The organism is Marinomonas foliarum, assembly GCF_016906065.1.
Lineage (GTDB): Bacteria > Pseudomonadota > Gammaproteobacteria > Pseudomonadales > Marinomonadaceae > Marinomonas > Marinomonas foliarum.
The window spans coordinates 935,001-992,671 of record NZ_CP070273.1; the positions used below are offsets into that span (position 1 = coordinate 935,001).

At 42.6% G+C, this 57,671-nt stretch carries 58 protein-coding genes (2 of these 58 cut by a window edge); 12 read left to right on the forward strand and 46 right to left on the reverse strand.

Features of this window, described 5'->3' with window-relative positions; translation table 11 throughout:
• From JSY38_RS04335 to JSY38_RS04360, 6 genes are all read right to left on the reverse strand, one after another.
• Positions 1–224, reverse strand: the 5' end (the start) of a protein-coding gene (locus JSY38_RS04335; RefSeq protein ID WP_239544317.1) for a protein-methionine-sulfoxide reductase heme-binding subunit MsrQ. The gene continues 382 nt to the left of window position 1, outside the view; only the first 224 of its 606 coding nucleotides appear in the window; its start codon is at positions 222–224; its stop codon lies off the left edge, out of view.
• Position 225: 1 nt separating this feature from the next.
• Complete coding sequence (msrP, locus tag JSY38_RS04340; protein WP_205115468.1) at positions 226–1,218, reverse strand: protein-methionine-sulfoxide reductase catalytic subunit MsrP; 993 nt, start codon at positions 1,216–1,218, stop codon at positions 226–228.
• A gap of 99 nt (positions 1,219–1,317) precedes the next feature.
• Positions 1,318–2,088, reverse strand: a complete 771-nt coding sequence (gene pssA, locus JSY38_RS04345) for a CDP-diacylglycerol--serine O-phosphatidyltransferase (RefSeq protein WP_114413397.1) — start codon at positions 2,086–2,088, stop codon at positions 1,318–1,320.
• 29 nt (positions 2,089–2,117) lie between these two features.
• Entirely contained in the window at positions 2,118–3,401 is a 1,284-nt protein-coding gene (gene hemL, locus JSY38_RS04350) for a glutamate-1-semialdehyde 2,1-aminomutase (RefSeq protein ID WP_114413398.1), read from the reverse strand.
• 93 nt (positions 3,402–3,494) lie between these two features.
• Entirely contained in the window at positions 3,495–5,111 is a 1,617-nt protein-coding gene (locus JSY38_RS04355) for a chloride channel protein (protein WP_239544318.1), read from the reverse strand.
• 170 nt (positions 5,112–5,281) lie between these two features.
• Positions 5,282–5,710 (reverse strand): Lrp/AsnC family transcriptional regulator, encoded by a 429-nt coding sequence (locus JSY38_RS04360; RefSeq protein WP_205115470.1) that lies wholly within the window; start codon positions 5,708–5,710, stop codon positions 5,282–5,284.
• A 158-nt stretch (positions 5,711–5,868) separates the two neighbouring features.
• Between JSY38_RS04360 and yjeH the strand changes: the two genes are divergently transcribed.
• Together yjeH and luxS are read left to right on the forward strand one after the other, a co-directional pair.
• Positions 5,869–7,146, forward strand: coding sequence for an L-methionine/branched-chain amino acid transporter (gene yjeH / locus JSY38_RS04365; RefSeq protein ID WP_205115472.1), 1,278 nt, complete (start codon positions 5,869–5,871; stop codon positions 7,144–7,146).
• Positions 7,147–7,211: 65 nt separating this feature from the next.
• A complete protein-coding gene (luxS, locus tag JSY38_RS04370) occupies positions 7,212–7,724 on the forward strand; it encodes an S-ribosylhomocysteine lyase (protein ID WP_114413402.1) in 513 nt (170 codons plus the stop codon).
• 69 nt (positions 7,725–7,793) lie between these two features.
• Here the strand turns inward: luxS and JSY38_RS04375 are convergent, their stop codons facing one another.
• The gene (locus tag JSY38_RS04375; RefSeq protein ID WP_114413403.1) at positions 7,794–8,429 is read right to left on the reverse strand and encodes a LysE family translocator; all 636 of its coding nucleotides are present in this window, start codon (positions 8,427–8,429) and stop codon (positions 7,794–7,796) included.
• A gap of 299 nt (positions 8,430–8,728) precedes the next feature.
• Between JSY38_RS04375 and JSY38_RS04380 the strand changes: the two genes are divergently transcribed.
• Entirely contained in the window at positions 8,729–9,604 is an 876-nt protein-coding gene (locus JSY38_RS04380; protein ID WP_114413404.1) for a DMT family transporter, read from the forward strand.
• Here the strand turns inward: JSY38_RS04380 and JSY38_RS04385 are convergent.
• The 3 genes from JSY38_RS04385 to JSY38_RS04395 form a co-directional block, all read right to left on the reverse strand.
• Positions 9,601–10,047 carry an Lrp/AsnC family transcriptional regulator gene (locus tag JSY38_RS04385; RefSeq protein WP_114413405.1) on the reverse strand — a complete coding sequence of 149 codons (447 nt, stop codon included), beginning with the start codon at positions 10,045–10,047 and terminating at the stop codon, positions 9,601–9,603. The genes JSY38_RS04380 and JSY38_RS04385 overlap by 4 nt on opposite strands.
• An 82-nt stretch (positions 10,048–10,129) precedes the next feature.
• Entirely contained in the window at positions 10,130–10,621 is a 492-nt protein-coding gene (ilvN, locus tag JSY38_RS04390; protein ID WP_110577225.1) for an acetolactate synthase small subunit, read from the reverse strand.
• Position 10,622: 1 nt separating this feature from the next.
• Positions 10,623–12,335 carry an acetolactate synthase 3 large subunit gene (locus JSY38_RS04395; RefSeq protein WP_114413406.1) on the reverse strand — a complete coding sequence of 571 codons (1,713 nt, stop codon included), beginning with the start codon at positions 12,333–12,335 and terminating at the stop codon, positions 10,623–10,625.
• Positions 12,336–12,772: 437 nt separating this feature from the next.
• Here JSY38_RS04395 and JSY38_RS04400 point away from each other — a divergent pair, with 437 nt between their 5' ends.
• Both JSY38_RS04400 and queG read left to right on the forward strand, forming a co-directional pair.
• The gene (locus tag JSY38_RS04400) at positions 12,773–13,033 is read left to right on the forward strand and encodes a hypothetical protein (protein ID WP_114413407.1); all 261 of its coding nucleotides are present in this window, start codon (positions 12,773–12,775) and stop codon (positions 13,031–13,033) included.
• A 60-nt stretch (positions 13,034–13,093) separates the two neighbouring features.
• Positions 13,094–14,167, forward strand: coding sequence for a tRNA epoxyqueuosine(34) reductase QueG (gene queG / locus JSY38_RS04405; protein WP_205115473.1), 1,074 nt, complete (start codon positions 13,094–13,096; stop codon positions 14,165–14,167).
• A 3-nt stretch (positions 14,168–14,170) separates the two neighbouring features.
• On the opposite strand, the gene JSY38_RS04410 is transcribed toward queG, so the two are convergent.
• Positions 14,171–15,028, reverse strand: a complete 858-nt coding sequence (locus tag JSY38_RS04410; protein WP_205115474.1) for an acyl-CoA thioesterase — start codon at positions 15,026–15,028, stop codon at positions 14,171–14,173.
• Positions 15,029–15,211: 183 nt separating this feature from the next.
• On the opposite strand from JSY38_RS04410, the gene moaA reads away from it, so the two are divergent.
• From moaA to JSY38_RS04430, 4 genes are all read left to right on the forward strand, one after another.
• Positions 15,212–16,237 carry a GTP 3',8-cyclase MoaA gene (moaA, locus tag JSY38_RS04415; protein WP_205115475.1) on the forward strand — a complete coding sequence of 342 codons (1,026 nt, stop codon included), beginning with the start codon at positions 15,212–15,214 and terminating at the stop codon, positions 16,235–16,237.
• A 12-nt stretch (positions 16,238–16,249) separates the two neighbouring features.
• Positions 16,250–16,789: a molybdenum cofactor biosynthesis protein B gene (gene moaB, locus JSY38_RS04420; RefSeq protein ID WP_205115476.1), complete on the forward strand. Its 540-nt coding sequence runs from the start codon at positions 16,250–16,252 to the stop codon at positions 16,787–16,789.
• Between the two features lie 5 nt (positions 16,790–16,794).
• Entirely contained in the window at positions 16,795–17,988 is a 1,194-nt protein-coding gene (locus JSY38_RS04425; RefSeq protein ID WP_114413412.1) for a molybdopterin molybdotransferase MoeA, read from the forward strand.
• Positions 17,989–18,078: 90 nt separating this feature from the next.
• Positions 18,079–18,504, forward strand: coding sequence for a HepT-like ribonuclease domain-containing protein (locus tag JSY38_RS04430; RefSeq protein WP_114413413.1), 426 nt, complete (start codon positions 18,079–18,081; stop codon positions 18,502–18,504).
• 19 nt (positions 18,505–18,523) lie between these two features.
• Here the strand turns inward: JSY38_RS04430 and JSY38_RS04435 are convergent, their stop codons facing one another.
• A complete protein-coding gene (locus JSY38_RS04435; RefSeq protein WP_114413414.1) occupies positions 18,524–19,489 on the reverse strand; it encodes a LysR family transcriptional regulator in 966 nt (321 codons plus the stop codon).
• A gap of 89 nt (positions 19,490–19,578) precedes the next feature.
• Complete coding sequence (serB, locus tag JSY38_RS04440; protein ID WP_114413415.1) at positions 19,579–20,490, reverse strand: phosphoserine phosphatase SerB; 912 nt, start codon at positions 20,488–20,490, stop codon at positions 19,579–19,581.
• Between the two features lie 144 nt (positions 20,491–20,634).
• Here serB and JSY38_RS04445 point away from each other — a divergent pair, with 144 nt between their 5' ends.
• Complete coding sequence (locus JSY38_RS04445) at positions 20,635–22,071, forward strand: AhpA/YtjB family protein (protein ID WP_114413416.1); 1,437 nt, start codon at positions 20,635–20,637, stop codon at positions 22,069–22,071.
• Positions 22,072–22,166: 95 nt separating this feature from the next.
• Here JSY38_RS04445 and rpoS read toward each other — a convergent pair whose 3' ends face one another.
• The 13 genes from rpoS to JSY38_RS04510 all read right to left on the reverse strand — a co-directional run bounded on the left by rpoS (position 22,167) and on the right by JSY38_RS04510 (position 34,388).
• Positions 22,167–23,168, reverse strand: a complete 1,002-nt coding sequence (gene rpoS, locus JSY38_RS04450; RefSeq protein ID WP_114413417.1) for an RNA polymerase sigma factor RpoS — start codon at positions 23,166–23,168, stop codon at positions 22,167–22,169.
• 31 nt (positions 23,169–23,199) lie between these two features.
• A complete protein-coding gene (locus JSY38_RS04455; protein ID WP_239544320.1) occupies positions 23,200–23,943 on the reverse strand; it encodes a peptidoglycan DD-metalloendopeptidase family protein in 744 nt (247 codons plus the stop codon).
• 124 nt (positions 23,944–24,067) lie between these two features.
• Positions 24,068–25,003 (reverse strand): DUF368 domain-containing protein, encoded by a 936-nt coding sequence (locus JSY38_RS04460; RefSeq protein WP_205115477.1) that lies wholly within the window; start codon positions 25,001–25,003, stop codon positions 24,068–24,070.
• Positions 24,996–25,661 (reverse strand): protein-L-isoaspartate(D-aspartate) O-methyltransferase, encoded by a 666-nt coding sequence (locus JSY38_RS04465; protein WP_114413420.1) that lies wholly within the window; start codon positions 25,659–25,661, stop codon positions 24,996–24,998. Before JSY38_RS04465 ends, JSY38_RS04460 begins: the two co-directional genes overlap by 8 nt.
• A complete protein-coding gene (surE, locus tag JSY38_RS04470) occupies positions 25,658–26,404 on the reverse strand; it encodes a 5'/3'-nucleotidase SurE (protein WP_205115478.1) in 747 nt (248 codons plus the stop codon). Before surE ends, JSY38_RS04465 begins: the two co-directional genes overlap by 4 nt.
• Positions 26,382–27,476, reverse strand: a complete 1,095-nt coding sequence (gene truD / locus JSY38_RS04475; protein ID WP_114413422.1) for a tRNA pseudouridine(13) synthase TruD — start codon at positions 27,474–27,476, stop codon at positions 26,382–26,384. Before truD ends, surE begins: the two co-directional genes overlap by 23 nt.
• Entirely contained in the window at positions 27,473–27,964 is a 492-nt protein-coding gene (gene ispF, locus JSY38_RS04480; protein ID WP_114413423.1) for a 2-C-methyl-D-erythritol 2,4-cyclodiphosphate synthase, read from the reverse strand. Before ispF ends, truD begins: the two co-directional genes overlap by 4 nt.
• Positions 27,965–27,995: 31 nt before the next feature.
• Positions 27,996–28,703, reverse strand: a complete 708-nt coding sequence (ispD, locus tag JSY38_RS04485; protein ID WP_205115480.1) for a 2-C-methyl-D-erythritol 4-phosphate cytidylyltransferase — start codon at positions 28,701–28,703, stop codon at positions 27,996–27,998.
• Positions 28,700–28,978: a septum formation initiator family protein gene (locus tag JSY38_RS04490; RefSeq protein WP_012069014.1), complete on the reverse strand. Its 279-nt coding sequence runs from the start codon at positions 28,976–28,978 to the stop codon at positions 28,700–28,702. Before JSY38_RS04490 ends, ispD begins: the two co-directional genes overlap by 4 nt.
• A gap of 108 nt (positions 28,979–29,086) precedes the next feature.
• Entirely contained in the window at positions 29,087–30,388 is a 1,302-nt protein-coding gene (gene eno, locus JSY38_RS04495) for a phosphopyruvate hydratase (protein ID WP_114413425.1), read from the reverse strand.
• 51 nt (positions 30,389–30,439) lie between these two features.
• Positions 30,440–32,074 carry a CTP synthase gene (locus JSY38_RS04500; protein ID WP_205115481.1) on the reverse strand — a complete coding sequence of 545 codons (1,635 nt, stop codon included), beginning with the start codon at positions 32,072–32,074 and terminating at the stop codon, positions 30,440–30,442.
• Between the two features lie 177 nt (positions 32,075–32,251).
• On the reverse strand, positions 32,252–33,208 hold the full coding sequence (locus tag JSY38_RS04505; RefSeq protein ID WP_205115483.1) for a PDR/VanB family oxidoreductase: 957 nt from the start codon (positions 33,206–33,208) through the stop codon (positions 32,252–32,254).
• Positions 33,209–33,281: 73 nt separating this feature from the next.
• On the reverse strand, positions 33,282–34,388 hold the full coding sequence (locus JSY38_RS04510; protein WP_205115485.1) for an aromatic ring-hydroxylating dioxygenase subunit alpha: 1,107 nt from the start codon (positions 34,386–34,388) through the stop codon (positions 33,282–33,284).
• A gap of 223 nt (positions 34,389–34,611) precedes the next feature.
• On the opposite strand from JSY38_RS04510, the gene JSY38_RS04515 reads away from it, so the two are divergent.
• Positions 34,612–35,337: a GntR family transcriptional regulator gene (locus JSY38_RS04515; protein ID WP_114413429.1), complete on the forward strand. Its 726-nt coding sequence runs from the start codon at positions 34,612–34,614 to the stop codon at positions 35,335–35,337.
• Between the two features lie 21 nt (positions 35,338–35,358).
• Here JSY38_RS04515 and JSY38_RS04520 read toward each other — a convergent pair whose 3' ends face one another.
• Positions 35,359–35,655 carry a DUF6482 family protein gene (locus JSY38_RS04520; RefSeq protein ID WP_114413430.1) on the reverse strand — a complete coding sequence of 99 codons (297 nt, stop codon included), beginning with the start codon at positions 35,653–35,655 and terminating at the stop codon, positions 35,359–35,361.
• A 126-nt stretch (positions 35,656–35,781) separates the two neighbouring features.
• Between JSY38_RS04520 and JSY38_RS04525 the strand changes: the two genes are divergently transcribed.
• Positions 35,782–36,459 carry a nucleoside/nucleotide kinase family protein gene (locus JSY38_RS04525; RefSeq protein WP_239544323.1) on the forward strand — a complete coding sequence of 226 codons (678 nt, stop codon included), beginning with the start codon at positions 35,782–35,784 and terminating at the stop codon, positions 36,457–36,459.
• Positions 36,460–36,470: 11 nt separating this feature from the next.
• On the opposite strand, the gene JSY38_RS04530 is transcribed toward JSY38_RS04525, so the two are convergent.
• The 19 genes from JSY38_RS04530 to pyrH all read right to left on the reverse strand — a co-directional run.
• Positions 36,471–38,507, reverse strand: a complete 2,037-nt coding sequence (locus tag JSY38_RS04530; protein ID WP_239544512.1) for an FUSC family protein — start codon at positions 38,505–38,507, stop codon at positions 36,471–36,473.
• A gap of 19 nt (positions 38,508–38,526) precedes the next feature.
• Positions 38,527–39,387 carry an efflux RND transporter periplasmic adaptor subunit gene (locus tag JSY38_RS04535; protein WP_205115489.1) on the reverse strand — a complete coding sequence of 287 codons (861 nt, stop codon included), beginning with the start codon at positions 39,385–39,387 and terminating at the stop codon, positions 38,527–38,529.
• 4 nt (positions 39,388–39,391) lie between these two features.
• Positions 39,392–39,595, reverse strand: coding sequence for a DUF1656 domain-containing protein (locus JSY38_RS04540; protein ID WP_114413434.1), 204 nt, complete (start codon positions 39,593–39,595; stop codon positions 39,392–39,394).
• 152 nt (positions 39,596–39,747) lie between these two features.
• Positions 39,748–41,058, reverse strand: coding sequence for a tRNA lysidine(34) synthetase TilS (gene tilS, locus JSY38_RS04545; RefSeq protein ID WP_205115497.1), 1,311 nt, complete (start codon positions 41,056–41,058; stop codon positions 39,748–39,750).
• A gap of 84 nt (positions 41,059–41,142) precedes the next feature.
• Positions 41,143–42,090: an acetyl-CoA carboxylase carboxyl transferase subunit alpha gene (gene accA, locus JSY38_RS04550; protein WP_114410780.1), complete on the reverse strand. Its 948-nt coding sequence runs from the start codon at positions 42,088–42,090 to the stop codon at positions 41,143–41,145.
• Between the two features lie 121 nt (positions 42,091–42,211).
• Complete coding sequence (gene dnaE, locus JSY38_RS04555; protein WP_205115499.1) at positions 42,212–45,688, reverse strand: DNA polymerase III subunit alpha; 3,477 nt, start codon at positions 45,686–45,688, stop codon at positions 42,212–42,214.
• Positions 45,689–45,692: 4 nt separating this feature from the next.
• Positions 45,693–46,292: a ribonuclease HII gene (gene rnhB / locus JSY38_RS04560; protein ID WP_205115501.1), complete on the reverse strand. Its 600-nt coding sequence runs from the start codon at positions 46,290–46,292 to the stop codon at positions 45,693–45,695.
• Positions 46,292–47,449 carry a lipid-A-disaccharide synthase gene (gene lpxB, locus JSY38_RS04565; protein WP_205115503.1) on the reverse strand — a complete coding sequence of 386 codons (1,158 nt, stop codon included), beginning with the start codon at positions 47,447–47,449 and terminating at the stop codon, positions 46,292–46,294. Before lpxB ends, rnhB begins: the two co-directional genes overlap by 1 nt.
• A 65-nt stretch (positions 47,450–47,514) precedes the next feature.
• The gene (gene lpxA / locus JSY38_RS04570) at positions 47,515–48,291 is read right to left on the reverse strand and encodes an acyl-ACP--UDP-N-acetylglucosamine O-acyltransferase (RefSeq protein WP_114410776.1); all 777 of its coding nucleotides are present in this window, start codon (positions 48,289–48,291) and stop codon (positions 47,515–47,517) included.
• Entirely contained in the window at positions 48,291–48,728 is a 438-nt protein-coding gene (gene fabZ / locus JSY38_RS04575; protein WP_114410775.1) for a 3-hydroxyacyl-ACP dehydratase FabZ, read from the reverse strand. The genes lpxA and fabZ overlap by 1 nt, the downstream gene beginning before the upstream one ends.
• On the reverse strand, positions 48,725–49,765 hold the full coding sequence (lpxD, locus tag JSY38_RS04580; protein ID WP_114410774.1) for a UDP-3-O-(3-hydroxymyristoyl)glucosamine N-acyltransferase: 1,041 nt from the start codon (positions 49,763–49,765) through the stop codon (positions 48,725–48,727). The genes fabZ and lpxD overlap by 4 nt, the downstream gene beginning before the upstream one ends.
• 3 nt (positions 49,766–49,768) lie before the next feature.
• Positions 49,769–50,263, reverse strand: coding sequence for an OmpH/Skp family outer membrane protein (locus JSY38_RS04585; RefSeq protein WP_114410773.1), 495 nt, complete (start codon positions 50,261–50,263; stop codon positions 49,769–49,771).
• Between the two features lie 30 nt (positions 50,264–50,293).
• Positions 50,294–52,609: an outer membrane protein assembly factor BamA gene (bamA, locus tag JSY38_RS04590; protein ID WP_239544325.1), complete on the reverse strand. Its 2,316-nt coding sequence runs from the start codon at positions 52,607–52,609 to the stop codon at positions 50,294–50,296.
• Between the two features lie 10 nt (positions 52,610–52,619).
• Entirely contained in the window at positions 52,620–53,966 is a 1,347-nt protein-coding gene (rseP, locus tag JSY38_RS04595) for an RIP metalloprotease RseP (RefSeq protein WP_205115505.1), read from the reverse strand.
• A complete protein-coding gene (gene ispC / locus JSY38_RS04600) occupies positions 53,963–55,138 on the reverse strand; it encodes a 1-deoxy-D-xylulose-5-phosphate reductoisomerase (RefSeq protein WP_205115506.1) in 1,176 nt (391 codons plus the stop codon). The genes rseP and ispC overlap by 4 nt, the downstream gene beginning before the upstream one ends.
• Positions 55,138–55,941, reverse strand: coding sequence for a phosphatidate cytidylyltransferase (locus JSY38_RS04605; RefSeq protein WP_205115507.1), 804 nt, complete (start codon positions 55,939–55,941; stop codon positions 55,138–55,140). The genes ispC and JSY38_RS04605 overlap by 1 nt, the downstream gene beginning before the upstream one ends.
• A gap of 2 nt (positions 55,942–55,943) precedes the next feature.
• Positions 55,944–56,675, reverse strand: coding sequence for an isoprenyl transferase (locus JSY38_RS04610; protein ID WP_114410768.1), 732 nt, complete (start codon positions 56,673–56,675; stop codon positions 55,944–55,946).
• A 51-nt stretch (positions 56,676–56,726) separates the two neighbouring features.
• On the reverse strand, positions 56,727–57,284 hold the full coding sequence (frr, locus tag JSY38_RS04615) for a ribosome recycling factor (RefSeq protein WP_114410767.1): 558 nt from the start codon (positions 57,282–57,284) through the stop codon (positions 56,727–56,729).
• A gap of 7 nt (positions 57,285–57,291) precedes the next feature.
• Positions 57,292–57,671 carry the 3' portion of a UMP kinase gene (gene pyrH / locus JSY38_RS04620; RefSeq protein WP_114410787.1) on the reverse strand. 343 nt of this gene lie beyond the right edge of the window, so 380 of the gene's 723 nt are visible here — the last part of the coding sequence; its start codon lies off the right edge, out of view; it ends in the stop codon at positions 57,292–57,294.

The following is a 57,671-nucleotide window of genomic DNA, read 5'->3' on the forward strand; positions in this document are numbered from 1 at the left end:
CGATAACGATTAATCGCTTTTAACGGCTTAAACCTACCTACCAATGTCATTGCCATTACTGCAACAACAAAGACAGATGCCCAAATACCACTAAGCCTCATTAATAGTTTACCAGGATCGGGAAAGTACTGCCCCATCAACAATGAGGTAAACATCCATGCAAATGGTAAAGTGAATAAAATCAAGATGTATGGTTTTTCCCTTCTATCCCAAAACGCTGCCATGCTAATAAAACCTTTTCAAATCCATACCCGCATACAAAGACCCAACCTCTTCTTCATAGCCATTAAACATCTTTGTTTCAATGACATTAGGAAAAAGAACACCGCCAGGTAAGCGTCGCTCTTGCTTTTGCGACCAGCGAGGATGATCCACATTAGGATTCACATTGGCATAAAAACCATATTCATTAGGAGCTAGCATACTCCATGTTGTTTTAGGCATTTCCTCAACAAAACGAATTTTCACAATGGACTTAATACTTTTAAAACCATATTTCCAAGGCAGAACCAACCTAACTGGCGCACCATTTTGATTCGGTAATATGCTCCCATACATTCCCACTGCAAGTAACGCCAAAGGATTCATTGCTTCATCAATACGCAAACCTTCTCGATATGGCCAATCCAACCCACCACCACGCTGCCCCGGCATTTGCTTAGGGTCATATAAGGTTTCGAAGTAAACATATTTGGCTTTGGACGTTGGCTCAAACCGCTTGAGAACAGTGGCGAGAGAGACTCCAACCCAAGGAATAACCATTGACCAAGCCTCGACACAGCGAAGACGGTAAATTCGCTCTTCTAGCATTGATTCCTTAATAATATCCTCTAGATCAAATACTCCCGTTTCCCCAGCCTCACCTTCTACCGTAATTGTCCATGGCGTAGTTTGAAGCTGGGAAGACTTTTCCTTAGGATCGCTTTTACCATACCCAAATTCATAAAAATTGTTGTAGGAAGTAGCAACATCATAAGGAGAGATTTTATCGCCCTTACCGAAGGAGGTTTCAGCTATATTTGCAAAATTGGGCTTCAGGGAGATAGGTGGGGATAGAGGGTTACCATCCTGTAAAGCTGCAGATACTTGGCCGATAGCGCCAGCACCCAAAACAATCCCACCGGTTGTTTTCATAAATTGACGACGGTTCAAATAAACAGATTTATCTGTCACTTCTGATTCGGAACAGTCTGACGCTTTCTTATTGAAAATTAACATAGCACGTCCTCTTCTATCGTTAGAGTTATTGACAAGGAGCTATGAAACTAGTTCAAAAAAGCATTCATTAAAAAGAAGAATGCTTTTTTGTTACACCATCTAGCGAAATCGCTTAAATACGACCCCAAGCGGTCCCCACAATCCATAAAGGCAAAACACGCCCATCAATACCAAAGCAGGCTGAAGAGCGACCAGTACCAAAATCAACACAGCAATAAGAAGTACGACAAAAGGAACTCGACCTTTTAAATTGAGATCTTTGAAGCTGCGGTATTTCACATTACTGACCATCAACAAACCAGTTATAGGAACGATCAATGCCATCAACGTAGCCATACTTTCGCCTGAAAAACCTTTGTCGTTAGCGGCCCAAATAACACCAGCAACCAAAGCCGCTGCAGCAGGACTAGGTAGACCGGTAAAATATCGCTTCTCTTCCACTCCAAGCATAGTGTTAAAGCGAGCTAAGCGCAGCGCGGCACCAACTGCGTAAATAAAGGCGGCAATCCAACCAATTTTACCAAGTGGCGCTAAAGACCAAGTAAATACAACAAGCGCAGGTGCGATACCAAATGAGACCATATCAGCCAAAGAGTCATACTCAGCCCCAAACGCACTTTGAGTATGTGTCAAACGAGCAACACGACCATCCAACCCATCAAATACCATAGAAATAAAAATGGCGACTGCGGCATAAGTAAAGTTTTCGTTCATTGCCGCAATAATGGAGTAAAAGCCTGAAAACAGCGCCGCTGTAGTAAACAGATTAGGTAGTAAGTAAACCCCTTTATGCGGCTGCTTTTTTTCATCACCTAAATCCACGTCTTCGATTTCATCAACGGGTGCTTTTTTCACATCTTCTATAGACATGCTAGAAACCCTCCTTCTTTAAGAACTATTTATACTAGCTTAGCAAAAGAACGCTTAGCTGCTTCGATTGTATAATCGATGTCTTCTTCAGTATGAGCTTGAGAGATAAACCCAGCTTCGAACGCTGCAGGGGCAAAATAAACCCCTTCTTCTAACATATAATGGAAAAACGCTTTAAACTTACCTAAATCGCAATTCTGCACATCCGCAAATGTCTTAACTGCTTCGGCTTCGGTAAAGAAGAAGCCAAACATCCCACCTACACTCACAACACAAAAAGGCACTCCAGCAGCGTCTGCCGCTTTTTTCAACCCAGTTACTAAGCGCTCAGCTTTGTAGCCTAATGCCAGATGGAAGCCTTTTTCACTGATTTTGTTCAATACAGCCAAGCCTGCAACCATAGCAACAGGATTACCAGACAAAGTGCCCGCTTGATAGACAGGTCCTAATGGAGAAATACACTCCATAATCGCACGCTTGCCACCAAAAGCACCAACTGGCATACCCGCACCAATAACCTTACCCAAAGTCGTCAAGTCAGGAACAATGCCAAAATGGTCCTGAGCACCACCAAGAGCAACACGAAACCCAGTCATAACCTCATCAAAAATCAGCACAGCGCCAGATTCATCACACACTTTGCGCAAGGTCTCAAGAAAACCCTCAACAGGTAAAATACAGTTCATATTGCCGGCAACAGGTTCAACAATAATACAAGCGATTTGATCCCCAATTTCAGCAAAGCAGCGAGTTACCTCTTCGATATCATTGTATTGCAATGTGATTGTATGTTTCGCCAAATCAGCAGGCACACCAGGAGAGTTAGGTACTCCAAGAGTTAATGCACCAGAACCTGCCTTCACCAGCAATGAATCTGAATGTCCATGATAACAGCCCTCAAACTTAACGATTTTATCGCGTCCGGTGTAGCCACGGGCCAAACGAATTGCACTCATAGTTGCTTCAGTACCCGAGTTAACCATACGAACCATATCCATTGACGGAACAAGTTCACACACTTTTTCCGCCATGGTGATCTCAACTTCTGTTGGAGCACCAAAACTCAAACCGAAGTCCAATTGTTGTCTAACAGCATCTAAAACATCTGGGTGAGAATGACCTAAAATCATCGGCCCCCATGATCCAACATAATCTATGTAAGATTTTTTATCTTCATCATAAACATAAGCCCCTTCTCCACGCTCAAAGAAAATAGGCGTTCCTCCTACACCATTGAAAGCTCGAACTGGAGAATTTACACCTCCAGGAATACGGTGTTGGGCGCGTGCGTATAGATCTTCAGAACGACTCATATTTTCAAATCCCATAGCTAATAAAATACAAAAGGCAGACAAGCTTTAAAATAGTAAGCGGTAGCCCATAAAAAAATAAATAAAAAAGTACAACTAGTCACTTTTCAGTAAAAATTGATCGAGACGGTGGCGAGAAACCAAGCTATAAGAGGAACTTGATGTCGATACCAACACTTCTGCTAATCCTGTTTCTTGAAACCAAGTCAACATAGACTCTAACGATGAAGGCTCATCAATAACTGGCACAAGTACAGAATCTAACGCCAAAGATAAATTCATCTTCACCTTATCTTCATCCGAAACCAGCCATAATTGCGGACCTTGATCTAACATTATCAATGCATCTAATACCGCTTTTCGTCTAAGCAACCGTAGCTCATCACCATGCTCGAAAGCGATATAGTCTACCATACTTGACGCTAAATCCTTCACCCGCTCAATAGAAACAACCTCTGGAAACATCAACACATCTTCAGCAACGGGCTTAACCGTATGGTGTCGAAGATAACGTTGGAAAGGCGATATTGTCGAAGACATTCCCATGAAGCTCAATCTCTCCACAAAAACGGATTCTTGATGAAAAAACACTCGTACCAGCAAGCAAGCCAACACGATAACAAACAAAGCAGGAACAATAGCCGCAGACGAATGTGTCATTTCTATAATGGCAACCAAGGCTGTTAACGGCGCTTGAAAACAAGCAGCCATCATAGCCGCCATACCTAAGAGAGCAAACAAAGCGACATCCGTTACATTGCTATCAAACACCAAAGCAACTTGAACGCCAGCCAACCCCCCAATAATAAAAGTTGGCCCAATCATGCCACCAGGAATCCCCAAACCAATAGTAAGTGCAGTCAGCACTGTTTTAACCACAATTAACAGAATTAGTGAGTAAAGAACCAAATCGCCCGATAACAAACGAGAAAGAGAAAGGTAACCACTGCCTAATGATTCAGGCAGATAGATTGCCGCCAATACCGTGGCAATAGCGACCAACAAAAAACGCCACCAAATAGACACACTACTAAAACGCCAAAGAGCCTTTTGGGTACGCAGAAATAACGCAGACAACAACACAATAACAACGACCAAAATAGAACAAGCAACAAACAAATCCGTTGAAAGCAGCACTGAAGAGATACTTTCAATACTAAAAATATCCAGCGGCCCAATAGCATAATGGCTCACTATGGTAGCAATTACAGAGGATAGCAAAACAGGCAAAACATAACGCTGTCGGTATTCCAGAAATATAACCTCAAAAGCAAACAAAACACCTGCTAAAGGGGTTTGGAATATTGCGGAAATAGCTCCAGCAACGCCACAAGCCAATAGCGTTTCCACACCGTACTGAGGCAACTTGGCCTTTTCTGCCAAATAGCCACCGAGCGTTGCCCCAAGATGCACAGCCGGACCCTCTTTACCAATAGAAAGACCGCCAATCAAGCCAATTGCTGCAGAGAAAAACTGCACAACCGCATTCCAAACAGGCAAGTTTCCATGATGATAATTTAAACGCTCAATAACATAAGGGACACCGACTTTTTGTAACCTGCGAGGCACAAAGGTAAATACCAGCGCTAAAACAACACAAGCAGAAAGAGAAAGCCCAATGCGCCATTCAACCGATAGCAACTCAAACGAATCAAAATCAGAACCAATTAAATACCGAACGGGCAGATAGATCACAGCGTAAAAAAATGCCATCAAAAGACCACTTAACAACCCGCAAAAAGCACCAAGAGCCGACAAAACTAATAAGTCATCATAAGACTTAGCTTTAGCAGACCAGCTCTTCCTTAAATTTAATCGTTTCAGAATGCCTCTCCATTATTCGAATACGTTCAATCAATACCCTATTAACCGATGCGCACTACTTACCAGCGATCTAACCGATTCGCCAAACACATATGCGTGACCACTTTATCCAAATTTGGCCAATGGTCCATTTCACTACGAATAGCATGTAACCGAGCCATTGAGTTTGCCTGAACTAAAATCAAAAGATCTAAATCCCCACTAATAGAATGAGCAAGCTTCACTTCTGGTATGGCTTCAATTAATGGCTGCACAAGCTCGCACGACAAAGGCCTAAAAGTTAGAGCTAGATACGCTGTAACACCATCCTCTTTTGATACCGATGTATGGGCGTGATACCCCGTAATTGTTCGATTATCTTCCATGCGACGAATTCGTTCGGTTACAGCCGAGCGTGATAAATTCACCTGGCGACTAATATCGGAAACAGACAGCCGAGCATCATCTACCAGTAAAGCTAATATTTTTTGATCATAATGATCGGCCACTCAAGCCCCCTTTCACAACATAGTCATTCAACTTGACGGTCATTCAGGCAAAATGCGCCTTAATGGGGTCAACTTGTATAGCGTATCGATAATGTAAGTATTTTATCCTTAGCAGCAATAAATAACAGCCACAGAATGTCACAAGTACAGGCAAAAAAATGACTCAATACCCAAAAACTCTTGGCCCTCTTCAGGGCATTGCAATGACGGTGACAACTTTTATAGGAACCGGCTTAATGATCTTACCTGCTATGTCTGTCGCGCAGGCGGGGTCCTTTGCTTTTTATGCTTGGTTAATTACAGCCGCCATGATTATTCCCATTGCTTTTATTTTCGCTTTGCTTGGCTCTAGATACCCTTCCGCTGGAGGCGCATCACACTATATTGGTCGAGCATTTGGCTCGCGTTATGAAAAAGCCGTAGGCTGGTTGTTTTTAAGCATCTTATTGGTTGGGCCTGCTGTCGCGATAAAAGTCGCTGCGGCCTATTTAATTATTATATTTAACGCTCCTGATGACTGGATTCTTGCCTTTAGCCTACTCACTCTGGCAGGCATGCTTCTCTTTGCCATCGTTGGCATGCAGACTTCGGCTAGATTTCAAACGGGTGTAGTGATCGTTATGATTGGCACAATTATATGGCTTTGTTTTATTGGCGACATTGCTGATAGCCGCCAAGTAATAGAGACGCCGATAACAAGTTCAGAATGGCAGCAAACACTGTACGCCACAGGTGTTATATTTTGGTGTTTTTTAGGCATTGAAGTCATGGCGCACATGGGTGCCGAATTTAAAAACCCAACCAGAGATTTCCCAATCGCCTTATTGGGGGGAATCGCCATCGTTATTCTTGCTTATTTAAGCTTGGTACTGCTGATCGCTTGGCACCATACTTATGGAGACGAAGTGACCAATAGCCAGTCCTTAGCACTTTTGGTGAGTAAACTTATGGGCGAAACCAGTAGCCGGTTCTTTGCCGTTGGCGCCTATGTAATCGCATTCGCTAACGTGGCCATTTATATTTTAGGCTTCTCGCGCATGGTGCAATCCATGGCACAGCAAGGTGCACTGCCTAAAACCTTTATTCAGCTTAATAAAAACGGCGCGCCAGAAAGAGCAGTTTTATTGGTTGGCTTTATTACGTTATTCTCCATTATGTTTTCTGAGCTATCTGGATGGAGAATGTCATGGTTCATTGAGATGACAAACGGTAGCTTTTTGCTCATTTACACTCTCACCTGCATTGCCGCATTCAAACTGGTTAATCGAGTAACTCAACTGCTGGCCATTGTTGCATTAATAAGCTGTAGCTTCATGGTGCTTTTCATTGGCCAAAGTATGTTATTCGCTGTTATTGCTTTTTGCTTGGCTCTCAGCTACGAATATTTGAAGTCTCCAAAAAGCCCAATCAAAGATTCAAAACTTCATGTACAATAGTGGCAATTAATATCATCATTTATACAGCAACGATGATTTCGTTGAGTTAAGCAGGAGAGTTTTTTATGCCATTATTAGACAGTTTTCGTGTCGATCACACTCGTATGGACGCGCCAGCAGTTCGCGTTGCTAAATCTATGTCCACACCTAAGGGTGATGACATCACAGTATTTGACTTGCGCTTCTGCGTACCAAATGAAGAAATCCTTTCAGAGAAAGGCATTCATACACTAGAGCATTTATTTGCCGGCTTCATGCGTGAACACCTAAACAGCGACAGCGTAGAGATTATTGACATCTCACCAATGGGTTGCCGTACCGGTTTCTATATGAGCTTAATCGGCACACCTTCAGAAGAAACAGTTGCTGCTTCGTGGAAAGCGGCAATGGAAGACGTATTGCATGTAAAAGCCAAAGCCGATATCCCAGAGCTTAACGAATATCAGTGCGGCACTTATGAAATGCATTCTCTAGAAGAAGCCCAAGAAATTGCAAAAATGATCCTAAGCCGCGACGTAAAAGTGAATAGCAATGAAGAGCTATATCTAAGCGAAGAGTTCTTAAAAGAACACAGCTAAGCACTTTACTAAGTACAAAATAAAAAAAGGTGGCCTAAATGCCACCTTTTTTATTGAACTCAAAAAATCTTAGGAACGTGTCGCCGTTGCTAAAAAGGCGCTCGCCGCAACAAACACACTCCCCATGCCACGATTGAGGTTTTTCATGCCATTATGACTGCGAATCAAACGTCGGATTTGCTTGCCACTCATGGCGTAAACATAAGCCGCAATAAATTCGGTACAACAAAATGTTAGTCCCATCCAAAAAAATTGCATAGGAACAGGCTGACTAAGATCTAGCAGCTGAGGAAAAATAGCCGTAAATAGTAATACCGCTTTAGGGTTACCAATCGCCACTAAAAACTCTTGGCGCATTCTCGCAAAATGTCCGCGTTTTGCCTTAGTTCCGACTTCACTTTCATGCTCTTCAAGAACGACGGCGGCACTTCGCCACGTTTTAATGCCGACATAAAATAAATAAGCAACACCAAACCACTTGATGACACCAAACCAGAAAGCAGAAGATACAATGATTGCCCCCAACCCTAGCGCAGAAACCAACATCAAAAGGCTAAACGCAAAGTTTCGACCAACCACAGCAATAACAGCTTTTGTGGCTCCGACCTGAATACCATTATGCATTGCTGTAAAATTATTTGGACCAGGTCCTAAAGAAAGCAACATTAATAACGGCGCGGTTGCCAACCAAACACTGAATGTCATAACAATGGAATCTCTTAATAAAGTTGTGAAAGAGTCTAATTAGACCTTGAAATTGGGCGCCACTGTACAATTAAAAAACACTCATGTCAGCCTATTTTTTAACCTTTTCAGCCACCCAAAAGTGAATATTTTAAGATGCTTGGAAATCAAATAGTTAGTTCTCTACATTAGTAAAGAAAAATCTTACTTTTACTTTTTTATCCAAAGCCAAGCACGTAAAGAACCTTTTATTCCAACTGTGGAAAAACAGTTCTGCTACGTAAAATAGCTATTCCACTACCAATAATCAGGGATTATCTATGTCGATTGCACACATTTTTTTATGGGCTACTGCCGCTATCTGGGGTTTTGCCTTTGTCGCCCAAAGTGTTGGCATGGAAAGCCTCGGGCCACACAGCTTTAATGCTATGCGATTTCTATTGGCCACTTTATCGCTTTTACCTTTATTGTTTATTTTTAAACCAAAAAAAACCGAGAATACTCGAAAGCTTTGGCTAGGGGGGCTAGCGGCAGGAAGCTGTTTGTTCTTGGGCTTTACGTGCCAACAAATAGGTTTGCAATACACTACAGCAGGTAACGCAGGCTTTATTACTAGTATGTACATTGTGTTTGTGCCGATATTAGGACTTATGCTTGGCCATAAAACAGAAAAACATACTTGGGTCGGGGTAGGATTGGCATTAATTGGCCTTTACAGCCTGACTGTTGGGCCAAACCTATCCATCAATAAAGGCGATGCGATAGAGCTTTTAGGCACTTTTTTTTGGACTGGTCATGTATTGCTGATAGGTTATTTATCTCGATATGTATCTGCTTTACCGCTTTCGATTGTGCAGTTTTCCGTAGCAACAATATTAGCCACTATAACGGCTTTTACATTAGAAACACCCACGCTTGAAGGCATAAAAATGGCTTGGTGGCCTTTGGTTTATGCAGGTGTCGCTTCATCTGGTATTGCCTTCACATTACAAACGCTAGGACAAAAAAATGTTTCGCCGAGTATAAGCGCCCTTATTCTCTCGTCTGAAGCGGTATTTGCCGTATTAGGAGGTTGGATATTTATGGAGGAAATTCTTTCAACCCGCGCTTTGATTGGTTGTGGTTTTATCCTGACAGGGATGATTATTAGTCAGTGGCCAAGAAAAGCCATCACAGCAGAAGTTGCGGTAAGCTAATCCTCTTGAGCGATATTTAATGGCATGATGCGTTTGACTGGTGTGGTCATTATCATCATGGTGTTGGTATCGCTCAAATCAATTAACCGCTCTAATAATGCATCGAGTTTAGACATAGACTTCACCCCTACTTTGAGTACAAAAGCATAAGGCCCTGTGACGTTATAGCATTCAATCACTTCCTCTAAATCCATAACAAGTGCTTTAAACTCACGCTCTTTGGTTCGATAAACCTGACACTCAACCAAAGCAGTAATAGGGATTCCTACTTTTTCTAAATTGACTTGGACGCTGTAGCCAGTAATTACACCAGATTCTTCCAGTTTTCTAACGCGTTCTGCGACCGCAGGTGCAGTCAGATGAACTAGCTTTCCAAGTTCTGCGTAGGTTAAACGACCATTTCCTTCCAACAGTTTAAGTAGCTTCCAATTCGTCTTATCCATTTCCTCTCCAATGTGTCGCTCTATCAAACGGCCATAAAAAAGCCGCGAATAATCGCGGCTTTTAAGTCTAACTACAAGGTGATTACAAAGACAGTGTCTTTTCACCACGAGCAATACCAGAAACACCAGTTCGAACTACTTCAAGCAAATGAGCACCGCCCAAGGCTTGCAAGAATCCATCTAGCTTATCCGACTCGCCCACGATTTGAACCGTGTAAATAGAAGGTGTCATATCTACAATGTTTCCACGGAAGATATCAACAGTACGTTTCACTTCAGCGCGCTGAGCACCAGTGGCACGAACCTTAACCAGCATTAACTCACGCTCAATGTGCTGACCTTCGGTCAAGTCCACCAGCTTCACCACATCAATCAACTTATTCAGTTGCTTAGTGATTTGCTCCACGACTTGATCAGAACCAAACGTCGTCAAGGTGAGACGAGACAAAGTTGGATCATCCGTTGCCGCTACGTTCAATGATTCGATGTTAAAGTTACGCTGTGAGAACAAACCAACTACTCGCGACAAAGCACCCGGCTCGTTTTCCATCAATACAGAAATAATATGTCGCATATTAGGTACGCTCCGTCTTGCTCAAGAACATATCGCGCATCGCGCCACGAGGCACTTGCATTGGATACACATGCTCTTCTGGATCCACGTAACAGTTAATGAAGACCAATTGATCTGTCATCGCAAACGCTTCTTCCATCTTGGCATCGAGTTCATCTTTCGTTCGAATTTCAACGTATTTGTGGCGATAAGCATCCATCAACACTTTAAAGTCTGGCAATGAATCCATGTAAGAATTTGAGTAACGACCTTCATAGTTCATGTCTTGCCACTGACGAACCATGCCCAAGTAGCCATTATTCAAACACAAGATTTTCACTGGCAAACCGTACTGCAAACAGGTAGAAAGCTCTTGAATATTCATTTGAATACTGCCTTCACCCGTTACACATACCACAGTCTCTTCAGGGAAACTCATCTTCACACCCATCGCAGCAGGAAGACCAAATCCCATCGTTCCCAAACCACCAGAGTTCACCCAACGGTTAGGTTTATCGAATTTATAGTACTGCGCAGCAAACATTTGATGCTGACCTACGTCAGAGGCAACAAAAGCATCGCCTTTAGTGGCACGCCAGCAAGCTTCGACTGCAGCTTGAGGCTTGATCTTTTCGCTACTAGTATCGTAACGACCGCCGTGTACTAAACGCCATTCATTAATTTGCTTCCACCAGCCAACAAGCGCTTCAGTATTGGAACTTTGACCTTCAACCAAAGACAACATCTCTTCCAAAACCTGATTAACAGGACCAACAATTGGCACATCAGCTCGGATAGTTTTGGAGATAGCAGCAGGGTCGATATCAATATGAATAATTTTCGCACCAGGGCAGAATTTATCTGGGTCATTCGTTACACGGTCATCAAAGCGAGCGCCAACAGCTAGGATCACATCGCTGTGATGCATTGTCATATTCGCTTCGTAAGAACCGTGCATACCCAACATACCAACAGACTGCTTATCTGTTCCTGGGTATCCGCCCAAGCCCATCAGCGTGTTAGTAACAGGAACATTCAAGGATTTCGCCAGTTTTACTAGCAAATCAGATGCACCGCCCATGATGACGCCACCACCGGCATAGATGATTGGACGCTTGGCAGCAAGAAGGAGCTCAACGGCTTTTTTAATTTGACCGCTGTGACCTTTAGTCGGTGGCGTATAGGAGCGAATAGAAACAGACTCTGGGTATTTGTATTCGTACTTGTCACCTGGCATGGTCATGTCTTTTGGCACATCAATCACAACAGGGCCTGGACGACCAGTGCTAGCAATGTGATAAGCCTTTTTCATGATCATAGGAATTTCAGAAGGATGCTTGACTGTGAAGCTGTGCTTTACAATCGGGCGAGAGACGCCAATCATATCTGTTTCTTGGAACGCATCTTCACCGATCAAGTAGCTCATAACCTGACCACAGATAATGACCATAGGAATAGAGTCCATATAAGCCGTCGCAATACCTGTTACAGTATTGGTCGCGCCTGGACCTGAAGTCACGAGAACCGTCCCCGCCTTTCCTGTGGCGCGCGCATAGCCATCAGCCATGTGCGTAGCAGCTTGTTCATGCCTAACCAGAATATGCTTTACGTCAGATTGACGATGCAAGGCATCGTAAATATGAAGTGCGGCTCCACCTGGATAACCATAGATATATTCAACTCCCTCATCTTTGAGGAAGCGGGCGATCATTTCACCACCGGATAATAACTCCACCTTGTTACCCTCTATAGTATTTATCTGTCTTTTAATTTTAGTGCAGCTATTGTAACCGCATAAGACAAACAGATTAAAGTTGATAGAACGAAGTTTCTAAACTAACTGAGGTAACTTTTATAAATAAGGAACATTTATCTAAAAGTAAGAAACACTCAAACGCAAGAAATCGCAGTTTTTACACTGCCCGCGTCTTTTCGCGAGGAGAAGCATAGGATAACAATATTGCGTCATTCTACACTTGTGCTTATCAGAACGAATCTGACCGAGATGAGCTAGTGGCCCATGAAAAGGAGTCATCGACAGGGTGTCGTCGAATTATATAGCTTTTTATTTTGTCTTTGCGCCTCAGATTTGTCAACACAAAGCGTATAAAAACTTGCTCTAAACTACGCTTCATGGTGTCATAGCGGCATAAATTGATTAGGAGTTTTACCATGGCTAATGAGCTTAACCAACAACGAGTTATTGATGAGTTTTCACGCTGTTTTCGTAAAATGCTTATGGATCCAGAGCTCGCTGGAGAATTAGTCCGTATTGCCAAAGAAAATATCAACCAGCCAAATGCTTACCAGCGCATTGCAGAAGAAGTGTCGAACCAAACCACCATTAAAATCCAAGAAGAGCACACAGAAGCGGATAAAAAATTCATCAAACTATTGATGGATGTCGTTAAAGGCGACTCTCAGCTTTACTAATTTTTTTGTTTTTCACGCTAGGCTGCTTTCTAGCCTAGCGCTCCATGTTTCGGTACCCATTTGCTTCCTTCGTTTTTATCCAGCCCAAAAGAATTAAACCAGCTTGCTGATGATATTAAATCATGGGCGACTGAATTTGGCTTTGCCGACGCTCGTATTGTCGAGCCGGATTTAGCCCAACACAAAGACGACTTTAATAAATGGCTTGATAATGGCTATCACGCCGGTATGGATTACCTTGCCAACCATGGCGACATACGCTTTTATCCAGAGCAACTACACCCTGGGACGCGTCGTGTTATCTCCCTTCGGATGCATTATCTCCCTCAATCCGTCGAAACCGTTAAAAGACTGCAAACTAAAGACAAAGCCTATATTGCACGCTATGCATTGGGGCGTGATTACCATAAGTTAATTCGCAAACGCCTTACTCAACTGGCTAAAAAAATAGAGCAGCAAGTTGGCGATCATGGCTACAGAGCTTTTGTCGATAGTGCACCTATCCTAGAAAGACAAATTGCGGAACAAGCCGGTATGGGCTGGATTGGCAAAAACACCTTATTACTAACGCCAAAAGCGGGCAGCTGGTTTTTGCTCGGTGAGATATTTACTAATCTGCCACTTCCTGTAGATAAGCCAACCGAGGCCAGACATTGCGGTAGCTGCACGGCCTGCCTAACTCAGTGTCCAACTGATGCCTTTGTCGAACCTTGGGTACTCGATGCAGGAAAATGCATTTCTTATCTAACCATTGAACATAAAGGCTCCATTCCAGAAGAGCTGCGCGGCAAAATGGGCAATCGTATTTTTGGCTGCGATGATTGTCAGCTGGTTTGCCCTTGGACCAAGTTCGCCAAATACACCGAAGAAGATGATTTCCAACCAAGACACAATCTGGATTCAGCGGATCTGGTTGAATTATTTGAGTGGGATGAAACTACCTTTTTAAAAAACACCGAAGGGTCGCCTATTCGTCGCACAGGATTTGAAAATTGGCGCCGAAACATCGCTGTTGCACTGGGCAATGCCCCCACCAGCCCAGACACTATTCAAACACTCAAAAATGCACTCTCTCACTCTTCTGAATTAGTGAAAGAGCACATTATATGGGCACTAAAACAGCACAACCTTTGAAACCTAGTGCGAGTAGCGTAATAAACCTTCTTGGGCAGTCGATGCAACAAGCTCCCCTTTCTGATTAAAAATTTGTCCTCGAACAAATCCCCTCGCTGAACTCGCTGAAGGCGAATCCGCCACATACAGCAACCACTCGTCCAACCTAAATGGGCGATGAAACCAAATAGCATGATCTAAGCTAGCCACAGTCAAATAAGGACTGCCTATCGAAATGCCATGAGGCATCAAGGCAGTTTCAATAAAACCATAATCTGTTGTGTAAGCCAGCATAGATTGATGGATTAACGCATCATCAGGCAAAGCTGACACACTACGAATCCACATATGGCGTTTAGCAATCCCTGGACGAGGACGAAATGGGTTTTGATTTTCGACTATTCGATACTCAATGGGGCGATCTGCCGTGAATAAATCCCGTACTTTAGACGGAATTTCATCGGCATGAGCACGATAGAGAGACAGCTCAGATTTAAAAGAATCTGGTCCAGGCACATTAGGCATCGCCTCCTGATGATCCAACCCCTCTTCCGTGATATGAAAAGACACTGTCATCGCCAAAATACTTTTACCAAACTGCGAAGCTATCACCCGTCTGACACTAAAGCTTCCACCATCGCGCACGACCTCAACATCATATTCAATGGGATGAGCAGAATCCCCAGGACGTAAAAAGTAACAATGCAAAGAGTGAGGGAATCGACCTTCAACAGTTTGCGTTGCTGCACTCAACCCCTGACCAATAACTTGACCACCAAATAGCTTAGGAAAACCAATATCCTGACTGCGTCCAACAAATTTAGTCTCTGAAATTCGCTCTAACTTTAGCAATCCAATTAAATGATTAACAACTTGACTCACCTTCTCCTCCTACTTTCTACCTCGCGCAATGACTTCTATTATGGCGCGTTTTTATTCAATGGCTGAACCCAAAATATTTATATATTAAGAATAACGTCAGAAATTATACCTAAAGCGTCTCAGCACTTTGCTAAATAGGCATTTTTTTGCTTCTATGGGCGTATAACTATTGGGGTAATTCTCTTGGCAACGTCCACTTTAATCGATCCATTTGGTCGGAAAATAGACTACTTACGCATATCCGTCACTGACAGATGTGACTTTCGCTGTACCTATTGTATGGATGAAGATGTTACATTTTTAGCTAGAGACCATATTTTGTCTTTAGAAGAAATTGTTCACGTAGCAAAAACCTTCATATCCATGGGAACGAAACGCATCCGTATTACAGGCGGAGAGCCTTTAGTACGTAAAAATATTCTTTGGGCCATCGAACAAATAGCAAATACCACTGGGTTAGAAGAACTGACGATTACGACTAATGGTTCACAGCTTTATAAAATGGCTCAACGCCTACTTGATGCTGGCGTATCACGCATAAACATTAGTCTCGATACACTCAAAGCGGACCGCTTTCATAAACTAACTCGCAGAGACAAATTCCAGCAGGTTATTGATGGAATAGATATTGCCAGTAAACTTCCCTTCAAGCGCTTAAAAATTAATAGCGTGATGCTGAAAAACCATAATGATGATGAGCTGTTTGATCTTGCTCAATTTGCCCTAGACCGAAAAATGGACATCAGCTTTATTGAAGAAATGCCTCTTGGCATTATTACTGACCATAACCGTGCTACCACTTATTTATCCAGTGACGATGTCATAGAGACGCTTGGTAGCCGATACGAACTTACACCCAGCCTAACTACGACCAGCGGCCCAACACGTTATTATCAAGTTGCAGGCTACGAGCATAAGATCGGGGTTATTTCACCACATAGCCATAACTTCTGTGACACCTGTAACCGAGTCAGATTGACGGCAGAAGGCCGCTTATTACTATGTCTAGGTAACGAGCACTCAAAAGATTTGAAAAACGTCCTTCGTAGCTCTTCTTACTGCTCGACGGCACTCAACTCAAAAGAGCATAATGCAACAGCATTAGAAAACGCTATCATTGAGGCTCTCGCCCTCAAACCACATAAACATCATTTCAACCTCGATGAAGCCCCACAAATTCTTCGCTTCATGAGCGCGACAGGAGGCTAAATAAGGACCCCCATGGCTAAAACACCTGCACCTTTCCGTCCATTAAATATCAGCGTTTTAACCGTTTCAGATACTCGCTCAATTGCCGAAGACACATCTGGTGATGCACTTATTGAGTTACTGACAAAAGCTGGCCACAAACTCAATGAGAGAACACTCGTCAAAGACGATGTTTATCAAATGCGCGCTGTTGTTTCTAATTGGATTGCTGAGTCTGAAACTCATGTTATTTTAATCACAGGCGGCACCGGATTCTATTCTCGCGACAGCACACCAGAAGCAATGACCCCCTTATTCGATAAAACGATAGAAGGTTTTGGTGAACTGTTTAGGCAGATTTCCTATACAGAAATTGGCACATCAACCATTCAATCACGTGCTATTGCAGGATTAGCCAATCAGACCCTAGTCTTTTGTTTACCAGGCTCTACTGGTGCTTGTAAAACCGCATGGAATGGCATTTTAGAAGAACAACTTAATGCCTCTCACAGACCATGTAATTTTGTCAGCATGCTGATTGGACCTTACGCTGAAAACCAACATGGGGCATAACAAATATGTCCACTTTACTTGCCTTTGAAGATGCTCTAGAAGAGATTACACGCAGTGCCAGTGTCCTTGTAGAGCAGCAAACAATCCCGCTTATAAACGCTGTTGGACGGACTCTAGCAAACAACGTGGTTGCCAGAATTTCTGTCCCACCTTATGACAACAGTGCAATGGATGGCTACGCACTTGCCTGCCAAGATTGGCAAGATGGCAAACGTTTTACCGTTAGTCAGCGTGTTGCCGCTGGCCAGCACCCTCAGCCTTTAATGCCAGGTACCTGTGCTCGTATTTTCACTGGCGCAAATATTCCTTCCGGTGCAGATACCGTTGTTATGCAGGAAAACACCGAGCTAGAAGGTGACAAAGTCATCTTTACTAAACAACCGACGTCTTCCGACAATATTCGACCGTTAGGGCAGGATATGCAGATCGGTCAAACGGTTGTTAAGGTAGGTGAGAAAATTACGCCAATACACATTGGCCTTTTGTCTAGCCTTGGTATCACAGAGGTCATCGTCTACAAACAGTTGAATGTCGGCATCCTCACAACAGGTGATGAGCTGATTCCTACTGGTGAGAAACTAAAAGAAGGCCAAATATATAATTCAAATGGCCCAATGTTAAGCGCGCTTGTAGCTCAAGCTGGTCATAACGTGAGCCATTGTTTACATACAGCTGATACACCCGAAGACACAAAAACAGCCTTAAAAACCTTGATGCAATCCTGTGATGTTATTCTTTCGTCTGGCGGTGTTTCTGTTGGCGAAGAAGACCATGTAAAAGACGCCTTGGAAAAACTGGGCAAAGTGCATTTATGGAAAATAGCCATTAAGCCTGGCAAACCACTTGTTCACGCCACGCTTCAAGGCATTCCTTTTCTTGGCTTACCCGGAAACCCAAGCTCAACGTTAGTAACCTATCATTGGTTCGCTCGTCTTTTGCTGTCAATTTGTGCGGGTCAAGTTGCGGAACTTCCCAAGTCTTATCCTGTAGATGCGGGCTTTAACCGCAATAAAGTAATACAACGAGATGAGTTTTTACGAGTATCAATTGGTAAAGATGGGCTAGCTTACGCCCATCCACAACAAAGCTCTGGTGCCCTACTTGCAGCTTGTGAAAGCCAAGGGTATTTGCATGTAAAAGCAAACACTCAAATTGAATATGGTCACTCCTATTCTTTTTATCCTTTCTCTAGCTTCTAATTTTTCCCCTTTTCACTTATCTCACCTAAACTACTAAATAGCATGCAGAAAACCTGCGTGCTATTTCCTCATAGAAAAGGCGAAATCAAAATGAGAGATGCAGAATGGGAAAGCTCCCTTTATGACCATCAGCATGAGATGATAAAGCGTCTTGATGCCTATAGAAAGCGGCCTTCTGGAGCAGGGTACAACAAAGATGAAACCATGGTGATCGAGCATTCATTTCAATTACTGGTTGCCTCTATGCTTGATCTTGCTCGATATGTGTTAGAACACCATTACAACGCGGAAGTAGTTTCACGTAGAGAAGTTTTAAATGCATTAGTTGCTCATAATGATGTGACGTATGAACAAGCTGAACAGATACGTACTCTAATAGCATTAAGAGACAAGATTTTACATGATTATTTAGACGAGAATTTTGCCGATTTAGAAGAAGCAATGACATTAAGACGGTATGGATTGGTTGAAATACTAACCAAAGAATGGATAACGCGCTTATCAAGCACGCCCTGATAAACGGTCAAAGATAAAGCTAAATAGATGAATCTAGAAACGCTTGTCTCAATAAGCCACGAAACCAAACGTGGGCAGCATCTCTTTGAAAGCGTTCATGCCAAATCATCGAATAATCGAACTCGCGCGTTCCAAATGGCAGCTCATACACAGCAATTTCAGATACTGTTGACGCCATGTCTTCAGCAAATAGCTTGGGGACTGTAAGTAGTAAATCACTGTCCATCACAACTCGAGCGGCTGGCACGAAATTCGGTAGATGGACAGAAACATGCCTCTTATGTCCCATTTTTTCGAGCTCTCTATCAACGGCAAAATACTCTCGACGCCCCAGCACCACTTGCACATGATCAGCTTTTAAATAACTATCTAACGTCAATTCCAGCTGAATATTCGGGTGATCTTTACGCGCTAAACAAACTAGACGATCACTCTTTAAACGCATGGCACGTATGCTTGGTGGCGGTTCTTTTGATAATACAGCGACAGCAATATCAATATTGGTTTGATCTAGCTCTAATACTCTATCTTCATCCCAAGACTTTACATCAAGAATCGCATCAGGGGCTTGCTGCCGAAAAAGGTCTAATATCTTAGGTAGAACAGTCAAGGTTCCAAAATCTGTTGTTGATAACACGAAGCGACGCTTACTTGTTTGAGGATCAAACTCACTAGGCTGAATAATGTTCTCAAGCCCTTTCAGCATATCGGATAATAGTGGCGCTAAATTCTGTGTTTTAGCGGTTGCAGACAGGCCGTGGGAGGTTCGGGTAAACAAGGGATCATCAAATAGGTCTCTCAATCGAGACAGTGAGCGACTGACAGCTGGTTGAGATACATTTAGGCGTGTTGCTGCTTTGGTAACATTCAGCTCCTCAATAAGGACCTGTAAAACGTACAGCAAATTTAAATCCACATCGGATAATCGAATCTCTGACAAAACAGCACCCCAACTAAGCTTGTTATAATTATAACCAAGAATCATAACAAGCTTTTAGAAAGTGCAATAGTACTCTCTCTAAGAAGACCTAAAAATAGAGGTATCGTGCTTTACCACATAACCCAAAGTAATAGTTATTTAGTCACATCTCGAATTTCAGCGGATGACATACCGAGTAAATACAAAATACCGTCTAGACCAAGGTTATTCATCGGACAAGGGGCCTTTTCTCTTACCAAAGGTTTTGCATGCAAAGCAACACCAAGAGCAGCATGATTAAGCATCAACAAATCATTCGCACCATCACCACACGCTATTGTTTGACTCCAATCCGACTTTTTCGCTTCAACAATATTTGTTAATAATAGTTTTTTACGTTCACCATCAACAATATCGCCTAGATGGCGACCTGTTAATGCGCCATCTTGAATTTCGAGAACATTAGCATGCACTTCAGACATCCCGTAATCCGCCTGGACACGATCAGCAAAATACGTAAAGCCACCTGATAAGATAGCGGTATGCCAACCATAATGATGCAGCACAGCCATTAAGGTGGAAATGCCATCCATATGCTGGATACGTTGATACACACTGTCCATAACATCACTGCTAAGGCCCTTTAATAAGGCTAAGCGCTGAACAAAGCTTTCAACGAAGTCTATTTCTCCACGCATAGCGCTCGCTGTGATCACTGAAATCTGCTCTCCAATCCCAGCATCAACTGCTAGCTCGTCCATTACCTCTGCCTTAATCAGCGTTGAATCCATATCAAAGACAGCAACACCTGCATTGTGGATATCCACCATAGTCGACTGATAAATATGGTCTATTCCAGTCTCATTAGATAACGCTAGCAACTCTGTGCGAATAACGGCACTATTCGCCGCCTCACTAGCCAACATAACTTGTGCAACCGCAATGGGATCACCTGCTTCAGTAAGCAAACGAATTGCCCCTTGCAGACTGCGCGCGTCTAACCAAGCGTTAAATTTATCAAGATATTCAGGGCTCAAAGCCCCCATAAGAGTAATACTGGCAGACATAAACGCTCCTAATTTAATAAGACGCCTACTATAGCAAATCGTTTTCTTTTCGCTAAGCACCTGTTCTACTTTAAAGAATTCAGAAAATAGCCGTTATGATGTGTATACTTTAGTCATTGTTCTACGTGTTACCAAAGGAAATGAATGGACATCCAGCCTAAAACCCATGCAATTCGTGCATTTATACGAGAGAAGCTCAGCGCATCAGTTGTCACCATTGCCACTTTTATTTCATTAATGATTCTTACCGTCTGTATTTTTTGGTATACGATGACCCATGCCCTGGGAAACTATTTATCACAACAAACAGAAGTATTAGGTAGCAGTTTAGCAACCCAAGCAGCTTTTAATGCTACACAGTCGATATTGAACAACGATTTATTAAGCCTTAATGTTTTGTTGAATCGACTAGTGGTTGACGACAATATATTAAGTGCTCGAGTCTATAACAAAAAAGACGAACTACTTGCAGAAGCCGACAGCGGTCATTCTGGAATGCAGTCTGAACAAGACTTTCGTCCTAACGACAAACGTCGAGTGTACAGTTCAAGCATCAAGTTTAGGGATGAAATTGTTGGTCATGTTCTTATTACTCTAGATAAAACCCCCGCCCAAGCGACACTCCAGCATTTGAATAACCTTTTAATCGGTGTTGCTATTTTTACTTGTACCATAGCGTTATTAGTGATCATACTCGTCACCAAATGGCTACTCACTCCGGTGAATGAAGCAACATCAGCGCTTATTGCTTACAGTAAAGGAAAAAGCCCTGCTGACATACCAGTACCTCCTTATAAAGAAGCACGAGCGCTACTGAAGGCTGTTACGATAGTACAGGCAATAAAACCTCAAGAGGCGATCATAGAGAAAGCAAGCGAAGCGAAAGAAGAAAAAATAGCCGAGTTAGCAAAGCCTCAATTCGAAATGAATTTCGAAGCTATTTTTGAAGAATCTAGAAACCGTAGTTGCGTGTTGTATTTCGACATTCTTAACCTAAAAGAATGGCATGAGACCATGACGCCATTGCAAGTCGCTAACCTGTTAACTCCTGTTTATAGAGCTATGTTCCAAGCAAGTGAAATGTACTTAGGTCAAGTTCATCAGTATAAAAATGATTCGGCGATCATTCTTTTCAGCGCGCGTCATTGTGAGGATAATCTCTATATTAATGCTGTCTGTACTGCCCAGCTCTTTCTGGGCTTAATGGATAAATTACTTGAAAACGATTTGTACACAAACATCCCCAAACTCAACTTTCATTTAGGCCTACATCAAGGTAACCCCTACATAACCAATATGGTAAAAGAGAATCACTTTGAACCAGATGATATAGAAGCGCTCTTAAGCAACATTCATCAACTCAGTCGTTCAGAAAGCATGAACACCTTGGTTATTAGCGATGACATTTTCACCTTATCTCACATTCAAAACCGTGTTTTTACTGGGCTACCAGAGATAATAGAGGATGACGGCAACGAAATTTTAGCGTATGAAGTAAAAGGACTTTCTGACAAGTATAAACAACAAATTCAACAGTATGTTGAAGAGATCACCAACCCAGAACAACACCAAGACACCTAATAACCTAGTATTGCTTTGATAAAAAAGAACCCCCAATGTTGGTTGTCCAACTATTGGGGGCCACTTCATATCTGTTTTTTTAACCGAATACGCAATCAATCATCGAGGCGGATAACATCGTCTAAAGCCAGCCCTTCCTTATCCATGATCAATCGCAGCTTGCGCAATGCCTCTACTTGAATCTGGCGAACTCGCTCACGAGTCAGACCTATCTCAGCACCGACATGCTCAAGTGTACTAGCCTCGTGACCTCGTAGCCCAAAGCGACGAGTAATCACCTCACACTGCTTCTCACTCAGTTCATTTAGCCACAATTCAATACTGTGGATAACATCACCATCTTGGCGATCAGCTTCAGGCCCTTGGTGAAGAGTGTCCGCTAAAATTTCAACCAAGCTTTTATCGTTATTCTCACCACCGAAAGTTGCATCTATCGAGCTTACCTTCTCATTAAGCCCAAGCATTTTCTGCACGTCTTCAACAGGACAGTCGAGCATTTCTGCAATTTCTTCGGCTCTTGGTTCATGATCTAGTTTCTGTGTTAGCTCACGAGCTGCCCGCAAATATACATTGAGCTCTTTAACAACGTGGATAGGCAAACGAATAGTTCGAGTTTGATTCATAATCGCACGCTCAATGGTTTGTCGTATCCACCAAGTTGCATAAGTGGAAAAACGGAAACCTCGCTCAGGATCAAACTTCTCGACGGCACGAATTAAACCTAGGTTACCTTCTTCAATAAGATCCAATAAAGATAAGCCTCTATTTAGGTAACGTCGTGATATTTTCACAACCAAACGCAAATTACTTTCTATCATGCGTTTACGTGCTTTTTCGTCACCCTTAAGAGAAAGGCGAGCGAAGTATACTTCCTCCTCTGCACTAAGCAGTGGTGAAAAACCGATTTCACTCAGATACAACTGAGTAACATCTAAATTGCGACTAGTATCAGCATCCGCATATCGAGCATTTACTGCCGATTCAAATTCTTCGTCTACTAGATCCTCATTCTCGTCATACTCACTCACAGACTCGAAATCAAAATCCTCCGTATTCGAAACTTTTGTTGCTTCTTTTTCCATATTTGCCAACTTCATGCCCCCTCCTTAAAACGCCAATTCGCTTAATTTATTTGGGTAAAACATCTAGCGGATCGATCGGCTGACCATCACGACGTACTTCAAAGTGAAGAAGTGGTCTATCCTCTCCCTTACCACCAATAACAGCAAGAGAGTCGCCAGCACGAACATTTTGTTTTTCTTTTACCAAGATCCTTTCGTTATAAGCATAAGCACTAAGGTACACATCATTGTGTTTCACTATCACAAGATTTCCATATCCAATTAGACCACTGCCTGCATATACAACCGTTCCATCAGCTGCGGCTGTTATCAAAGCTCCTTCTGCTGCTTTTATATCTATACCTTTACTACTAACGCCGCTATTTGAAAAGCCCCTAGTGACCTGACCGTCTACTGGCCAGAACCAATCACTGGTGATTTTACTGTCTTTAGTGTCGCTCTTAGGTGACGTTACAGCTGTTTTAGTCGTTGTCGGCGTCACTGTTTTGACTGGTGTACTTTTCGCGCTCTGCACTATTAAAGGAGTTGAAGACGATGATGATTTCGGACTTACTGATGCGACAGATCCTCCACTATTTACCAGACGAATTTTTTGCTTTGGATAAATGGTATAAGGCGCATCAATACGATTAGCTTTCGCTAAATCTCGATAGTCTAATCCGTAGCGAAAGGCAATAGAGAACAAGGTTTCACCACTTTGAACACGATGAATACCGGAAGATGGAATAGAAGAAACACTGGCATTATTCGATGCATATGTGCGGTTATTTTTCGCCGAATAATGGAGCACTTCATAAGAGCAACCAGATAAAAAAAGACAAAAAAAACCTAGCCAACCCATCAAGCGGGTTAGCGATAAAATATTCTGTCTATTCGCTACACTACAAAAAATAGCTCATCACCTTAACTGCCACTTACAACCCATTATTTACATTTGTGTCTTTTCGTAAAAAAATGTAAGAAATGAGAACCACACTCAAAAACCCCATAAAAACAAAGACTACGGGAAGCAAAAAATCCATTGGCCAATAAAAATTGATACCATTCCAAGGCAAAATCAAATGCTCTTGTATAGGGTATTTCTTATCCCCAATTAGCGCCCACTCATCTGTCACTTTCCACGGCCACACCTTTACTAGCGCACCTAGCATAACACCTGTTAAAACAGAGAGAGTCATGGACCTTACATGATTAAGTAAATAACGCAGAATTTTAGAAAAGCTCAACAGCCCTATCAGTGCTCCCGCTGCAAAAGTGGCAATCACGGCAAGATCGACACTCTTAACTGCAGACAGAATAAATCCATACATCCCCATCATCAGCAACAGAAAACTCCCGGAAATCCCTGGCAAAATCATTGCACAAATGGCAATCATCCCAGAGAAAAACACCATAATAAGGGATGTGTTCAGTTGAGTGGGAACCAGTAATGACAAACTAGAACCTATCGCAATCCCAACAATAAGGCCCGCAAAATGCCTATGGGTAAAGCCTTCTATTTGACTAATTAAAAAATAAGCAGACGCTAAAATAAGGCCAAAAAAGAAGCTCCATAGATAGCTGGGGTATTCTAATAAAAGATGTGTAATTAAACCCGCCAGCAAGAAAATACTGGTCACAATTCCAGCCCCCAATGATAATAAGAAAGCACCATCAAAATGCTGCCACAAAGCTTTGACGTTGCCTTTAAATAACATACATAAGCTATCTTTATTAACGCCACTCAAGGCATTAATAAGGCGTTCATAAACTCCTAAAATGAACGCAATCGTACCACCAGAAACACCTGGGACAACATCAGCCGCGCCCATCAATACGCCACTCAAGTACACTTTAAGCCATTTAGGCATATTCCATTCCTTCCAATAAAGGGACAAAATATGCAGATTCAGTCCCTAAGCATTTCCAACGATCACCTTCTTTTCGCCAACAACCAATCTGTGGGCTAGGATGATCAATTGGCATAATAAGAATCCCTTGCTGCTTTAAGCAATTTGTTAAAGCCAACGGAATTTTGCTCGCCATCGCGGTAATAATAACAGCATCCATCTCTACTTTATTTGGCCAACCAGCCTGACCATCACCAAACAAATATTCAACATTATTCACCCCCATTGATGACAAGCGCTGTTTCGCCAGTAGATAAAGCGACTCTTGACGTTCGACAGTGTGAACTTTATTAAAAAAATGCGACAAGATACGAGTTTGATAACCAGAACCAGTTCCCACTTCCAACACACGCCCAAGTCGAGAATGAGACAGCAGCCATTCTGTCATTCTAGCAACCGTCAGCGGCTGACTAATCGTCTGATTTCGACCAATTGGAAGTGGGGTTGCCGAATACGCAAGATGGGAAAAGGCGGGCTCAACAAAATCATGACGAGGAACAGACCCCATTAAAGCTAATAGCTCTTCATGACTAATCCCATGCTCTCTAAGCTGATGAATCATCCTAGAGGACCGAGACTCAGAGTGTGTTATTAACCAATTAAGATCGTGAAGACTCATAGGGTTATTGTATCAGTCCATCTTTCAAGTGGTGACTGGGCTTCATAGCAGGTCATATCGGTGTGAATTGGCGTAATAGAAACATAACCATTTTCAATCGCACAAAAATCTGTCCCTTCAGACATATCATGAGGCTCAGACAAAGCGCCAATCCAGTAGCTCGGTAAACCACGCGGGTGCTGTGCAGAAATTGGGGCTTGAGCTTTATGACGATAACCTAAACGCGTAACCTGAATACCTTTTAACTCGCCGTATGGAACATCTGGAACATTGATATTCAGTAAAATACCCGCTGATAAAGTAAGCGTCGGAGCATCTTTTAGTAGTTGAACAACAACCTTTGCAGCCGTCTCAAAATGCTGACTCCCAACCAAAGAAATAGCCAATGCCGGACGACCTAGGTGACGCGCTTCCATCGCCGCAGCAACGGTACCAGAATAAATAACATCGTCACCCAAGTTGGCGCCATGATTGATGCCAGATACGACCAAATCAACCTCACCATCAATCATCCCAGACAGCGCCAAATTGACACAATCTGTCGGTGTACCATCGACACGAAAAAAATGTGGGCGAACTTCAGTAGGTTGCAGTGGGCGAGTTAACGTCAAAGAATTGCTCGCACCGCTACGATTTCGATCAGGGGCGACCACTAAAACATCGTATTCTTGCTGTAAATGTTGTGCTAACGTTTGTATGCCAACTGCATCAAGACCATCATCATTGGCGATCAATATTCTCATGATATTTCTCAGCTGACTTATCCGTAAAATCAATCATCTCGCGAAGTAAACTGGTCGCAAAACACCCTTTTGGTAAAGAAAACTCCACAATCAGTTGCGTATTCTCTTCGCTTTCTCTTAGCAATTCCCACGCCATGTTCATAGGAACAAGACGAGCTAACCGACTATCTCTAGAAAGATCAAAAGCAATGAGTGAATCAACTAAGTCCATACTCTCTGACAAAGAGCTTTTAATTGCTGCCTCTCTCTGCGCGCCTGTACCCGCTTCCCAACCTGCACTAATCATAGGTAAAACAGGGCTTATACTGCCGCGCTGCACACTTAAATGCATCAAAGCACCAACTTCCTTCACGCGGAATTGCTCATCTTTGTGCTGAAACTGAGCGATATCACCATCACACAAACGCATCCACATACCATTTTCAACTTGGTCACTTAAGGCTTCATTGAAACACCAAGATCGAATAGCAGATAACCAGAAAGACTCTGTCTTAGAAAGCTTGCGGCGACTTTGCCGCCCTTTTAAGACAAAGTCTTTCCCATAGTGCAAATTATTACCGTTTATACCAAAGCGCTGCGGACCATAATAATTAGGCACACCACTTAGTTTTATCAGATTCAAGCGGGCTTCAAGTTCATCCAGATCACCATGAATACCGCGCATTCGAATCACAAAACGATTCGCTAAATGCGTTCCGGTACGAAGCTTTTTGGAATGACGTAACTGTGCAACCACTCGAACACTTTCAGGCTCCCTGAACGCTTCTTGAATCGTCGACAAGTCTGGTTCTTGATTCAAAACATGCAAACAGAACCACTGGCGCGTACAAGCATGGCGATCTTTTACACCACTGTAAGTCACTTTATTAGGTGCAATACCAGCAAGCTGAGCCAAACGTTTAGCAAGAAAATCGGTATTTACTCCCTCCTTTTCAATAAATACGAAGCAAAATTCCCCTTTACCATCAGGTTCAAAACCTAATTGCTCTTCAACATAAAAATCCTGTACATGGGTTTTCAAATCCCCAGTAACCGTCGGCTTAGACCAAGCGTATCGCCATTCGGTATTCATATTTGATCCTGTTTAAAAATGAGAGCAACCGCTTCAACTGCGATTCCCTCTTTACGCCCTGTAAACCCCAACTTTTCCGTTGTTGTCGCTTTCACATTAACCGTGCCGATATCAACCGCTAAATCCTCGGCAATATTCGCTCGCATTGCATCAATATAAGGACGCATTTTTGGCGCTTCAGCAATAATAGTGACATCAACATTAGCCACACCAAAACCCAGTGCCTGTATTTCTTGGTAAGCACGTTTTAATAAGATTCGACTATCAGCTCCAGCGAATGCGTCGTCGGTATCAGGGAAATGCTTGCCTATATCACCCAGTGCTGCAGCGCCCAACAAAGCGTCTGTTAAAGCATGTAGAGCTACATCGCCATCAGAGTGAGCTATCAGCCCTTGAGAATAAGGAATTGATACACCGCCCAGAACAATGTGATCACCTTCACCAAATTTATGTACATCAAAACCATGGCCGATACGAAATGGCATCATGATAGTTACTCCTGTGCGATACAATGCACTGTTAGTGTAATTTTGAAAGGTAAGAGTACAGCGCTTCTGCGATCAGCAAATCTTCAGGTAAGGTTATTTTAATGTTGCTACTCTCACCAATAACTAGGTCCGGATGCCAACCAATAAATTCCATCGCAGAGCATTCATCCGTTATAGAAACGCCTTCTAATTGCGCTCTTTCTAATGAATCCAAAAGGGCTAAAAGAGGAAATTTTTGTGGTGTCTGAGCCAACCAGATAGCACTCCGGTCCAGCGTTGCATCCACTAATGGCTGCTCTGCTAACTGAAGTTTTACCGTATCTTTAGCAGGCATCGCTAAAATAGCACCGTGTTCAGATTGGTGGTTCATAATTCGATTAAGCGCGTCTTGGCTCAATAAAGGTCTCGCCGCATCATGAACCAACACTACTTGATGTTCATTTACATCAGGCATACCTAAAAGATAGCGTAATCCTTTTTGCACTGTGTCGCTGCGCTCTTCACCACCAACAAAGGCTTTTACCAGCTCATGATTATACCACTTAGAATGCTGCCAATAAGCGTCTTCTTGGCCAACACCAACCAACACACCAGCGATTAATGGATGCGAAATAAACAAGGCTATGGTTCGGTCTAGAATGGTTTCCCCAGCAAGTGATAAATATTGCTTGGGAAAACTTGCTTGCATACGCTGACCAACACCAGCAGCAGGGATAATAACCCAGAAAGCCTGTGTCATTTTTTATTTACCATACGATAAAATACTTCACCATCTTTTATATATTGCAACTCACTACGAACGTGTTCTTCTACCGCCTCTTCTCCAAGGCGAAGATCATGTACTTGCGCTCTAAGTGCTTGATTTCGATGTTTTAAGCGTAAATTTATTCGTTCCTGATAAGCAATTTGCTTTGCCAGCTCTTCTTGGCGCTTAACGCCCTGTTCACCAAAGTACAAATGATAAGATTGATAACCCACGGCACAGACGAAGAAGAAAATTAACAAACGCGCCATAACACCCTCAGAAGCCTAAAAATACATTCCTTATTATCAAAGGAATTGAATCAAAAAAAAATAAAAAAAGGGAGAACCAAGTTCTCCCTTTTTTAAGTCAAGACGATATTAAGCTTGACCTTTAATCTCAGAAAGACCTTTGTACGGAGCTTTACCACCTAATTGCTCTTCAATACGTAGCAATTGGTTGTATTTAGCAACACGGTCAGAACGACATAGGGAACCCGTCTTAATTTGGCCAGCTGCTGTACCTACTGCAAGGTCTGCAATAGTCGCGTCTTCTGTCTCACCAGAACGGTGAGAAATAACAACAGTAAAACCAGCATCTTTTGCCATCTTAATAGCTGCTAACGTCTCAGTTAAAGAACCGATTTGGTTAAACTTGATTAAGATTGAGTTCGCAATGCCGTTATCAATACCGCGTTTCAAAATCTTAGTGTTGGTAACAAAAAGATCATCACCCACTAATTGGATTTTATCGCCCATTAATTTAGTTTGATGTGCGAAGCCATCCCAGTCTGACTCGTCAAGACCGTCTTCGATAGAAACAATCGGATACTGCTTAGTAAGGTCTTGTAAGAAGACGTTGAACTCTTCAGACGTGAATTTCTTACCTTCACCTTTAAGGTTGTAGATGTTTGCTTCTTTGTCGTAAAACTCAGAGGCAGCACAATCCATCGCCAAAGTGATGTCTTTACCTAGCTCGTAACCTGCTGCTGCAACGGCTTCTTTAATAACAGCCAATGCTTCAGCATTGGATGACAAATCAGGGGCAAAACCACCTTCATCACCAACTGCTGTACTTAAACCACGATCGCTCAATACTTTTTTCAGCGCATGAAAGATTTCAGCACCGTAACGTAATGCTTCGCGAAAATTTGGCGCACCAACTGGTTGAATCATGAATTCTTGAATATCAACGTTGTTGTCTGCATGCTCACCACCATTAATGATGTTCATCATAGGCACAGGCATTGAGTAAACGCCTGGTGTGCCGTTGATGTCAGCAATGTGAGCGTATAATGGGATTTTCTTAGAAATTGCTGCCGCTTTCGCCGCTGCCAAAGAAACCGCCAAAATAGCGTTAGCGCCAAAAGTAGATTTGTTTTCTGTGCCGTCTAGATCAATCATAATCTGATCTAATTCTGCTTGAGCAAGGGCATCTTTGCCGATCAAAGCGTCACGGATAGGACCGTTAACCGCTGCAACCGCTTTCAATACACCTTTGCCTAGATAACGACTTTTGTCGCCATCACGTAATTCTAATGCTTCACGAGAACCGGTAGAGGCACCAGACGGTGCACACGCTGAACCTACGGAGCCGTCTGCCAAAATAACATCAGCTTCAACAGTAGGATTACCACGAGAATCTAATACTTCTCTGGCCTTAATATCAACGATTTGACTCATAACAAACCTCTTAAAATAAATGAAAAATCACAAACTACCTGTTTGCTCAAATTATTTTTCTTTTCCTGCGTATTTAAGTGCCGCATGTACAAAGGCACTAAACAGGCCGTGTCCATATCTAGGTGTAGAAGTGAACTCCGGATGGAACTGACAAGCAACAAACCAAGGGTGATCGGCAATCTCTACCATCTCAACCAAAGAATTGTCTTCTGAACGACCTGAAATCGTCAGACCTGCTTTCATCAGATCTTCAACATAAAAGTTATTTACTTCATAACGATGACGATGACGCTCTTTTATGACCGCTTCACCATAAGCTTCAAAGGCTTTTGTGCCTTCCGTAAGGTTACAGTTCTGCGCGCCAAGACGCATCGTTCCACCTAGATCGGATTCCTCTGACCGGATTTCTTTGGAACCCTCTGCATTGGTCCATTCTGTAATCAGACCAACAACTGGGTTCTCTGCTTTTAAATTAAACTCGGTGCTGTGTGCACCGGCTAAATTTGCCACATTGCGAGCAAATTCGATAACCGCTACTTGCATACCCAAACAAATACCTAAGTAAGGCACTTTGTTTTCACGAGCATACTGAGCTGTTAATATCTTACCTTCAACACCACGTTCGCCGAAACCACCAGGAACAAGAATAGCGTCCATTCCTTTTAATTGATCAGTACCTTTTTCTTCGATACTTTCAGAGTCAATGTAATGCAGTTTCACTTTAGTACGAGCATGAATACCCGCATGATCCATCGCTTCAATCAAAGACTTGTAGGCGTCCAACAACTCCATGTATTTACCAACCATGGCGATATTGATTTGCTTTTCAGGGTTCAATTTCGCTTGAGTCACTTTATTCCAGATTTCAAGATCTGGCATGTTACAATCTAAGTTGAAGTGTTCAACAATCAAGCTATCTAAGCCTTGGTCGTTCAACATCTGAGGGATACGGTAAATAGTATCGGCATCAGGAAGGGAAATAACCGCGCGTTCTTCAACGCTGGTAAACAAGGCGATCTTCTTACGCTCTGGCGCTTCGATAGACACTTCAGAACGACAAATAAGAATGTCTGGCTGAATACCGATAGAACGAAGTTCTTTCACAGAGTGTTGGGTAGGCTTGGTTTTGGTTTCACCGGCAGTACGAATGTAAGGGACAAGAGTCAAATGCATGAACAAAGCACGACGTGCACCCAATTCAACTTTAAGCTGACGTACCGCTTCTAAGAAAGGTTGTGATTCGATATCACCAACCGTACCACCGATTTCAACCAAAGCAACATCTGCGCCTTCAGCACCAGAAATAACGCGGCGTTTAATTTCATCGGTAATATGAGGAATAACTTGAACGGTTCCACCAAGGTATTCACCACGACGTTCTTTTTTAAGAACATGTTGATAAACACGGCCACTGGTGAAGTTATTGCGTTTGCCCATTTTAGTGGAAATAAAACGCTCGTAGTGGCCTAGATCTAGATCCGTTTCGGCACCGTCTTCTGTAACGTAAACTTCGCCGTGCTGGAAAGGACTCATGGTGCCAGGATCCACGTTGATGTATGGATCTAGCTTTAGCATGGTGACTTTTAGACCACGAGATTCAAGGATAGCGGCCAAAGATGCTGCTGCCAAACCTTTACCAAGAGATGAAACTACACCGCCTGTAACGAAAATATATCGTGTCGCCATGAGTGTTTAACCCGCCTTACAAATATAAAAAAATGAGATTTGAAGGCACATGACAATGTACCTTCAGGACGGGGGAAAATAATAACATCCGAAGCCCCTTCACTCAATGTAAAACACAGTTGTTTTACATTGAGTGAAGGATTCACTACAAGAAAAATCAAGACAGTGAAAGCAGATCTATAAATCCAGCTCCAAGACAGGCGTTTTAGAGCGGGAACAACAAGGCATCACAAGCTTACCTTTGGCATGTTCTTTATCCGTCAAAAAGACATCTCGATGATCTGGGGTTCCGTCTATAACTCCTGTTTGGCAAGTGCCACAAACACCCGATTCACAAGAGACGGCAAGGAAAACACCATTAGTATCTAATACTTCAAAAATACTCTGGTCAGCTTCAACATCAAAAACCTCACCTGTACTATGAATTTTCACTTTAAACGCGGTATTTTCACTTACATTTTCATCGAGCGCTGGTGCTGCAAAAAACTCTCTATGCAAACGATCTTCAGGCCAACCTAACATTTTTGCCTGCTGCAAGACGCCATTAATAAAATCCGCTGGACCACAAATATACAGTTCAGAGTCATTCGAATGACATGACAACACATTCACTACATCCATGCGGCTAGACCCCGCCACCTGGCTATAATGGAAATGCATTTTATCTGCAAAAGAGGATGCCTCTAACGCAGAAGAAAAGGCGGCCGTCTCAGGAGATCTTGCACAATAGTGAAATTCAAAAGGCAGTCCCATTTTTTGCAAATGCTGCGCCATTGGCAGCATTGGCGTTACTCCAATACCACCAGCTACTAAAACGCTATGACGCTTTGTTTCCACCAAAGGAAAATGGTTTTTCGGTTCACTTATTGAGATAGAATCACCTATGCTCAAATTATGAACTTCAGCGGATCCACCTCTTGATTGTGGGTCTTTTAAAACCGCAATTTCATAGTACTGCGCGTCTTCTTGAAGACGACACAATGAATATTGGCGGGTTAAACCACTTGGCAACTTAATATCAATATGCGCCCCTGCTTCAAAAGCAGGTAGCGCCGAACCATCTACAGAGCCCAGCACAAGTCGAACAATTCCTCGCGCTTCTGTGACCATATTTCTTACAATGACCGGAATCATTTGGCACTCCTAATCTATTATTCTTATTAACCAGAGAGCCAAAGAAGCAGCGCTCTGGTAAGCACCAACTTAATTAAAATGACACTGTCTGCAAAGGTGCAGTAGTTTGTGTGTTTGAAGTATTGCCCTGCTCTTTTCCAAGCTGCTCATTCGCAATCACACGATCTATAATTCGTCGTGATTGAACACCACCGGCATCAATGTCTAGCTTCAATAAGTCATAGTCTGGAAATGCTAATAAGTTTTGTTGTTGACGCTCAAGCACCTCTAAATCTTCTGCGAAAATTTTGCCTTGCCCTTCACGAATAGTATCGGTTAGCGCTTTATCTTCCGGTTTAAAATTACGCGCCATTCCCCAAAAATACCAAATAGACGTTTCTGTTTCTGGAGTAATGAAATCCACTACAGTACTGCTAGCCTTTTTGTCTGCTGGCGCTTCAAAGCCGCCATTACCAGCATGAGCAACACCAACATCAATCATCACATGAGAAGGCGGACTGAAACGACAAATTTGCCAGCGATCTACTAAAACGTCATCGGCCAAACCATTACCACGCAAAGCAGCTTGCCAAAATGGTGGTGCCATGATGTTTTCCATATAACGACTGGTAATGACTTTATCACCTTCTACTGTCGTAGAAACTGGTGATTCATCAATTTCCTTCTGACCAATACTACTAGCATGAACGTAGGTTTCATGGGTCAAATCCATCAAGTTATCCACCATAAGGCGATAATCACAATTGATATGATACAAGCCTCCACCATAAGCCCATTCAGGATTTACAGCCCATTCTAGATGAGGGATCAATGATTTATCAGCTTGAGATTGGTCACCTGGCCACACCCAAATGAAACCATAACGCTCTTCAACTGCGTAGGATTTCATACATGGAAAGCCTTTTACTCGCTGCAAAGGCATTTCTTTGGTTTTGCCCTCCGCGCCCATTTTTAAGCCATGGTAACCACAAACCAAAAGACCGTCTTCCACATAACCTAAAGACAGAGCGGCACCACGATGTGGGCAAAAATCCAATACCGCAGCAATTTCATTTTCGAGGGAACGGTAAAAAGCGATGCTTTCACCACAGATCTTACGACCAAGAGGTTTACTGCCCATAACCTCTTCAGACATAGCAGCGACATACCACGCATTTTTTGGATAAGTTTGCTTACTCATTGGAATTCTCCTGCTTTTATTTTTATTTATTGGATCCAATATAGATGAAAAAAAACATAAAACAATATAGATATATATTAATTGGATCCAATATGCGTAAAATGAATAACACCAAAAAAACTAAATTATTGATAAATAAACACTTCTTTATTGGATCCAATTATTCCTTTTTTGTCTTCGTATGCGTTATGATAATTTTTCATAAAATGTAGGGGCCAGAGCTATGAACAAACCTGGACAACAAGTAATTAGTCGATTACGACAAATGATTTTATCTGGCGATTTGGCCTCAGGACAACGTCTTGCAGAGATCCCCACCGCTGAGCAACTTGGTGTTTCACGAACTCCGGTACGCATTGCCTTCAGGACTTTAGAACAAGAAGGTCTACTAACGAAACTGTCCGGACGGGGGTATATTGTCCGCCAAGTGACACAAGCAGAAATCAGCGGTTCTATCGAAGTACGCGGCGTGCTCGAAGGGTTAGCCGCAAGACAAGCCGCTGAAAATTCGCTATCCAACGAACAAAAACATGAACTATTAACACTATTAAGGCAAGGTGATGACTTATTCGTAAAAGGCAGCATAGACGAACAAGACCTCGCCCTTTATCACGACATAAATCAGCGCTTTCATCAGATTATTATTGAAGCCAGCTTGAACCCTGCCATCGCTGAAGCATTAAGCCGCAATGAACACCTTCCCTTTGCTTCCGTTAGCGCTTTAGCATTTGATCAAAATAACTTAGCTCAAGAATATCGACGCTTTAACTTTGCCCATATGCAACACCACGCCGTCTTTGATGCCATCACTAACGGCCAAGGGAGTCGTGCTGAAGCCATCATGCGGGAACATGCAAACGCTACTCACGGCTACGCAAAAACATTCTCCAAAATGGAAGAAAGCGGTGAGAAGATGCAAGTTCTAAACAATGTGAATTCAGCTCTCTAAGAAACTCCTCCATCAAATGAGCTAAGCTAGATCGGTATTCCCTATTGGTACCTCTAATATATTCCCAACACCAATCGGCTGCCCTATCATTTCGTCATAAGCACTGCGATGACAAAGCACCGTAGCGCCAACGGACTTGCCTTTAAACAACGCCTGTAGGTCTAATTTGTTATGGCTGGTTATAAAACGTCCATTGTCCGTTTCGATGTATTGCTCGTCTCCATCAATCACCACTGATAGCTGGTAAAGGTTAGACTCCAAAGAATGCAGTTTGACCTTATCAACATGAAGAATTTTTTTAAGCTCTTTCAGCAACATAACAGTCTTTCTTTATGGCTTTACTTAAGTACGTACCTCATTGCATTATCAGTTCACATAAAGTGGAGAATCACCTTAACAAGCTCGCGCTAACTACCAGTAAAAAAACAAAAAACAGGAGAAATCATGGCTATTGATATTTACGACAGCTATGCAAATTCAACCGATGTCCAAACTGCTCTAAACAAAATTAAATCCTATACTAAGCAGCCAAATCGCTGCTTGATAGGTTTAACTGGTGGGCCAGGCTCCGGAAAGAGCACTCTAGCGAACTATTTACTCGATCACTTTACCAAGCAACAAGACACTCAAGTGGTTTGTCTCTCAATGGACGGTTTCCATTTATCAAAAGAGCAGCTTCATCGCCTGCCCAATGCCGAAGATGCTTTTGCTAGGCGCGGTGCGCCTTGGACATTTGATAGCGTGGCCTTTGTCGAACGGGTGAAGAAAATTAAACAAAGTTACCAGCAAGAAGATATATTGTGGCCAAGCTTTGACCATGCCCTTGGCGACCCAATTGCAAACGACGCATCGATCAAAAAAGAAACAAAAGTCATATTAATAGAAGGGTTATATCTGTTACACCAACAAGATGGCTGGCAAGAGTCACAAGCCTTATTCAACGAACATTGGTTTTTAGACATTCCTGTTGACGTTGCAATCGAGCGCTTGGCAAATCGCCATATGCAGGCTTGGGGGTTTAGCCATACACAAGCAATGAACAGGATAAATCAAAGCGATGGCTTAAACGCTGAACTAGTTGCAACATACAAAGATCAGGCAGATTGGCTATTAAAAATATAGCCACTTTTTATCTACACTTTCTGCATTGCAATGGCTTCTGCACTGCGCTCGAAAGTCAGGTTAATGCGCAAAAACATACCTTGAATCGCTTCAACCTGGCTGGAATTGCCTTCCAAAGCAAGTAGCTCGTAATATAAAGACTGACTGGCTTTTTCAAAGCTATCATCACACCGCCCCTTACTTGCTAATAAAAATGCTTCTGCCAAGGCTGTCTGCCACCTTTCTAATGATTGCAGTTGCTTACCAGCCAAGTTTTCACAAATGGAACGCAGGCGAACAGACACATGTCCGAGATTCAAAGCAGTTAATGCTAAATCTGTAATAGCACGTGACTTAGAACCTTGATCGTAATTTGTTAAGCGCAATAACCTATCAGCCATCCGACGGTTATACCAAGCAGCAGGAGCAGCATGTTGGTTGACTTCCAATAAATCTTGGTAAGTCGTTTTAAATATCCTGTGGACCAACAACTGAACACTTGGCCCTGTAATTAAGTGGAATACCCAAAACAAAATACTTACGCCAGCAAAAATAGCCATGGCAGAGCTTATTGTGAAATCAATAGAAAAAGCCCGACTCATATCTCGACTAGGACTCACAAGAATAGAAAAAGGAATACAAAACCCTAAACCATATGGCAAAGTCTGACGATCAAAGAGAAGCAACAAACCGATAAAATAAGGTACAGCTAGTACAAGTAACAAAATTTCTAATTGGCCAGAACTCTGAGCCAATAAGTTTAGCGCAAATAAAACCGCTACCAGTACCGCCACGACGACACCAATTAGCAGCCGTTTCAAAACCACTTTTAGAATCATCAAGGGCAATCGGGCCAACATGATAGAAAAAATGACTGGTAAAATCATAATCATAAGCGCAGCTGAAGAACCCGTACCAACCCAAATACAAGCACCAATTAAAAATACAACCATAGTACGAATACCAATGATGAGTCCCGCTAGTGGATCACGATAAGTCAGCATACTAGGTGCATTCAGCAAGGTGCTATCGCGCTCTTCCAGTGCACGAAAAGCTCGCAACAAAACAGTCAATTCCGATGTGATCTCTGCACCGACATTCAGCAAATGAGATTCGAAAGGCACCTCTGAGTCATTATTCAAACGATAGTCAGCAAGGTCACTGCGTAATGTTTTGACTTGTTCTAAGCAATAATCAAAATCTTCTGATTCTGCAATCCGTCCAAATGCGTCTCTCAATCGATCGAGCAGTTTAGTTAAAGTAGGAGTCATCAGCTCTGTATGGCGACGCTGTAAGCGACCAAATATTTGTACCAAGGCCAACAAAGACAAAACTTTTTGAGCCAATTGATTAGCCGCTCGTGTATGCCCTGGTCCTTTTGGACCTTCATAACTCACCGCGCTAGAGTCTTCGCTAACCATACCTAACGTCGCCATAATGCCATCAATCTGTTTATGGCGATTTTCATGAGTTCCTGACTTATCCAATTCCGTCACTAGATACTGTAAAGTCTGATTAATAACCGATCTTGCTTGTCGTTGCAGGCTGTCTTTTACCTTTACAGGCCAGAACATATGACTGACTACGCCAGCGCAAATAGAGCCAATAATGATTTCGCTAACTCTCGCTTGAGCAATATCAAACACCGCTTGGCTGTCAGCAGTGGATGGGCTAGCCATCACCATTAATACAATAATCTCCGACGTTACTGCTGCCATGGCGAACGCATAGACAAAGTTAGCTTGTCGAACCATAGCAGATAAAGCGGAATTCACCCCCAACCACAACGCCAGAACACCTAAAGCCAAATAAGGGTAAGGCATTAAATACGCTAACAACACAATACCAAATAGGCCGCCAATAATCGTCCCGATAATTTGGCACATAGCCTTTTCAATCACCAAACCGCTTTCAGGGCGCATTTGCAAAAAAACAGCGGAAACCAATGCCCAGTATGGACGATCAAGATTTAGAGATAAGGCAAGAGTGAGCGCCATCGCCATTGCGATAATGCCTTTCAGCGCAAAAATAACTGCCTGTTTTTCTGGTAAAAACAGATTGCGAAGCACTATCCCCAAAGCGATCTCCTTACTGTTTAGCCAGATGAATAGTGGCCGTCATGCCAGCGCTAAGTTGAGTTCCTTCTGGTAATGAATCAAGCTTAATATCAACAGGAATACGCTGCGACAAGCGCACCCAGTTAAAGGTTTGTTGAACCTGCGGCAAAAGCTGACCATTACTTTGGGTATTGGTGTTCGCTATGGCTTTACCAATACTCACTACATGACCTGTCAATGGCTTACCACCACTCAGCAAGGTGATTTTGGCTGGCTGATTTAAATGAACAAGCGGTATTTTGGTTTCCTCAAAGTAGCCAGTCACATAAAACGAATTAGATTGAACAATCGCAAAAACAGGAGAACCCTGCCCAACATAATTTCCTTTACGCAAATTCAGATTAATAATATGACCAGATACTGGAGCATAAACATTAGTACGATCCAAATTAAGCTGCGCGGTTTCTTGTTGCGCAACGGCCAAATCGTAATTAGCTTTGGCAATTTCAGTACTAATGCGTGACGACTCTAGATCTTCTGCGCTAATAGCTTCTTGTTTTCGCAAAGCTGTACGCCGTTCATTTTTATGCTTCTCTAGCTGCCAAGTGTATCTAGCATTTTCTGTACTGGCTTTACTTTGATTAAGCGCGGCTTGGTAGCGCTGTCGGTCTACACTAAAAAGTAATTCGCCTTCTTTGACCATTTGATCATCGGTGATTTTCAGGTCTGTCACCCAACCAGAAACATCAGGTGCAACCGTCACGATTTCAGCGCGAATACGCCCATCTCGAGTCCATGGTGAATGCATATAATCATTCCACACCCACCGACCGGCAAACAGCGCAGCCAAAATAACCAATAAAGTAATAAAAATTCGTAGATATTTTGTCATTGATTTATCTTCCACCTAGGACATAAACAGTCAGAGCCAAATAGCACACAAACAAAGACACTTCGAACCAAGCAACTTTCCAAATACGGTCGTACCAGTCTAAACGATGAAGAACAAAGCGCGTGAGTGCCGCTAACAAGAAAGCGATAGGAAAGTAAACAACCAGAGGGCTAAACTCCAACCCACCAAGAGCAGCAATTTGAAGCATTAAGAAATCCTGTCACGTTAATATATTAGGCAATGTACCGACGTTATCGGAAGCCCGTTCATTGATTAAGCATAGAATTATATCTAGATAACACCAAAAAATTGTGCACCTAACAGCCAAATAAAAGCACAACTATTTCGGCAAGCACTTTTCTAGACACCTTTAGGAAAAGGTAAATTTTGATTTAGAAGCCAACACACTTTGAGGTGCGTATAATCTGGGTGCTGCCATAGATCGCCAATCGCAACCAATGTATCACCCTCATACAAATAAGGAAGATGCTCTCGCCACCAACTAGGAATAGCGTGATCATTAAACCATTTTTTTAATTTACGAGTTGTGCCATTAGGCATTAGTAAGCTTTCACCTTGTGGTCGTGCTTTCAATACACATGACTCGCTTCCGGTAACGCAAACGCAGTCAAAAGCGCGCTTAAAGCTTTCCCCTGGACACAATGCAGCCAGTTTAACGTCTTTATCCAGAGGCAATAGATATACTGTATTCTGATGACGCATTATACGACCACGAGAAAACTCAAATTCTGGTTGCTTGTCCTCTGCACTAGAAAACATAGCGGCAACACTTTCCAGCTGAGATTGCGACAATGAAACATCATTATCCTGTAAAAAATGTCGCCACCAAAACAACCTTTCTTCAAATGGCTTATCTGCAATACATGACAAATCCAGACCGCCAAACTCGTTACACCAACTGACTAACTGCTGATGAGCAAACTGAGAAAGCATCTCGTAATCCGTGGCAATTCGCTCAGCACTCGAGACGATGCTAGATTCCATTTTTGGAAAACGCTCTTTTAAAATCGGCACAACACTTTGACGAAGAAAGTTACGTGTAAAGCGCTCATCGCCATTCGATTCATCATTAATGTGAGTCAATTGATGCTGATATGCATAGGTTTCAATATCCTTTTTCGACACCTTTAAAAAGGGTCGAATTAAACAAGCCCCGCTATTTCCTATTAATCTTTCTTGCGGAATGCCCGCTAACCCCTTTCCACCAGTTCCGCGCAACAAACGGAACAATAGAGTTTCAACCTGATCGCCAGCATGATGAGCAAGCAAAATAACGTCTTGCTTACCCATTACTTTATGAAAGGCTTGGTAACGAGCATTGCGAGCTGCATCTTCTAGGGATGCTTGAGCCTCTAACTGCACCCGCTCAGCAACAAAAGACACATCAAGGTTGGTGCAAATCATCTCACAATGCTTTAGCCAATTATCGGCATTAGCACTTAAACCATGATGAACATGAAGCACGACAAGTTGCCGTTTTTGCTCCACTGAGATTTGATTGACCAAGGCATGAAGCAAAACATGAGAATCGACACCACCACTAAAGCCAACCCACACTTTTGCCTGCTTAGAGAATACAGCGGCAATCCACTCAGCATTAAACCTGAGAGGAGATAGAGAAGTCAGCGGTTTAGAGATTGATCGTTTCATTATAAAGCCCGAAAGCAAAGCACCTTAAACGCAAGAAACAAAAAAGCCCCCTAAATATAGGAGGCTTTTTAAGAAAAGAAAAACTTATAGACCGTAAGACATCAAACGGCTGTAACGACGAGCCAATAGCTCATCTGTCGTCAATGCTTCCATACGATCCAATGCCGCAAGAACATTTTGCTTCAAACTTTGCGCAATTTGTTCATGAGAAATATGTGCGCCGCCAAGAGGCTCTTGAATAATCGTATCCACAAAGCCAAGTTCTTGTAGGCGAGGAGCCGTAATGCCCATTGCCTTAGCAGCATCAGAAGCTCGATCAGCACTCTTCCACAAAATAGAAGCACAACCTTCCGGAGAGATAACTGAGTAAGTTCCGTATTGCAGCATCATTAGCTCATCACATACGCCAATCGCCAATGCACCACCAGAACCACCTTCACCAATAACGGTAGAAATAATCGGTGTTTTCAAACGAGACATAACCGCCAAGTTAAAAGCAATCGCTTCACTTTGACCACGCTCTTCAGCGCCGATACCAGGGTAAGCCCCAGGTGTGTCAATAAGAGTAATAATTGGCATATTAAAGCGCTCAGCCGTTTCCATAAGACGCAGTGCTTTACGGTAACCTTCTGGACGAGGCATACCAAAGTTACGTAATACTTTTTCTTTGACTTCACGGCCTTTCTGATGACCAATAACCATCACAGGACGGCCATCTAAACGAGCAATACCACCAACAATGGCACGGTCGTCAGCGTAATGACGGTCACCATGCATTTCTTCAAAGTCGGTAAAAGCGTGCTTAATATAATCAAGTGTATATGGGCGCTTTGGGTGACGCGCAAGCTGAGAAACTTCCCATGCCCCTAAATTACTAAACAGGCTTTTTGTAAGCGCTACTTTCTTATCTTCTAAACGACTAATTTCATCGCTTATATTGAGTTCATTGTCATTACCGACTAAACGTAACTCTTCGATTTTTTGTTCGAGCTCAGCAATCGGCTGCTCAAAAGGGAGATAATTTAAATTCATGTTTAATTACACTACTGTTTGGTTGCCATCAAATTCAAAGAAAAAAGATAAAAATCCTTTGTCCTATAGCTCTATTAGCGTGTCGCGACGCTACATTCCATTACAAAACTATTAAATGAGTCTAAGTATACACTAACTGAACATTTTGTTTACCGTATTGTTTCTGAAGTTGGTGAATTAATTCGTCATCTGGACGAACTTTCCAACCAGAACCCAAGCGAATATCGCCACATGCTTGTGGCGTGTCGAACCCAATAACTACATCACAGCCATCGCCACGATAGGACTCCATATAATTCGCTAACGCTTGTATTTCTGTTGGTGTCACCGTCTCAGACGTCCAAGTAATACGCAATGCTTCAACATAACGAACCCGAGCCTGAGCAATATCGAGGATGTTACGCGCAATAACCTTTTGCCCTCCTCTGAACTCATCAACAGTAATTTCACCTTCAACCACGACAACTTCATCTTTTACAATGACATCTCTAAACGATTCGTAATTATCAGGAAAAACAGTCACTTCAATACGGGCAGAACGGTCATCTAACGTGACAAAGGCGATGTTACCACCTTTTTTACTCTTGGTAATCCGCAAGTCTACGATCAGACCCGCCATCACTTGAGTATCGCCACGTTTAGGTTGCAGGTCGACTATCTTAGAGCGAACAAAGCGACGTATCTCTTTTTCATACTCATCAATGGGGTGACCTGTAACATATAACCCTAACGTATCTTTCTCACCATCAAGTCGCTGACGCGGTGGCCATTCATGTTGAATACCTATTTCCTTATAAGCGTCCTCCGTATTTTCTTCTACCGCAATACCAAACAAATCCATCATGCCGGCGTCTTGGTTCTTTGCATCTTGTACCGCTCTCTTAAGCGCTTCATCAATACAGGCAAACAAGGTTGCACGATTCGGCCCGATAGTGTCAAACGCACCGGAACGCACCAAGGCTTCCATAACACGCTTATTCACTCTCTTCCCAACACGCTGGCAGAAATCAAAAATATGCTCAAACGGTCCTTCTTTGCGTGCTTCTACAATCGCCTCAATCGGACCTTCACCTACACCTTTAATGGCCCCAAGACCATATACAATGGCGCCTTTCGGATTAACGGTAAATTTATAAACCGACTCATTCACGTTCGGCAGCTCTAAAGCCAATGACATAGATCGGCATTCTTCGATGAAGATAACTATCTTGTCTGTGTTCTGCATATCTGCAGACAATACTGCCGCCATAAATGGGGCCGGATAATGATTCTTCAACCAAGCGGTTTGATACGAAACCAATGCATATGCCGCTGAGTGAGATTTGTTAAAACCATACCCTGCGAACTTTTCCATCAGGTCAAAGATGTTACCTGACAAGTCTTTATCAACGTTGTTTTTAAGAGCGCCTTCCATAAAGATCAAACGCTGCTCAGCCATAACTTCGGCTTTTTTCTTACCCATGGCACGACGTAACAAATCGGCACCACCAAGTGAGAATTTAGCCAACACCTGAGCAATCTGCATTACCTGCTCTTGATACAAGATAATGCCGTAGGTTGGCTCCAATACCGGAATCAAATCTTGATGCTGATAATCAGGGTGAGGGAAAGCCAATTCAGCACGACCATGCTTACGGTTGATAAAATCATCCACCATGCCAGACCCCAAAGGTCCCGGACGGTACAAGGCCACCAAGGCGATAATATCTTCAAAGCGCGATGGCAAAAGCTTTTTAATCAACTCTTTCATACCACGAGATTCCAGCTGAAATACCGCGGTGGTTTCAGCTCGTTTCAGTAAGTCATATGTTGATTTATCTTCTAGGTCGATTAAAGATATATCGAGCGGTGGCTTGCCCTCTAGCGCATTGATGGTATCAATGTTTTTAACAGCCCAATCGACAACGGTTAAGGTTTTAAGACCCAAGAAGTCGAATTTTACTAAGCCAGCTTCTTCAACGTCATTTTTATCGTACTGGGTAACCAGACCTGAGCCATCTTCTTCACAATAGAGCGGAGCAAAATCGATCAGTTTAGTTGGTGCGATTACCACGCCACCAGCGTGCTTACCAAAGTTACGCACCACACCTTCTAGAGAGATTGCCATTTCCATGACTTCAGCTGCGTCTTCATCACCCGAGATAAACTCAGGCAATGCAGGCTCTTCTTCCAAAGCCTTTTTAAGGGTCATGCCGATTTCAAAAGGAATCAGCTTAGATAATTTATCCCCCAAGCTATAAGGTTTGCCTTGCACCCTTGCGACATCTCGAACCACGGCTTTCGCTGCCATGGCACCAAAAGTAATGATTTGAGACACCGCATCACGCCCATAAGTACGTGATACGTAATCAATCACTCGGTCACGGTTATCCATGCAGAAGTCAATATCAAAGTCAGGCATGGATACCCGCTCTGGGTTCAGGAATCGTTCGAAAAGTAGATCGTATTCAAGTGGATCAAGGTCAGTAATCTTCAACGCATAAGCCACTAAAGAGCCCGCACCAGAACCTCGCCCAGGGCCAACTGGAATATCGTTATCTTTGGCCCACTGGATAAAGTCCATTACGATCAGGAAATACCCAGGAAAGCCCATTTGGTTGATAATAGTTAACTCGAAATCCAAACGATCCCAATATTCTTGGCGACGTTTTTCAATACGTTCACCGTATTTTTTAGTGAGGAAATTAAAACGCTCTATCAAACCATCATAAGAAAGCTTGCTAAAGAACTCCTCCATCGTCATGCCTTCAGGCACAGGATAATCCGGCAAAAAATACTCACCAAGTAATACATCTACGCTACAACGTTTTGCAATCTCGACGGTATTTTCCAATGCCTCTGGAATATCTTGAAACAACTCCGCCATTTCTTCAGGCGTTTTAAAATACTGCTCTTCAGAGTAACGACGCCTACGACGTGGGTCATCAATCGTAACGCCATCATGAATACAAACTCGAGCTTCATGAGCATCAAAGTTCTCTCGCTTTAAAAAGCGAACATCATTCGTCGCCACAACAGGGCAACCTAGCTCACTAGCAAGAGGAACGACGGTATGTATGTAGGTCTCTTCACCAGGACGACTAGTTCTCTGTAACTCAACATAAAAACGATCAGGAAATACTGACATCCAATGTGCTAGGCGTTTTTTGGCTTGTTCATTTCGCCCCTTTTGCAACAAGTAGCCGATATCGCCAAAACCTGCACCAGACAGAGCAATAACATCTTCGCTATGTTCTTCTATCCATTCTCGCTGAACAATAGGACGACCTTCTACTTGCCCTAATTGATAGCCTTTCGAAATAATGGCTATGATATTTTTGTAGCCTTTATTTGACGTGGCCAATAGGGTAAATCGATAGCGAGAATCTACATACTCATCTTCATCAACCACGACGTCGGCACCACAAATTGGTTTGATGCCTTTTTCCATTGCGCCTTTGTAGAAACGAACGAAGCCACACAGATTATTCTCATCCGTAATGGCGACAGCAGGCATGGACATGAATTCAGTTGTACCAAGCAGCCCTTTGATTTTCACCAGTCCATCGACTAATGAAAACTCTGTATGCACTCGAAGATGTATAAACGATGTGGACAAAATATTATCCTTCTAAAATCTTTTTAACTGGACCAAAGCTGCGTCTATGTATTGGCGTAATACCATACAAACGGATTGCTTCAAGGTGTTGAGCTGTTGGGTAACCTTTGTGCTTCTCAAAGCCATATGCAGGATATGTATCTGCAGCTTTTATAATATCTCGATCTCGGGTCACCTTCGCCAATATTGAGGCGGCTGAAATAGCCGCTTGACGAGCATCACCTTTAACAACGGCTTCAGCAGAGTACGGTAAATTAGGCGGAATACGATTACCATCTACTAATACATGCTCGGGCTTAACAGAAAGAAGCGACACCGCTCTAGACATTGCCAACATACTGGCATGTAAAATATTTATCTCATCTATTTCTTCTATTGATGCGCTGGCAATACCGTAAGCTAAAGCTTTGTCTATTATTTCGGCATACAGAGCTTCACGCTTTTTCTCTGTCAACTTTTTAGAGTCCGCAAGACCAAGGATAGGACAAGTAGGGTCTAGAATCACTGCTGCCGCAACAACCTCACCAGCTAACGGACCTCGCCCAGCCTCATCAGTACCAGCTAACAAATCACCAAAATATACCTGACTAACAAAAGGTTCCATTACTTTCCTTTACCCTCAAGCATCGCAACAATAGCTTCTGCCGCTTTTTCACCTGCATTTTTACGCAACATTTTATGTAACTGAAGGTATTTATCTTGAATAGACTGATCCGTGATAAAAGACTTCCAAGTTTGCACCAAACGAACTGCCAAGTTATCTGGTGTTGCTTCGTCTTGTAACAATTCAGGCACTAAGGTTTCATTGGCCAATAAATTAGGCAAGGAAACATATGGCACCTTTATCATTCTAGACATAATAGCAAAGGTCAATTTATTCACTCGATATGAAACAACCATAGGGCGCTTGACTAACATAGCTTCCAGAGCCGCAGTACCAGATGCCAATAAAATAGCGTCTGACGCAGCCATCACGACACGAGATTTGCCATCAACAAGAATCGCCTCTGCGTTTGCCTCATGAAGAATTTTTTCAATTTGTAAGCGCCGCTCTTGGTTGGCGGCGGGTATTAAAAAAGTTGCTTCAGGCTGGTGCTGTTTAATTTGCTTCATTGTTTCTATAAAAAGCGGCGCTAATCTTGAAACCTCACCCTCTCGCGATCCTGGCAAAATGCCAAACACAGGGCCAGAAACTTCCGCTAAATTAAGCGTTCGCCTTGCATCTAAAGCATCACTTTCTAATGGAATATCATCGGCTAGTGTATGACCAACACAGACCACTGGAATATTGTGCTCATGATAAATTGGCAATTCGAACGGAAAAAGTGCCAACATAAGGTCGACAGATTTTTTGATATTAAAAATTCGTTTTTGACGCCACGCCCAGACTGATGGACTAACATAATGAACGGTTGAAATCCCCGCATGTTTAAGCTTTTTAGCCAACGGCATATTAAAATCAGGAGAGTCTATACCAATAAAGGCTGTTGGTGGATTCGCTAAGCAATCTTCATACAAACGCTTACGAATTCCTAACAGCTCTCTTAAGCGCCCTAATACCTCAACCAACCCCATTACGGATAATCGGTCCATAGGTACCATACTTTTAAAACCTTCCGCCTCCATTAAGGGGCCACCAATTCCCTCAAAAGTAGCGTTGGGCTGTAATAGTTTTAAATGAGCAATTAAATTTGCCCCTAAGATATCACCAGACGCTTCACCAGCGACCAACACATAACGCGTTGCAGACGTTACTTGCATTTTCACAACCTCTAACAATAAAAAAACCCCGAAACTGTCCGGGGTTTTCTTTTAATACATGGCGTCTATCGGACTATTCCACGTTTTGAATTCCGAATTGACAATATGAACTCGGTGACTTCAGGAATCAGAGACAACTCCCCTTTCTCAAGTTCTAATAATGCAACTTCAAGGGTTAAGCCTTTCAAATACACCATTTTATAGGCAGCACGCAATGCTCGAATAGTTTCTGGGGCTACGCCACGACGACGCATGCCTTCAAAGTTCATTCCATGAGCTTTCGCCGGACTACCTGATACCATGACATACCTTGGTATATCTTTGGACACCATAGAACCCATGCCACACATACTGTAGGAATTCACTTGGCAAAACTGGTGAATGCCAGTGTAACCGCCAAGAATGACATTATCTCCTACCGTGACATGCCCTGCTAAGGCAGCAAAATTCGCTAAAATGTTGTTATCGCCCACAACACAATCATGACCGACATGTGTACTTGCCATGAACAAGTTATGGCTTCCAATGACTGTGATACCGTTATCTTGGACCGTTCCACGGTGGATGGTGGCATTTTCACGAATCACATTGTTATCGCCCACGATAAGTTGTGTCGGCTCACCCTTATACTTTTTATCTTGGTTTGCTTCTCCAACAGAAGCAAACTGGTAAATTTCATTATTAGAACCAATCGTTGTATGACCATTAATCACAACGTGCGATTTAATAACACTACCAGCTCCAATTTTTACATTCGGTCCGATCACACAAAAAGGACCGATATCCACACTGGAGTCAATCTCTGCTTTCGAATCGATTAAAGTAGTTGGATGTATTGCCACTATATCTTCCTGTCTGCACACAGAATAGAAGCAGAACACGCTAACTCACCGTCAACTGTTGCTCTGCATTCAAATTTCCAAATTCCACGCTTTTCGGTCACGATTTTAGCTTCAAGCTGTAAACGATCGCCAGGCACAACTGGGCGTTTAAAACGTGCTTTGTCAGAACCAACAAAGTAATAAATAGATCCATCTTCTGGCTTTTTATCCATGGTTTTAAAACCAAGAATACCTGCCGCTTGAGCCATTGCTTCAATAATCAACACACCAGGCATAACTGGGTGATTTGGAAAGTGCCCATTAAAAAACGGCTCATTAATGGTGACATTTTTATAAGCAATAATGGACTCATTTAAATTCAGTTCTACAACACGATCCACCAATAAAAACGGATACCTATGTGGTAGGTATTGGCGGATTTCATTTACGTCCATCATTTATTATCAACCTTCTCTAAAAACTTATTAACCTGTTTTTTCAACTGTGAAAACTGCTTTGCCATGTCATCAATTCTTCTGACTCTAGCAACAGTTCGACGCCATTTATTTGTTGGTTCCATGCCCATTCCAGATGAGTAAGAGCCACTCTCAGAAATAGAATTACTAATCATAGTCATACCAGTAATATGCACATGATCAATAATGGTCAAATGACCAGCTATACCAACGCCACCTGAAATCGTACAGCAGGAGCCAATTTTTGTACTACCTGCAATCGCTGTATTAGCTGCAATCGCTGTATTATCGCCAATTATGACGTTATGAGCAATTTGAACTTGATTATCAATTTTAACGCCATTGCCTATTCGAGTATTTTCTATCGCGCCACGATCAATTGTTGTACTGGCACCTATCTCAACAGCGTCGCCAAGCACCACAGATCCGAGTTGATGTATTTTTTCCCAGCGTCCCTCATGCGGTGCAAAACCAAAGCCATCAGCGCCTATAACTGCCGCACTATGGATAATACAAGAAGCCCCCAGCACCACATCATGATAAAGAGTAACATTCGGATACAGCTTACTATTCTCACCTAAGCGAACACCACGACCAAGAACACACCCAGCACCAATAATGCATCCTTGGGCAATAATAACGTCATCATCTATGACTGCATTAGGACCCACAACGACATTGCTAGCTAATTTCGCTGTCGATGACACAACCGCGCTAGGGTGAACCCCAGACCATGTTTGAGTTACTGGAACAAATAAATTAGATAATTGAGCAAACGCTAGGTATGGATTAGAAACCACTATGGCATTTTCAACCAGCTGAGCAAGCTCCTCAGTTTTAACAAGAACCGCTCCAGCACAAGTCGTTTCAAGCTGACTTTGGTACCTGGGGTTTGCCAAAAAGCTTAATTCTTCTGGTGAAGCGTTTTGCAGCGTCCCTAACTTTTTAATAATAAGATTAGGATCACCCTTCACTACACCTTGCACATTGGCAGCCAATTGCCCTAGCGTATGGCTCATATATTAATTATCCTTATTAATTCTCTCTACAAGTTCATCAGTGATATCCGATGCACCGCTTGCATACAAACTTAACTGTCTATTTAACACCAAATCTAATTTCCGCTCTTCAATTAACAACTTCAGTGCAGCCTCACCTTTTGGAGTCAAAGATTGAATAAGCTGTTGCTCTAACTCTTTCGCTTGACGCTGCATATTCGCAGCCATATTGCGAATTTTATTCTGATTCTCTGCTAACTGAGCTCGACGCTTTTTAAATTCTTCCTCAGACAAGGTCAATTCATCACGTTTTAGATTATTTGCATCAGCCTCAAGACTTTCTTGTTCGCTCTTCAGGCGCGCATCCATAGCGGCAACTTTTTGCTTAGGCTCTTTTGCCGCCTCTTGCCCGATATTACTTTGTAAAAGTGCCGCCCTAAAGTCTAACACAGCCACTTCTGTCGCCTGTACACTAGTCATAAAGCATAGAGTAAAAATTACAGTTATGAGCTTTTTCATTTTAAATCCTATTAAATAATACGTTCTAAATTAAAAAGTGGTTCCCAATTGGAATTGGAAAAAATCTGTTTTGTCGCCACTCTTTGAATTCAAAGGTCGCGCAAAGTTAAATGATAGAGGCGCTATTGGTGTAATCCACGTCCAGCTAAATCCAACACTGTAACGTAATTCTGCAGGATCAATACCTTCATTACATTCAGCATTACCAGCAAGGCACGTATCAGTAAATACGTTACCACCATCCAAAAATAAAGCCGTCCTTACAGATTTGTGATCCTCAACCATTGGTAATGGGAAAATCAGCTCCGCTGTCCCTGTCATTAAGATGTTACCACCTAGTGCGGAACTACTATTAGTGGACCCAGCATCATAAGAGTTTTTAGGCCCTAACGATGAAGATCCATACCCTCTTACAGAGTATGACCCACCAGCAAAATAGTTTTCAAAGAAAGGAAGCGTGTCTGTATCGCCATATCCTTTGCCATATCCGAGACGGCCTTTTAGACGGAACAACCACAAACTAGAGTCTGTTAGGTTCCAGTAACGCTGCGAAGTTAATCCTAACTTAGTATATTGTTGGTCACCTACAGGAAGCGATACCTCTAATGTGGCTCTCGTTGAATAACCATCCGTGGGCAATACCCCACCCACTAAATCACTGTCACTCCAAGTTAAGCTTGCAATAACATCATCGTAGTTATCACCGTGAGTATCGACATAGTCTTTTGTTTCATTGGATGGGTCATAACCCAATTTCACCGTACTTTCTTTTACCGTCATACCAAAGGATAAACGCTGGGTATCCGAAATAGGGTAGCCATAGTTAACACCTACACCAATTTCGTCTAAGTCGTAATCTTCCACATCATCATCGGCATGATCACTGGTTTTATAGAAGACTTGGAAACCACGACTCACGCCATCTACAGTAAAGTACGGGTTATCATAACTAATCGAATAATCTTGTGTTTGATTGGTACGTTGCGCGTTAAAAGATAGCTTATTACCTGTACCTAAAAAGTTACGTTTAGAAATACCAAAACCAAGTACCGTACCATCTTCTTGAGAGTAGCCGATGCTTGCTTGAATACTTCCTGAAGCCTGCTCCTGTACAACCACATCCAGATCAACTTGATCCGAAGTACCCGCAACAGGGCGAGTCCTTAAATCAACACTACTAAAAAAACCTAGACGTTCAATACGGCGTTTAGAGGATTGTATTTTTGAATGAGTAGCAAGCGCACCTTCAAATTGTGTCATTTCACGACGCAATACTTCATCTTGTGTTTCACTGTTGCCACTAAAGGTAATTCGACGAACGTACACTTTTGGCCCTGGTGCAATTTGGTAACTCAAATTTACCGTATGATCATCAAATTTTTCAGGAATAACATTCACATTGGTAAATAAATAACCATGATCCCCAAGCTCTGTGGAAATTCCTTCAATTATCGAAGTAACCTCGCTACGTGAAAACACGTCGCCTGTTTTCTGAGTGATTTTTGACCAAACTCGATCTTCTGAAATAGGTAAGCTGCCACTTAACGAAACCTTGTTTATAGTGTACGGTTCACCCTCATCAACATTAATAACGATATAAACATCGCGCTTATCAGCAGATAGACTGACTTGGCTAGAAACAACATTAAAATCCAAATAACCTTTATCTAAGTAAAAGCTTTTAAGAGTATTAATATCACCTTCAATTTTCGCTTTTGCGTATTCATCAGCGGAACTGAAAGGATTCCAAGACCCCGTTTCACTAGATTCAAAGTCGTTTGTTAGTGTTTCCTGATCAAACGCTTTATTCCCGACGATATTAATATGGACAATCTTGGCTGTATCACCTTCATCAATATTGATCATAATTCCCGTACGGTTACGAGGCATTTCATCAACCTTGATATCCACTTTGGCGCTATAGCGGCCCAGTGCGTAATACTGACGTTGCAGTTCTTGAACAATTTGATTAAGTGTTTCTGGTTTATAAATTTCACCGATTTCTAAACCGGATAACTTAAGACCTCTTTCCAAGTCTTCTGTCTTGACTAGCTCGTTTCCTTCAATGGTTAAATTACCTATTGAAGGACGCTCTTCAACATCAAACACCAACACATTACTGTCTTCATAAACATCAATATCACTAAAGTAACCCGTGTTAAAAAGAGCAGTAATTGCTTGATAAACTTTAGCAGAGTCATAGGACTCTGTTTCACTAAATCCAATAACATCAAAGGCTCTTGCTGAGGGCATTTGAACCAGCCCATCAATACGAACATCTTCTACCGTTTTTGCAAAACTCTGCACGCTTATTAAAGCCAACAATACAGCTGAAACGACTTTCACATATACCTCTCTACAAGCGGGCAATATCATTAAAAATGGCAACAGCCATTAAAGCAAATAAAAGCGAAGCGCCAACGCGATAAGCCAATCCCTGAACTCGTTCAGATACAGGCTTACGTCGAATCGCTTCAATGCCAAAAAAGACCAAATGCCCACCATCTAACATCGGAATAGGCAATAAATTAAGCACCCCCAAACTCACACTGAGGTACGCCATAAATTTCAAAAAAGATTGCACTCCGGAATCCGCCGACGCGCTTGCTACTTTAGCAATCGTTATCGGCCCGGATAAATTATCCACTGAAATCAACCCTTGTAACATTTTCCCAATAGAGGAAACGGTCAAAGATACCATTTTATGGGTTTGTTCAACACCATAAGATAAAGCCTCAAATACACCATACCGTCGCTCCCTAATAAGGCTTTCATCCCATACAGGCGGAACAACGGCCAGTCCAGCATAGCCTATCACTTTGCCGTCCCTTTCCATGTACTTTGGCAACAATGTCAAATTGATGACATCTTGTTTACGCTGAACTTTCATACTCAGCGCTTGATTAGGGCTACTTTGTACCGATGCAACAACCTGCTGCCAACTCGCAACTGACTGGCCATCAATCGATAAAATTTCATCACCAGGCTCAAATCCCGCTGTAAAGCCAGCACCATCATCAACGACCTGAGCAATAATAGGAATGACAGTGGGTTGCCATGGTTGAAACCCAAACGCTCTGATCAAATTATTTGGCTCATAACCAACCAACCAGCGATTTAAATCTATCGTTTCTTCATGTAAAGAACCGCCACCCTCTGATTGATAACGAACGATAATGGTTCCTGTTTTACCGATCAAGCCTGCTAACACTAAATTTACATCATCCCATGACGTAACAGAGTCACCGGCAAGAGAAATAAGCTCGTCACCAGACTGAATTTGAGTTTGAGAAGCGGGAGATTGCTGATCAACATCACCTACTTTCGGAGCAATAGACTGCACACCAAGCAAAGCAACAAGGGCGTAAATAGCAATCGCTAATATAAAATTAGCAACTGGACCTGCAGCAACAATCGCAATGCGCTGCCACACAGTCTTACAATTGAATGTTTGATTCTTCAACGACTCAGGAACATCTCCTTCACGCTCATCAAGCATGCGAACATAACCACCAAGCGGAATCATCGCCAAAGTAAACTCGGTACCAGTCTTACCAACATAACGGTAAATAGGCTTACCAAAACCGACTGAAAAACGCAGTACCTTCACACCGCAACGGCGCGCAACAAAGTAATGCCCAAACTCATGAAATGTTATGAGAAGGCCAAGGGAAACAACAATAGAAAGAATATTCAATATCATGAAAAACTACCGCCAGAAATTAGGTCCAATGCCAGACGACGAGAGTAAAGATCCGCCTCAAAAACATCATCTATCGTATTAACAGCATGGATATCAGCAGACATTAGCACCCTTTCATTCAAACGAGCGATATCAAGAAAGCTAATTTTACGGTTTAAAAAAGCCGAAACAGCCACTTCGTTCGCCGCATTCAATACCGCCATCGCCGTGCCTTCCATAAACCAAGCATCTGCAGCCAATTTTAGATTAGGAAAACGCTCTAAATCTGGAGACTCAAAATTTAAACGACCCACGCCCACCAAGCTCAAAGGAGATACATTCGTTTCAATACGTTGTGGCCAACTCATGCCATAAGCGATAGGAATTTTCATATCAGGGTTTCCCATCTGTGCGATAACAGACCCATCAATATAAGACACCATAGAATGCACAATACTTTCTGGGTGAACAACGACCTCCACCTCGTTTGGTGTCACATCAAACAACCAACACGCTTCTATGAGCTCTAACCCTTTATTCATTAGCGTTGCAGAGTCGATGGATATTTTCTGCCCCATTGACCAGTTCGGATGTTTACAGGCTTGCTCTGGTGTAACGCTCGCCATATCTTCAATAGACCAAGATCTGAATGGTCCACCAGAGGCCGTTAAAATAATATTTGCGACATCTATTTTATGTGCACCATTGGCCGTCTGAGGCAAACTCTGATAAATAGCATTATGCTCACTGTCTATTGGCAACAAAACAACGTTATTACGAGCCACCTCATCCATAAAAAGCTTTCCGGCTGTCACCAAGGACTCTTTGTTAGCAAGCAAAGTTCGCTTACCAGCGCGAATACCAGCTAATGTAGGCTTCAATCCAGCAAACCCCATAATGGCAGCCATTACCTGATCGACAGAAGAATCAGCAGCAATACTATCCAAAGCTTCTTCTCCCCACTCAAAAGACACAGTCAAATCTTGGCACTTTCTCGCCAATTCATCCCGCGCCTTTTGCGACCCCATAACAACACGCTGCGGATTAAAACGACGACATATATCCGCCATTTTATCCACACTTTCATTAGCGGACGCACTTACCAAAGAAAATTTCTCTGGGTGTTGAGCAATAATATCTAAGGTACTTTGACCAATAGATCCTGTCGCCCCCAAAAGACAAATACCTTGCATCAAAGCCATCCCACCAAACTAAGCAACAACACATAAATAGGAGCGGCGGCTGTTAGACTATCCACACGATCCATAACGCCACCATGGCCGGGGATTAAATGACTTGAATCTTTCAGTTCCTCATGACGCTTAAATAGACTTTCAGTCAAATCTCCCAACACAGAGACAAACGACGTAACAAAGCCAATTACAGCCAATACCAACCAATAATTAAACGAGAAATCACTTAATCCGGCAAAAACAGCCAAACCAACTTGAGTGAGCAGCAAACCACCAATTACACCTTCCCATGATTTACCTGGACTAACAAAGCGTGCCAGCTTCCTTTTACCAAAAGCACGTCCGGCAAAATAGGCCCCCGTATCAGCCCCCCAAATCAATCCCATAAGAAGCAACACCCAAACAACAAACTCAGCAGACTGTCTCAATACAGCCAAAGCAGACCAAGTCGTCACTAACACAAAAGCACCAAATACTAAGCGGCTTAGTTTAAACTTCCACACTAAAAGGGACGGGTACCGAATCACCCAAAACAAAGCAAGGCCCCATAAAATTGGGCTCACAGAAAGTGCGGCATCCTGCCAATCTCTATTAAAAACAACGACACATATCGCGGCTATCATCACTGCGAAGGCAACACGCCCTAATTGACTTCGTACACCTGACAGTCTAGCCCACTCCCAACCAGCCAACACAACAACTACCGCCATTGCGAAAACAAAGCTAGAAACATCCAAAACAAAAACGGCGCAGATAAATAGAACAGCCATAACAATGGCACTAAGAATTCGGGGGAGTAACATGGTTATCGACCACCATAACGACGTTGACGGTTTTGATAAGTTTGAATTGCCTCATCAAAATGTTGTTGATCAAAATCCGGCCACAATACCGGAAGGAAGACAAACTCAGAATACGCTGTTTGCCAAAGCATGAAGTTACTAATCCGCTCTTCTCCTGAAGTACGAATCAACAAATCCGGAGAGGGTAAATCAGCCAATTGCATGTGCTCCGCCAGAGAAGATTCATTAACTTCTTCTGCCAACAATTCACCAGCAGCAACTCGCTCAGCAACTTTTTTAGCCGCTTCAGCAATATCCCAACGACCACCATAATTAGCAGCAATAACCAACGTCATCTGATTATTGTCTTTTGTAGCGTCTTCCGTACTTTCAATCTGCTCTCGAAGACCTTTGCTAAAGCCAGACAAGTCCCCAATCACTCGAAGCCGGATTTTATGTTCATTAAGTCGCTTCAGCTCTTTTTTCAAAGAACGCATAAACAACTTCATCAAACCATCCACTTCCATCTTTGGACGCTTCCAATTCTCACTTGAAAATGCAAACAGCGTTAGCACTTTAACACCCGATCTAGCTGAGGCTTCGACTACACGGCGAACCGCGGAAGCGCCTGCAGTATGACCTGCAATGCTCGGAAGATGTTTTTTCTTTGCCCAGCGATTATTGCCATCCATAATAATCGCAATATGATGAGGCACGACTACTGAATCACTATCAGCGCCATCTATTTCAGACATAGCATTACCTTAGTCAACAAAAAAAGCGAGCTCAAAAGCTCGCTTCTTCCGTTAGATTTCCATCAAGTCTTTTTCTTTTGCAGCAAGACGCTCTTCAACCAGAGCAACATACTTGTCAGTAATTTTTTGAACTTGATCTTGTCCACGACGATCATCGTCTTCGGAAATCTCTTTTTCTTTCACTAGGTCTTTCAAATTGCTGTTAGCATCACGGCGAATATTACGAATGGAAATACGACCATTTTCTGCTTCATTTTTCGCTTGTTTAAAATAATTCTTACGCGTTTCTTCAGTCAAAGCAGGCATAGGAATTCGAATAAGGTTGCCGTTTGTCGCTGGATTTAAGCCAAGGTCAGATTTCATAATGGCTTTTTCAATCTCTGGTACTAGGTTATTTTCCCAAGGAGATATACCCAATGTACGCGCATCTTCAACCGTAATGTTGGCCACTTGGCTTAATGGTGTTTCAGAGCCGTAATAATTTACTTTAACTGAATCTAATATACTTGGATGCGCACGACCTGTACGGATTTTTTTAAACGCAGATTCAACAGAAGCTACTGCTTTACCCATACGGTCTTCTGCGTCTTTAAGAATTTCGTTAATCATAATTTCCTCACTTAATCAGTGTACCTTCACTGCCACCAACCATGATATTAACCAAGGCTCCGGGCTTATTCATATTAAATACGCGTATTGGCATAGCATGGTCACGAGTCAAGCAAATGGCAGTTAAGTCCATAACACCTAGTTGCTTTTCAAGCACTTCATCGTAACCCAATGTATCATATTTCACAGCAGCAGGATCTTTCATTGGATCAGCAGAATAAACACCATCCACTTTCGTTGCTTTCAATACAACATCAGCATCAATCTCAATGCCACGCAAACAAGCAGCAGAGTCTGTTGTAAAGAAAGGATTCCCTGTACCAGCAGAGAAAATAAGCACATCCCCCTCTTTCATTAGTCGCATAGCACGACGTCTGTCATAAGGTT

Excerpts from the sequence above, each read along its gene's own strand:
- JSY38_RS04385 (WP_114413405.1), bottom strand. The coding sequence starts at position 10,047 with ATGGATAAGACGAATTGGAAGCTACTTAAACTGTTGGAAGGAAATGGT.
- JSY38_RS04540 (WP_114413434.1), bottom strand. The coding sequence starts at position 39,595 with ATGCTTCAAATTGCTGCTCTTGGTGGGTTGGAGTTTAGCCCTCTGGTT.
- surE (WP_205115478.1), bottom strand. The coding sequence starts at position 26,404 with ATGAGAATATTGATCGCCAATGATGATGGTCTTGATGCAGTTGGCATA.
- JSY38_RS04585 (WP_114410773.1), bottom strand. The coding sequence starts at position 50,263 with ATGAAAAAGCTCATAACTGTAATTTTTACTCTATGCTTTATGACTAGT.
- JSY38_RS04460 (WP_205115477.1), bottom strand. The coding sequence starts at position 25,003 with ATGCCTAAATGGCTTAAAGTGTACTTGAGTGGCGTATTGATGGGCGCG.
- JSY38_RS04525 (WP_239544323.1), top strand. The coding sequence starts at position 35,782 with ATGGCTATTGATATTTACGACAGCTATGCAAATTCAACCGATGTCCAA.
- JSY38_RS04510 (WP_205115485.1), bottom strand. The coding sequence starts at position 34,388 with ATGAGTAAGCAAACTTATCCAAAAAATGCGTGGTATGTCGCTGCTATG.
- JSY38_RS04515 (WP_114413429.1), top strand. The coding sequence starts at position 34,612 with ATGAACAAACCTGGACAACAAGTAATTAGTCGATTACGACAAATGATT.
- JSY38_RS04505 (WP_205115483.1), bottom strand. The coding sequence starts at position 33,208 with ATGATTCCGGTCATTGTAAGAAATATGGTCACAGAAGCGCGAGGAATT.
- hemL (WP_114413398.1), bottom strand. The coding sequence starts at position 3,401 with ATGAGTCGTTCTGAAGATCTATACGCACGCGCCCAACACCGTATTCCT.
- JSY38_RS04535 (WP_205115489.1), bottom strand. The coding sequence starts at position 39,387 with ATGACAAAATATCTACGAATTTTTATTACTTTATTGGTTATTTTGGCT.
- ispD (WP_205115480.1), bottom strand. The coding sequence starts at position 28,703 with ATGACACAGGCTTTCTGGGTTATTATCCCTGCTGCTGGTGTTGGTCAG.
- JSY38_RS04430 (WP_114413413.1), top strand. The coding sequence starts at position 18,079 with ATGAGAGATGCAGAATGGGAAAGCTCCCTTTATGACCATCAGCATGAG.
- ilvN (WP_110577225.1), bottom strand. The coding sequence starts at position 10,621 with ATGCGACATATTATTTCTGTATTGATGGAAAACGAGCCGGGTGCTTTG.
- ispF (WP_114413423.1), bottom strand. The coding sequence starts at position 27,964 with ATGATGCCATTTCGTATCGGCCATGGTTTTGATGTACATAAATTTGGT.
- lpxB (WP_205115503.1), bottom strand. The coding sequence starts at position 47,449 with ATGCAAGTAACGTCTGCAACGCGTTATGTGTTGGTCGCTGGTGAAGCG.
- moaB (WP_205115476.1), top strand. The coding sequence starts at position 16,250 with ATGGCTAAAACACCTGCACCTTTCCGTCCATTAAATATCAGCGTTTTA.
- luxS (WP_114413402.1), top strand. The coding sequence starts at position 7,212 with ATGCCATTATTAGACAGTTTTCGTGTCGATCACACTCGTATGGACGCG.
- JSY38_RS04520 (WP_114413430.1), bottom strand. The coding sequence starts at position 35,655 with ATGTTGCTGAAAGAGCTTAAAAAAATTCTTCATGTTGATAAGGTCAAA.
- ispC (WP_205115506.1), bottom strand. The coding sequence starts at position 55,138 with ATGCAAGGTATTTGTCTTTTGGGGGCGACAGGATCTATTGGTCAAAGT.
- tilS (WP_205115497.1), bottom strand. The coding sequence starts at position 41,058 with ATGAAACGATCAATCTCTAAACCGCTGACTTCTCTATCTCCTCTCAGG.
- serB (WP_114413415.1), bottom strand. The coding sequence starts at position 20,490 with ATGTCTGCCAGTATTACTCTTATGGGGGCTTTGAGCCCTGAATATCTT.
- JSY38_RS04355 (WP_239544318.1), bottom strand. The coding sequence starts at position 5,111 with ATGGCATTTTTTTACGCTGTGATCTATCTGCCCGTTCGGTATTTAATT.
- JSY38_RS04375 (WP_114413403.1), bottom strand. The coding sequence starts at position 8,429 with ATGACATTCAGTGTTTGGTTGGCAACCGCGCCGTTATTAATGTTGCTT.
- rpoS (WP_114413417.1), bottom strand. The coding sequence starts at position 23,168 with ATGAAGTTGGCAAATATGGAAAAAGAAGCAACAAAAGTTTCGAATACG.
- rnhB (WP_205115501.1), bottom strand. The coding sequence starts at position 46,292 with ATGGAACCTTTTGTTAGTCAGGTATATTTTGGTGATTTGTTAGCTGGT.
- JSY38_RS04435 (WP_114413414.1), bottom strand. The coding sequence starts at position 19,489 with ATGATTCTTGGTTATAATTATAACAAGCTTAGTTGGGGTGCTGTTTTG.
- eno (WP_114413425.1), bottom strand. The coding sequence starts at position 30,388 with ATGAGTCAAATCGTTGATATTAAGGCCAGAGAAGTATTAGATTCTCGT.
- lpxD (WP_114410774.1), bottom strand. The coding sequence starts at position 49,765 with ATGAGCCATACGCTAGGGCAATTGGCTGCCAATGTGCAAGGTGTAGTG.
- JSY38_RS04445 (WP_114413416.1), top strand. The coding sequence starts at position 20,635 with ATGGACATCCAGCCTAAAACCCATGCAATTCGTGCATTTATACGAGAG.
- msrP (WP_205115468.1), bottom strand. The coding sequence starts at position 1,218 with ATGTTAATTTTCAATAAGAAAGCGTCAGACTGTTCCGAATCAGAAGTG.
- JSY38_RS04380 (WP_114413404.1), top strand. The coding sequence starts at position 8,729 with ATGTCGATTGCACACATTTTTTTATGGGCTACTGCCGCTATCTGGGGT.
- pssA (WP_114413397.1), bottom strand. The coding sequence starts at position 2,088 with ATGTCTATAGAAGATGTGAAAAAAGCACCCGTTGATGAAATCGAAGAC.
- accA (WP_114410780.1), bottom strand. The coding sequence starts at position 42,090 with ATGAATTTAAATTATCTCCCTTTTGAGCAGCCGATTGCTGAGCTCGAA.
- JSY38_RS04610 (WP_114410768.1), bottom strand. The coding sequence starts at position 56,675 with ATGTCTGAAATAGATGGCGCTGATAGTGATTCAGTAGTCGTGCCTCAT.
- JSY38_RS04500 (WP_205115481.1), bottom strand. The coding sequence starts at position 32,074 with ATGGCGACACGATATATTTTCGTTACAGGCGGTGTAGTTTCATCTCTT.
- yjeH (WP_205115472.1), top strand. The coding sequence starts at position 5,869 with ATGACTCAATACCCAAAAACTCTTGGCCCTCTTCAGGGCATTGCAATG.
- JSY38_RS04605 (WP_205115507.1), bottom strand. The coding sequence starts at position 55,941 with ATGTTACTCCCCCGAATTCTTAGTGCCATTGTTATGGCTGTTCTATTT.
- JSY38_RS04490 (WP_012069014.1), bottom strand. The coding sequence starts at position 28,978 with ATGGCGCGTTTGTTAATTTTCTTCTTCGTCTGTGCCGTGGGTTATCAA.
- frr (WP_114410767.1), bottom strand. The coding sequence starts at position 57,284 with ATGATTAACGAAATTCTTAAAGACGCAGAAGACCGTATGGGTAAAGCA.
- JSY38_RS04400 (WP_114413407.1), top strand. The coding sequence starts at position 12,773 with ATGGCTAATGAGCTTAACCAACAACGAGTTATTGATGAGTTTTCACGC.
- JSY38_RS04465 (WP_114413420.1), bottom strand. The coding sequence starts at position 25,661 with ATGAGTCTTCACGATCTTAATTGGTTAATAACACACTCTGAGTCTCGG.
- fabZ (WP_114410775.1), bottom strand. The coding sequence starts at position 48,728 with ATGATGGACGTAAATGAAATCCGCCAATACCTACCACATAGGTATCCG.
- rseP (WP_205115505.1), bottom strand. The coding sequence starts at position 53,966 with ATGATATTGAATATTCTTTCTATTGTTGTTTCCCTTGGCCTTCTCATA.
- truD (WP_114413422.1), bottom strand. The coding sequence starts at position 27,476 with ATGAATACCGAATGGCGATACGCTTGGTCTAAGCCGACGGTTACTGGG.
- JSY38_RS04425 (WP_114413412.1), top strand. The coding sequence starts at position 16,795 with ATGTCCACTTTACTTGCCTTTGAAGATGCTCTAGAAGAGATTACACGC.